This is a genomic window from Streptomyces sp. NPDC029296 (assembly GCF_055569255.1).
Genome location: NZ_JBVHXT010000001.1, coordinates 252,791 through 310,461, shown reverse-complemented (window position 1 = coordinate 310,461; position 57,671 = coordinate 252,791). Strand labels below are relative to the sequence as shown.

Sequence of the window (57,671 nt, the reverse complement as noted above, 5' to 3'; positions counted from 1 at the left end):
CGGCCAGGGCACCTCCAAGGCCAACACGGCCATCCTGCACACCGGTTTCGACGCGACCCCCGGCACCCTGGAGGCCCGGCTGGTCCGCGAGGGCCACACCCTGCTCGGCGCCTACGCCGCCCGGGCCGGCATCCCCGTCGAGCGGACCGGCGCCCTGCTGGTCGCCTGGGACGCGGAGCAGCTCGCCGCGCTGCCCCGGCTGGCGGAGAAGGCCGGGCGCAACGGCTGCCACGACACCGCCCTGCTCGGACCCGAGGAGCTGTACGCCCGCGAGCCGCACCTCGGCCCCGGCGCGCTCGGCGCCCTGCACGTCCCCGGCGAGAGTGTCGTCTGCCCCTGGACGACCACCCTGGCCTACGCCACCCAGGCGGTCCGCGCCGGCACCGACCTGCACCTGAACACCGCCGTGCGCGAGGTCACGTGGGACGGCGGGCACCGGCTGACCACCAGCCGGGGCACCCTGTACGCCCGCCGCCTGGTCAACGCCGCCGGGCTGCACGCCGACACCCTGGACCGCGCCCTCGGCCGCGACGACTTCACCGTCACCCCGCGCCGCGGCCAGCTCCTGGTCTACGACAAGCTCGCCCGCCCCCTGGTGAGGCACATCCTGCTGCCCGTGCCGACCGCCCTCGGCAAGGGCGTCCTGGTCGCGCCCACCGTCTACGGCAACGTCCTGCTCGGCCCCACCGCCGAGGACCTGGACGACAAACACGCCACCGGCTCCACCGCCGAGGGGCTCGCGGCCCTGCGGGAGAAGGGCCGGCGCGTCCTGCCCGCCCTGGTGGAGGAGGAGGTCACCGCCGTCTACGCCGGGCTGCGCGCGGCCACCGGGCACGAGGACTACCGCATCACCGCGCACTCCGGGCAGGCGTACGTCACCGTCGGCGGCATCCGCTCCACCGGTCTGACCGCCTCGATGGCCATCGCCGCCCACGTCACCGGCCTGCTGGCCGGCACCGGGCTCGACCTCGGCCCGGTACGCGAGATCGAGCCGGTGACCCTGCCCAACCTCGGCGAGGCCTTCCCGCGCCCCTGCCAGCGGGCCGACCTGATCGCCGCCGATCCCGAGTACGGCACCCTGGTCTGCCACTGCGAGCGCGTCTCCCGGGGCGAGATCCGCGACGCCCTCGCCAGTACGATCCCGCCGCGCGGCCTGGAGGGCCTGCGCCGCCGCACCCGCGCCCGGGCCGGCCGCTGCCAGGGCTTCTACTGCGGGGCGGCGGTCCGCGAGCTGTTCGAACGGGGGACGGGATCATGACGGCCGTACGGCACGTGGACGTCCTCGTCGTCGGCGCCGGTCCCGCCGGGCTCGCCGCCGCCGCGCGGCTGGCCGCCGCCGGCGCCGGACGGGTGGAGGTGCTGGAGCGGGAGTCCGCGCCCGGCGGGGTGCCCCGGCACTGCGCCCACGGCGGCTTCGGCACCTGGACCCGCCCGCTCACCGGCCCCCGCTACGCCCGGCTGCTCACCGAGGCCGCCGACCGGGCCGGCGCCGCCCTGCGCACCGGGGTGACGGCACTGGACTGGGCATCCGAAGGGCCCGTGCTCACCACCGTCGGACCCGGCGGACCGGAGACCGTCCGGGCCCGGGCGGTCGTCCTCGCCACCGGGGCCCGCGAACGCCCCCGCGCCGCCCGCCTGGTGCCGGGCACCCGCCCCGCCGGTGTCTACACCACCGGGGAACTCCAGCAGGCCGTCCACCTGTTCGGGCAGCACATCGGCAGCCGCGCGGTCGTGGCCGGCGCCGAGGACGTCTCCTACGCGGCGGCCGGCACCCTGCGGGCGGCCGGCGCCGAGGTCGTCGCCCTGGTCACGGAGGACCCGCGCGCCCGGACCGGCCGCGCCCGCGCCCGGGCGGCCCGGCTGTACCACGGCATCCCGCTGCTGACCTCCGCCACGATCACCGAACTCCTCGGCCGCGGACGGCTCTCGGGCGTCCGGATCCGCCACCGGGACGGCCGCACGGCCCTCCTGCCCTGCGACACCGTGGTGTTCACCGGCGACTTCGTACCGGATAACGAACTGGCCCGGCGCGGCGGCCTCGTCCTCGACCCCGGCACCCGCGGCCCCGCGACCGACGGCACCTGGCACACCTCCCGCCTCGGCGTCTTCGCCGCCGGCAACCTGCTGCACGCCGTGGAGCCCGCCCGCACCGCGGCCCTGGAGGGCGCCCGGGCGGCCCGGGCGGTCCTGGACCACCTGGCGGGCGCCCCCTGGCCCGGCCCCGGGGTGCCCGTCCTGGTGTCGGCGCCGCTGCGCCGGATCACCCCGAACCGCGTCATCCCCGGGGCCGGGCCCGAGTGCCACCTCCTGCGCACCGCCGCCCCGCTGCCCCGCCCGGTCCTGTACGTCCGCCAGGACGGCCGCCTCCTGCACCGCGCCCGGCTGGTTCCCGGCACCGCCCTCCCGCACCGCCCCCTGACCCTCACCGCCCGCTGGCACGACCGCGTCGACCCCGGGGGCGGCCCGGTACGGGTGAGCACCGGCTGAGCGGCCACCCGCGGCGACCCGTGCGAGCTGGCCTTGACCTCAACGGAGCTTGAGGTCCTACCGTCGTCGCATGAGCATGGAGACCACCGCCTGGACGCAGCTGCACAGCGTCATGAACGCGCAGTCCGAGCGTCGCCCGTTCGCCCGCGCCACACTGCGCCGGATCGCCGCCTTCGCCCGCCCGCACCGCGCCGGAATCGCCCGGTTCATCCTGATCGGGGTGGCCACGGCGCTGCTCGCGGTCGCCACCCCCGTCCTCGCCGGACGCGTCGTCGACGCGATCGTGGCGGGGCACGACTCCGCCGTCGTCGTCCGGCTCTCCCTGCTCATCGCGCTGGTCGCCCTCGCGGAGGCCGGGCTCGGCATCCTCGGCCGGCGCCTGTCGGCGACGCTCGGGGAGGGACTCATCCTCGATCTCAGAACGGCCGTGTTCGATCATGTGCAGCGCATGCCCGTCGCGTTCTTCACCCGTACCCGTACGGGCGCGCTGGTCAGCCGTCTCAACAACGACGTGATCGGCGCCCAGCGGGCCTTCGCCTCCACCCTGTCCGGGGTGGTCAGCAACCTGGTCACGCTGCTGCTCACGCTCGCCGTCATGCTCACCCTGTCCTGGCAGATCACGCTGCTCGCGCTGGTGCTGCTGCCGGTGTTCGTGCTGCCCGCCCGCCGCATGGGCGGCCGGATGGCCCGGATGCAGCGGGAGGCGGCGGCGCTGAACGCGGCCATGGGCACCCGGATGACCGAGCGGTTCTCCGCCCCCGGCGCCACCCTGGTCAAGCTGTTCGGCCGCCCGGAGGAGGAGTCGGCCCAGTTCGCCGCCCGCGCCGCCCGGGTCCGGGACATCGGCGTGCGCACCGCCACCGCCCAGTCCGTCTTCATCACCTCCCTCACCCTCGTCTCCGCCCTCGCCCTGGCCCTCGTCTACGGCCTCGGCGGCTGGTACGCCCTGCGCGGCACCCTGGAGCCCGGCGCCGTGGTCTCCCTCGCCCTGCTGCTGACCCGGCTGTACGCCCCGCTGACCGCGCTCGCCGGGGCCCGGGTCGAGGTGATGAGCGCGCTCGTCAGCTTCGAGCGGGTCTTCGAGGTGCTGGACCTCCGGCCCCTCATCGAGGAGAAGCCGGACGCCCGCGAGGTCCCCGAGGGCCCGGTGGCCGTCGAGTTCGACGCCGTCCGCTTCGCCTACCCGTCCGCCGACCAGGTCTCCCTCGCCTCCCTGGAGGAGGTCGCCGCGCTCGACACCCGCGGCGGCACCGAGGTGCTGCACGGCGTCTCCTTCCGCGCCGAACCCGGACAGACCGTCGCCCTCGTCGGCTCCTCCGGCGCCGGCAAGTCCACCATCGCCCAGCTGCTGCCGCGCCTGTACGACGCCGGCGCCGGCGCGGTCCGCGTCGGCGGCGTCGACGTGCGCGACCTGACCTTCGCCTCCCTGCGCGCCACCGTCGGCATGGTCACCCAGGACGGCCACCTCTTCCACGACACCGTGCGCGCCAACCTGCTGCTCGCCCGGCCCGACGCCACCGACGACGACCTCTGGGACGCCCTCGGCCGGGCCCGCCTCGCCGACGTCGTACGGTCCCTGCCCGAGGGCCTGGACACGGTCGTCGGCGAGCGCGGCTACCGGCTCTCCGGCGGCGAACGCCAGCGCATGACCATCGCCCGGCTGCTGCTGGCCCGGCAGCGGGTGGTCATCCTGGACGAGGCGACGGCCCACTTGGACAACACCTCCGAGGCGGCCGTCCAGGAGGCGCTCGCCGAGGCGCTGCAGGGCCGTACCGCCGTCGTCATCGCCCACCGCCTGTCCACCGTCCGCGCCGCCGACCAGATCCTCGTCGTGGAGTCCGGCCGCATCGTGGAGCGCGGCACCCACGAGGACCTGCTGGCCGCCGGCGGCCGCTACGCCGAGCTGCACCGCACCCAGTTCGCGGCCCCCGGCGAACCGGCGGCGGCGATGGCACCGCCGGCCGGCTGAGCGGCACCGGACCCCGCCGGATGGGTGCCGGGACGTGTGAGGCGGGGGCGACTGGATACGCGGTGGGGACGGCAGCATCGTCCGTCCGGAAGGTCATCGCCGCCCATGACCAGCGCATCCCACCACTCCGAGGTCACCCTCCGGGTCAACGGCAAACCCCACACCCTGCGCGTCGACCACCGGCGCGTCCTGCTGGACCTGCTGCGTGAGGACCTGGACCTCACCGGCTCCAAGAAAGGCTGCGACCACGGCCAGTGCGGTGCCTGCACCGTGCTGGTCGACGGGCGCCGCCTCAACAGCTGTCTGCTGCTCGCGGTCACCTGCGACGGCAGCGAGATCACCACCGTCGAGGGCCTCGGCGGCGACGGCGGGCAACCCCACCCGCTCCAGCGGGCCTTCCTCGACCGCGACGCCTTCCAGTGCGGCTACTGCACCCCCGGCCAGCTCTGCTCCGCCCTCGGCATGCTCGCCGAGGCCGCGGCCGGCCACCCCTCCCACGTCACCGACCCCGCCGCCCCCTCCGGCCGGCCCGTCCCGCTGGACCGGACCGAGATCCGCGAGCGGATGAGCGGCAACCTCTGCCGCTGCGGCGCCTACCCCCGCATCGTCGAGGCGATCGAGGACGTGATCGAGTGAACGGCTTCGGATACCTGCGCCCCGAGACCCTCCAGGAGGCCGCCGAGGCCTGCGCCGCCCACCCCGGCGCCCGCTACCTGGCCGGCGGCACCAACCTGGTCGACCTGGTGAAACTCGGCGTGGAACGGCCCGCCGTCCTCATCGACGTGGGCCGGCTGCCGCTGGACGCCATCGAGGAACTGCCGGACGGCTCCCTGCGCGTCGGCGCCACCGTCCGCAACAGCGACCTCGCCGCCGACCCGCGCGTGCGCGACCGCTGGCCCGTCCTGTCCCAGGCCCTCCTCGCGGGCGCCTCCGCCCAGCTGCGCAACGCCGCCACCACCGGCGGCAACCTGCTCCAGCGCACCCGCTGCCCCTACTTCCAGGACCTCGGCAAGCCCTGCAACAAGCGGGAACCGGGCAGCGGCTGCGGCGCCCGGGACGGCGTCCACCGCGACCACGCCGTCCTCGGCCACTCCGCCCACTGCATCGCCACCCACCCCTCCGACATGGCCGTCGCCCTCGCCGCCCTGGACGCCCGGGTCGAGCTGTACGGCACCGAGGGCACCCGGTGCCTGCCGGTGGCCGACTTCTACCGGCTGCCCGGCGAGCACCCCGAGCGGGACACCTGGATCCGCCCCGGCGAACTGATCACCGCGGTGCTGCTCCCGGCCGCCACCGCCGGGGTGCCGTCCGCCTACCGCAAGGCCCGGGACCGGGCGTCGTACGCCTTCGCCCTCGCCTCCGTCGCCGTCGTGCTGCGGGTCGTGGACGGGGTGGTCGACCAGGCGGGCGTCGCCTTCGGCGGGCTCGCCCACCGCCCCTGGCGGGCCCGCCACACCGAACTGGCCCTGCTCGGCGCCCCCGCCACCCCCGACGCCTTCGAAGGGGCCGTCGCCCTCGAACTCGCGCACGCCGAGCCGCTGCGGGACAACGCGTACAAGGTGTCCCTCGCCCGCAACCTCGCCCTGGACGTCCTGAACCGCCTCGCCCCGGCCCCCGCGACGCCCTGAGCCGACACAGGAGGACCCCCATGACCGGTACGACCGGCGCGACCGGCACCGCCCTGGGTGCCCCCGCCGAGCGCCGCGAAGGACGCCGGAAGGTCACCGGCACCGCCCGCTACGCCGCCGAGTACCCCCTGCCCGGCCGCGCCTGGGCCTGGCCCGTGCCCGCTGCGGTCGCCCACGGCCGGGTCACGGCCGTCGACACCGCCGCGGCCCTCGCCCTGCCCGGCGTCCTCACCGTCCTCACCCCCGGCGCCGCGGCCGGGCTCGGCGAACCCGAGGACGCCACGCTCGCCGTGCTGCGCGGCCCGGACGTCCCGCACCGCGGCTGGTGCGTGGCCCTCGCCGTCGCCGACACCCCGGAGACCGCCCGCGCCGCCGCCCGCGCGGTCCGCGTCGACTACGCCCCCGCGCCCCACGACCTCACCCTCGACCCCGGCCACCCGGACGCCTACGAGCCGGAGGAGGCCGGCGGCCACCCCGGCCGGCTGGAACACGGCGACCCCGAGGCCGCCTTCGCCGCCGCCGAGGTCCGCGTCGACGTCACCTACCGGATCCCGCCGCTGCACAACCACCCCATGGAGCCGCACGCCAGCACCGCCCACTGGGACGGCGACCGGCTCACCGTGTACACCTCCACCCAGGGCGGCACGACGGTGCGGTCCGTGCTCGCCGGGCTGTTCCACCTGCCCGAGGAACACGTCACCGTCGTCTCCGAACACGTCGGCGGCGGCTTCGGCTCCAAGGGCACCCCGCGCCCCGACACCGTCCTCGCCGTCCTCGCCGCCCGGCACACCGGACGCCCCGTCACCCTGGCCTACCCCCGCCGGTACCTGCCCACCACCGTCGGCCACCGCGCCCCCACCGTGCAGCGGCTGCGGCTCGGCGCGACCCCCGACGGCCAGCTCACCGCCCTGCTCCACGAGGTCACCGCCCACACCTCCCGGGTGCGCGAGTTCGTGGAACACGCCGCGGTGCCCTCCCGCGTCATGTACGCCACCCCCGCCCTGCTCAGCGCCCACCGGGTGGTCCCGCTCGACGTCCCCGGCCCGTCCTGGATGCGCGCCCCCGGCGAGGCGCCCGGCATGTACGCCCTGGAGTCCGCCGTGGACGAACTCGCCCACGCCCTCGGCACGGACCCGGTGGAGCTGCGCGTGCGCAACGAACCCGAGCGGGAGCCGGGCAGCGGCAAACCCTTCAGCAGCCGGCACGTCGTGGAGTGCCTGCGCGAGGGCGCCCGCCGCTTCGGCTGGGCCGGCCGCGACCCGCGCCCCGGCGTTCGCCGTGACGGCCCGCTGCTGCTCGGCACCGGCGTGGCCGCCGCCACCTACCCCGCCCAGACCGCCCCGTCCACGGCCGCCGCCCGCGCCCTGCCCGACGGCACCTTCACCGTCCGCACCAACGCGACCGACATCGGCACCGGGGCCCGTACCGTCCTCGCCCAGGTGGCCGCCGACGCCCTGGGCGTGCCCCTCGACCGGGTGCGCATCGAGGTCGGCCACAGCGACCTGCCCCCGGCCCCGCTGGCCGGCGGGTCCATGGGCACCGCCTCCTGGGGCTGGGCCGTCCACGACGCCTGCGCCGAGCTGGCGTCCCGGCTGGCCGCACACCCCGGGCCGCTGCCCGCCGAGGGCATCGAGGCCCGCGCGGACACCACCGGCGAGGCCGGCGCCGACAGCCCGTACGCCAAGCACGCGTTCGGCGCCCACTTCGCCGAGGTCGCCGTCGACACCGCCACCGGCGAGATCCGGGTCCGCCGGCTGCTCGGCGTCTACGCCGCCGGCCGGATCCTCAACGCCCGCACCGCCCGCTCCCAGTTCACCGGCGCCATGGTCATGGGCCTCGGCATGGCCCTGACCGAACACAGCACCCTGGACCCGGCGTTCGGCGACTTCCCCGAGGCCGACCTCGCCTCCTACCACGTGCCCGTGCACGCCGACGTGCCCGACATCGAGGCCGGCTGGATCGAGGAGGACGACCCCCACCTCAACCCCATGGGCAGCAAGGGCATCGGCGAGATCGGCATCGTCGGCACCGCCGCCGCGCTCGGCAACGCCGTCCACCACGCCACCGGCATCCGCTTGCGCGAACTGCCCCTCACCCCCGACCGGATCCTCGCCGGCCTGCTGTCCGAGGGACGACGGTGACCGGACCCACCTGGGAGTACGACGGCTACCGGCCCGGCGAGGAACGCCTGCGGGAATCCCTGTGCACCCTCGGCAACGGCTACTTCGCCACCCGCGGCGCGCTGCCCGAGTGCACCGCCGACGACGTCCACTACCCCGGCACCTACGCGGCCGGCTGCTACAACCGGCTCACCTCCGAGGTCGCCGGCCGCCGGGTCGAGAACGAGGACATGGTCAACCTCCCCAACTGGCTGCCCCTGCGGTTCCGCCCGGCGGACGGCGACTGGCTCACCCCGGACACCACCCCCGTCGCCGAGCACCACCAGGTCCTCCACCTCGGCCCCGGAGTGCTGGAGCGCCGCACCCGCTACCCGCTCCAGGACGGCACCGGCCTGCTCGTCCGGCAGGTGCGCCTGGTCCACCTCGCCGACCCCCATCTCGCCGCGCTGCGCACCGAGTTCACCGCCGAGGGTGGCCCCCTCGACCTGGACGTGGAGGCCGCCCTCGACGGGCGCGTCACCAACTCCGGGGTCGCCCGCTACCGGGAACTGGACGGCCGGCACCTCACCCGGGTCGACGTCGGCGCCGCCGCACCCGGCCGCGTCTGGCTGCGCTGCCACACCCGGGCCTCCGACATCGGCTTCGGCCTCGCCGCCCGGCTGACCGCCGGGGCACCGGTCCGCCACGCCGACGAGGACCGCCGCGCCGTCCAGCGGCTGCGGCTGCGCCTGCCGCCCGGCCGGAGTGCCACCGTCGACAAGACCGTCGCCCTGCACACCTCCCGCGACCCGGCCATCAGCGACCCGCTGTGCGCGGCCCTCGACCGGGTCGCCGACGCGCCCCCGTTCGACCGGCTGCTGGAGGCACACCGCGCCGCCTGGCGGCAGCTGTGGCGGCGCACGGCGCTGGACGTGCCCGGCGAGGCGGGCAGCATCCTGCGCCTGCACCTGTTCCACCTCCTGCAGACCCTCTCCCCGCACACCGCCGACCTGGACGTCGGCGTGCCCGCCCGGGGCCTGCACGGCGAGGCCTACCGGGGCCACGTCTTCTGGGACGAGCTCTTCGTCCTGCCCTACCTCAATCTGCACCTGCCGGAGGTCTCCCGGGCCCTGCTCCGCTACCGCCACCGCCGGCTGGACGCCGCCTGCCACGCCGCCGCCGCGCTCGGCCGGCGCGGCGCCCTCTACCCCTGGCAGAGCGGCAGCGACGGCCGCGAGGAGACCCAGCAACTCCACCTCAACCCGCGCTCCGGCCGCTGGCTGCCCGACCACTCCCGGCTCCAGCACCACGTCGGCTCCGCCGTGGCGTACAACGTCTGGCAGTACTGCGAGGCGACCGGCGACACCGACTTCCGGCACGGCGAGGGCGCCGAGATGCTGCTGCAGATCGCCCGCTTCTGGGCGGACTCGGCGACCTGGGACGACCACCTCGGCCGCTACCGCATCCGGGGCGTGGTCGGCCCCGACGAGTACCACGACGCCTACCCCGGCGCGGCCCGCCCGGGCCTGGACGACAACGCCTACACCAACGTCACCGCCGCCTGGGTGCTCACCCGCGCCCTGGAACTGCTGGCCGGCCTGCCCGAACCGCGCCGGCGCGAACTGGCCGAGTACTCCGGCCTGGCCGGGGACGAGCCCGCCCGCTGGGAGCAGGTCTCCCGCCGGCTGCACATCCCCTTCCACGACGGCGTGATCAGCCAGTTCGACGGATACGCCGACCTGGCCGAACTGGACTGGGACGGCTACCGCAAGCGGTACGACGACATCCGGCGCCTGGACCGGATCCTGGAGGCCGAGGGCGACACCGTCAACCGCTACAAGGCGTCCAAGCAGGCCGACGTCCTCATGCTCGGCTACCTCTTCTCGCCCGGCGAACTGCGCGGACTGTTCCAGCGGCTGGGGCACCCGCTGGACGAGCACACCTGGTCCGCGACCGTCGACCACTACCTGCACCGCACCAGCCACGGCTCCACCCTCAGCGGCCTGGTCCACGGCTGGATCCTGACCCGCGCCCGCCGCGCCGACGCCTGGCGGTTCGTCCAGGAGGCGCTGCGCGGCGACATCGCCGACCTCCAGGGCGGCACCACCGGCGAGGGCGTCCACCTCGGCGCGATGGCCGGCACCCTCGACCTCGTCCAGCGCGGACTGACCGGCCTGGAGACCCACGGCGGCCTCTGCCTCGACCCCGTCCCGCTGCCCGAGCTGTCCTCCTACGGCTTCGCCGTCCGCTACCGCGGCCACTGGGGCGTGCGGCTGCGGCTGCGCAGCGGCCTGCTGGAGATCGCCGTACCCGCCTCCGACCGCTCGCCCATCGACATCCGGCTGCGCGACCGGGTGGTGCCCGTCGGCCCGGGGGAGAAGGCCCGGCTGGTGCTGCCGGACTGAGCCCCTCCGGGCGCGTCCGGCTCGACATTCCCGGACGGAGCAGTAGATTTCCAGCCACCGTTTCGAGAGGGCACCGGCAGACGGGGGCACAGGATGAGCCAGCACGACGGGGCCGTGCTCCGAGGCTTTCGCACGGGGGACGGGCCGGAGGTGGTCGAGGTGTGGCGCCGCAGCGCACCGGCCGACCCCCTCAGCGCCGACCGGTTCCGCTCCCTGGTCCTGCTCGACGCCAACTTCGACCCGCAAGGGCTCCGGGTCGCGGTGATCGGCGGCCGGATCGCCGGCGCCGCCTACGCGGTGCGCCGGCTGACCCCCCTGGCCGGCACCGACCCGGAGCCGGAGCAGGGCTGGATCCCGTTCTTCTTCGTCGACCCGGCCGCCCGCGGGCGCGGCCTCGGCCGGCGGCTGCTGACCGACGCCCTCGACTGGCTGCACGGCCACGGCCGCACCCGGACCGACTTCGCCTCGTACACCCCGAACTACCTCCTGCCCGGCCTGGACACCGCGACCTACCCGGAAGCGGCCGGGCTCCTCGCCTCGCTCGGCTTTCGCACGCTGTACGAGGCGGCGGCGATGGACCGCGGCCTGGTCGGCTACCGCCTCCCGGAGGAGGTCGCCCGCCGCCGGGACGACCTGACGGCACGCGGCCACCGGTTCGCCACCCCGGCCGACGACGAACTGGTCGAGCTGATCGCGCTCGCCGGGACCCGCTTCCACGCCGACTGGGCCCGCGCCATCCGGGAAGCCTGCGCCGCGGGCCTCCCGCCGGACCGGATCGTCGTCGCCCGCGACCCCTCGGGCCGGCTGGCCGGCTGGGCGATGCACGGGACGTACGAGGCGGCCCTGGAGCGGTTCGGCCCGTTCGGGGTGCGGGAGGAACTGCGCGGCACCGGCCTCGGCAAGGTCCTGCTCCACCTGGTCCTGGAGCGGATGCGGGCGCGCGGAGCGCACGGCGCCTGGTTCCTGTGGACCGGCGAGGACTCCCCGGCGGGCCATCTGTACCGCGCGGCCGGCTTCACCACCACCCGGGTGTTCCGGGTGCTGCGCCACGAGGCCGCCCGGTGACGCCCCCCGGCCGCCCGGGCCGCCGTCACTTCGCGCTCGCGCTCTCCTCGGCGCTGCTCACCGCCGGCTGCGCCGCCCCGCACCGGGGCACCGGGCGGCCCGGCGACCCCATCGTCCTCACCCTGCTGTCCCACTACGCGAGCGGCACGCTCCACCGGGCCCTGAAGGGCCCCGTCGACGAGTGGAACGCCACCCACGACCGGGTCAAGGTGCGCACGAAGGCCGTCGAGTTCACCGACCTGCTGACCACCGTCATGGTCCGCCAGGCCGCCGGGCAGGGCGCCGACATCCTCCACCCGTACTGCCTGTGGAACGGCCAGCTCGTGCGGGCCGGCGTGCTGCGGCCCGCGCCGCCCGAACACGCCGAGCACATCCGGCGCGGCTACGGCCGGGCCGCCGTCGGCGCCGTGACGGTGGACGGCACCGTCTACGGCTATCCCACCGAGGCCCAGACCTACGCCCTCTACTACAACCGGCGGCTGCTGCGCGAGGCCGGTCTCGACGGCCCGCCCCGCACCTGGCCCGATCTGGAGGAGGCCGCCTACCGCACCACCCGGCGCGACCGGTACGGCAACCCCCTCGTCCAGGGCTTCGGACTGTCGGCCCACGACGACGCCACCACCGTCGGCCAGACCCTCGCCCTGCTGCACGCCGCCGGCGGGCGGTTCGTCGCCCCGGACGGCAGGTCCACCACCGTCGACTCGCCGGCCGGCCGCGCCGTGCTCGCCCTGGAGCACCGGCTGGTCGCCCGCGGCGCGAGTGCCCCCGCCGTCGACGTCTACCAGGCCTTCCCCTCCGGACGGGTGGCCATGGTGATCGGTGCTGGCTGGTGGACCGGGAGCCTCAGGCCCCTGATGGGCGGGGACTACCGCGACGTCGGGGTCGCGCCCGTGCCCCTCCCCGGGCCGCACGCCCGGCCCGCCACCCTCGCCACCGGCTTCATGCTCGGCGTCAACACGGCCAGCCGGCACCCGCGCGAGGCCTGGGAGTTCCTGCGCTGGCTCAACACCGACCGGGTGCGCGCACCGCGGGGCACGGCCACCCGGATGAGCGCCCTCCAGGTGTCCGCCGGCTCGCTCACCGCCCGCGCCGACGACATGCGCACGCTCCTCGGCACGGGCGCCGACCCCAATCTGCGCCCGTTCCTGGACGCGCTGGCCTACGCGGTACCGGAGCCGAACGTGCCGGGCGCGGCCCGGGCCAAGGCCCTGCTGCGCGAGAACATCGAGGCGCTGTGGACCGGCCGCCGGTCCGTCGACGAGGCGCTGCGCACCACCCGCCGCCAGGTCGACCAGGAGGTGTCCCGGTCATGGTGAACGTCCTGACACCGCCGACGCCCGAGCGGGCGCCCGCCCCGGGACCCCCCGCACCCGCCCGCGACGGCCGCCGCCGGGCCAGGCGCCGCCAGACGGCCGTCGCCTACCTCTTCCTGGCCCCGGCGCTGCTGTTCTTCGCGGTCTTCCTCGTCCTGCCGCTCGGCTTCGCCCTGCTGCTGTCGCTCTCCCACTGGACCGGGTTCGACCTCGGCGCCGTCGAACCGGCCGGCCTGGACAACTTCGGCGCGCTCTTCGCCGACGGGTCGACGTTCCTGGTGCCGGTCCTCACCAACACGCTGCTGTTCGCCCTGGGCACCGTCGCCCTGGCCGTCACCGGCTCGGTGCTCGTCGCCACCTGCGTCGACCGGCTGCGGTTCCAGGGGCTGTGGCGCACCCTGTACTTCCTGCCGATCGTCACCACCGTCGTCGCCGTCGGCAACGTCTGGAAGTACATGTACGAGCCGGGCGGCCTGGCCAACGGCGTCCTCAACGCCCTCGGCATCGCCTCGGTGGCGTTCCTCCAGGACCCGGACACCGCGCTGCCCTCGGTGGTGGTCGTCCAGGCCTGGGCCTCGCTCGGCTCGGCCATCCTCGTGCTGACCGCCGGGCTGAAGTCCATCCCCGCGTCGTACCACGAGGCCGCCGCGCTGGACGGCGCCGGCCCCGGCACCGTGTTCCGGCGGATCACCCTGCCGCTGCTGCGGCCGTCCCTGCTGTTCGTGTGCGTCACCCAGTTCCTCACCGGTCTCCAGTCCTTCGCGCTGATCACCGTGATGACCAGGGGCGGGCCGGGCGATGCGACCGACGTGGCCGCGCTGGAGATGTACCGGCGGGCCTTCGACTACGGCGACTGGGGCACCGCGAGCGCCGCCGCGTTCGTGCTGTTCGCGGTGGTCCTCGTGGTCACCCTGGCCCAGCTGTGGATCTTCCGGCGGGCGGGGGAGGACGCGTGACGCGCCGCGGTGTCCCGTGGCTGTCGTACCTCGTCGTGGCGGCCGGCGCCCTGCTCACGGTGGTGCCGTTCCTCGACATGGTGATGACGTCCTTCAAGGGACCCGGCGAGGCGGGCACGCTGCCGTACCGGTTCCTGCCGAAGGCGTTCGCCCTGTCCAACTACCGTGCGGCCGTCCACCAGCTGAACCTGCCGCTGCTCTTCCGCAACAGCGTCGTCGTCACCGCCGCGGTCACCGCGTCGGTGCTGCTCACCTCGTCGCTCGCGGGCTACGCGCTCGCCAAACTCCGCTTCCCCGGCCGGGACCTCGTCTTCCGGCTGGTGCTGTCGACCATGATGTTCCCCCCGTTCGTCTTCCTCATCCCGCACTTCCTGATCCTGGTCCACTGGCCGCTGGCGGGCGGCAACGACCTGCTCGGGCGCGGCGGCGCGGGCCTGACCGTCAGCATCGTGGCGCTCGCCGTGCCGTTCCTCGTCAACGGCTTCGGGATCTTCCTGACCCGCCAGTTCATGCTGTCCCTGCCCGACGAGGTGCTGGAGGCCGCCCGCATCGACGGCGCGGGCGAGTTCACGGTGTGGTGGCGGATCGTGGTCCCGCAGACGAGGCCGGTCCTGGTCACCCTCGGGCTGCTCACCGCCGTCGACGCCTGGAACGAGTACATCTGGGCGCTGCTCGTGTCGACCGCCAACCCGGACCTGATGACCCTGCCCGTCGGCATCCAGCTGCTGCGCGACCACGTCGACCCGGCCCGTACGATGCCGATCGTCATGGCCGGCCTCGTCCTGAGCGTCCTGCCGGTGCTGGTGCTGTTCCTGCTGCTGCAGAAGCACTACCTGCGCGGCGTCATGCTCAGCGGCCTCAAATAACGGTCCCGCCCCCCGCGCGTCACGGCCCGGACACACCACCGTCCGCGATCTCGACGGCGGCGCCCGGCGGTACCACCATGGGGAGCGGCCGAGGACGGAAGGAGCGCTTTCGCACATGAGCGTGACCGACGCGCCCCTGCGCGCCTTGGCCGTGGACGACGAACGCCCCGCGCTCGACGAACTGCTGTACCTGCTCGGCGAGGACCCGCGGGTCGGCACGGCCGTGCCCGCGCGGGCGGCGGGCGAGGCGCTGCGCCGGCTGAACGACGCCCTGACGCGGGACCCGGGCGGCCCGGAGGGCTTCGACGTCGTCTTCCTCGACATCGACATGCCCGGCCTGGGCGGCCTCGAACTGGCCCGCGCGCTGAGCGCCTTCGCCGCCCCGCCGCTGATCGTGTTCGTCACCGCCTACGAGGACTTCGCCGTGCGCGCCTTCGACCTCAAGGCGGTGGACTACCTGCTCAAACCGCTGCGCAAGGAGCGCTTCGCCGAGGCCGTACGACGCGTCGCCGAGTTGGTCCGGGCCGGTCAGGGACCCCGCCCGGCCGCGCCCCGGGCACCCGCGCCCGCCGCGTCCGGCCCCGTCGGTCACGTGCCCGTGGAACTGGGCGGGGTGACCCGGTTCGTGCCCCTCGCCGACATCACCCATGTCGAGGCCCAGGGCGACTACGCGCGGCTGCACACCGGTGAGGGCAGCCACCTGGTGCGGATCCCGCTGTCCACGCTGGAGGAGCAGTGGCGCGCGTACGGCTTCGTGCGCATCCACCGCAGCCGGCTCGTCGCCCTCGGCCGGATCGAGGAACTCCGCGTGGAGGGCGGCAACCTGACGGTCCGCATCGGCGACCGGACGCTCGCCGTGAGCCGCCGCAACGCCCGTGACCTGCGCGACCTGCTGACCGGCCGCGCGACGGGCCGGGCCCGCTGAGGCCGGCCCGGCCCCTGGTGCCGGAATCGGTCCATGGAGGCGGGTCACCTCACGCCGGCGGAGACGGACGGCCTCCCGGTGCTCCCCGCACGGCACCGCTCGTTCTCCGCCGGGACGGACTTCACGGGGCCCCGCGCCGAGGTCTTCCGCGGTTTCGCCGAACCCTCCGGGACACCGAGGAGCGTCTCGCCTGCCGCTCCCGCTTCGCCGAGCCGGACCGCCGCCTCGGCCTCGGGCGCCGCCCGGTGCCGTAACCGCCGCTCACAGCCGGACGCGCAGATGGCGGGGGCCGCGCAGCATGGCGTTCCGCCGGTACGGCGGCGGGTCCTCGACCAGATGGGCGGTCCCCAGCCGGGGCAACAGCGCGCCCAGCGCGGTCAGGGCCTCGATACGGGCGAGCGGTGCGCCGTAGCACAGGTGGACGCCGCTGCCGAAGCCCAGGTGTTCGTTGTCCGGGCGGTCGGGGACGAACCGGTCCGGCTCGGGGAAGCGCCGGGGATCGCGGTTGCCGGAGGCCAGCGCCAGCATCACGGAGGTGCCCGCGGGAATCGTGGTGCCGGCGACCTCGACGTCCACCAGAGGGACCCGCTCCCGCAGGTGCACCGGGGGCTCGTAGCGCAGCAACTCCTCCACCGCGAGCGGCAGCAGGCCGGGCTCCCGGTGCAACCGCTCGAGGTGGTCGCGCCCGCGCAGCAGGGTCAGCACGCCATTGGTGATCAGGTTGACCGTGGTCTCGTGCCCCGCGATGAGCAACAGCGCGGCGGTCACCGCAAGTTCGGGCGGCGTGAGCCGCAGCGGCTGACCGCTGACCGTCCCATCATGGGCGGCACGGCGCCCGCCCGCCACGCGGGCGGGACGGTGCCGCGGGGACTTCTCAGTCGGCGCCGGGCTGGACCAGCTTGAAGGCGAGCCGGGCACCGGCCCGGTGCACGGAGTGCCGCAGCCGCGCGGTGAGGGGGCGGGCCGTGGCCGCGGGCGCCCGGCCGGCCAGGCGGGGGAAGAGCGCTTCGGCGTTCGTACGGTTGACGGCGGTCAGGGTGCCCGGGTCGACGTGGGTGTCCAGACCGGCCGCGAAGTACTGCCCGGCGGTGGTGGGCGCGAACGGCCAGTCGCTGCCGAACAGCACGTGCCCGGGGCGGGCGAAGCCCAGCAGGGTGGGCAGGGCCGCCGGGCTGGAGGACAGCGCGGTGTCGAAGTAGAAGGACCGGAAGTCCTCCAGCACGTCCAGCGGGCAGCGCCCGGTCTCGTTCGCGATGGTGACCGCCATGCGGTGGGAGGCGTACGGCACGAAGCCGCCGCCGTGGCTCAGCACGAACCGGATGTTCGGGCAGTCGCGCACGATGCCGCCCCGCACCAGGAGGTAGGCGGCGCGGGTGGTGTCGAGCAGGAAGTCCGCGGCGAACGGCGGGATGTCCTTGATCGCGGGCGCCGGCAGCTCGGCCGGGTGGACGAACACCACGGCACCGTGCTCGTCCAGGCACCGCCACAGCGCGTCCTGGCCGGGCGCGCCGAGGTAGACGCCCTGGGTGTTGGCGAGCAGGGTGACCCCGTCGGCACCCAGCGACAGCAGGGCCCGGCGGGCCTCGTTCACGGCGGCGTCGGCGTCCGGCATGGGCAGGGTGGCGAACCAGCCGAAACGGCCGGGGTGGTCGGCGGCCAGGGCGGCGGAGAAGTCGTTGAGCCGCCGGGCCAGGCCGGCGGCCTCGGCCGGGTCGCTCAGGAACCCGGTGCCGGGCGTGGAGACGGACACCACGGCCGTGGCGGTGCCCAGCTGGTCCATGGACTCCAGCGCCGCGTGCGGACTCCAGTCGGGCAGGGCGCGGCCACCCGCCTCGGCGATGCCCGCCTGGGCGAGCAGGGCGCCGTAGAAGGGCGGTGTGACGTGCTGGTGGACGTCGATCCGGCGAAGTGCGGCGGGCATGCGGTGACCTGCTGACTCTCTCTCGGGGATGGATTTCCGGACGGCACCGGCGGGCGGGCGGTTGTCAGCCGTTCGTCACCGCCACCGGCCCGCGGGCCGGTGCGCGCTCCTGCCGGTGCGACCGGCGCCGGCGGCGGGCGCGGTGGCCGGGGCGCCGGACGGCGCCCGTCGGCCGGGGTCCGGGGAGGTGCCGTAACCGGTGGGGACGTCCGGGCGGGCAGGCGGGTCCGGGATGCGCGCACCGGGGAGGGCCGGGCCGCGGGGCGGTCGCGGCGGGTGGCCGGCCGGCCGGGGTCATCGCACGCACCCCGCCGCCATGCGGATGCCCGTCTCGTACACCTGCCGGGCGTGGAACTGGAACAGCGCGACCAGGTCGATGCTGTCCCCGTTGAACTCCCGCTGGACGAACAGTCCGTCGGCGCCCGCGATGGCATAGGTGGTGAGGAGGCGCACCGCGTCGTCGTCCAGGTGCGGCAGCACGAAGCGGACGACTTGCTCGATCCGCTGCCGGGCGATGTCGCGGACCTGGAAGAACACCGCCCGGCTGCGCGGCTCCTCGGGCCGCCGCTCCAGGGCGAGCATGAGGCCGAGGCGCAGGAAGTCCGGCTCGTTCACCAGGGACCTGGCCACGTTCGCGGCCATGATCACGACTCGGTCCAGGGGAGTGCCGGCCTCCTCGCCCGGCAGCTCGACGGCCGCGAGCCAGGTCTCGAAGCTGCGCTCGATGACCGCGGTGATCAGGTCGTCCTTGTCCCGGAAGTGCCAGTAGATGGAGCTGGCCGGGAGCCCGCAGCGGGAGCTGACCGCGGCGATGGACGTGCCCTCGTAGCCGCGTTCGCCCGCGATGGCCACCGCCGCGTCGAGGATCCGCTGCCGCGACTCCACGCCGTTGGCACGTTTCTTGCCCGCCGTCCGCGGCCCGGTCATGCGGAAGCCCCTTGCGTCGACCCGCTCTCGCCTCTGTCGGGCGCGAGCTTACCGTAGCGCCTGCTCCAATTGGAGCACCCATTACAGCAAGCCGCCGGAAAGAGGGCGCGCGGATGCGGCTCCGTACGGTGACGACAGGAGCCGGCGTTCTTCGGGGGTTCGCGCGGGCGCGGCCCTCGCCGCCGCGTTCAACCGCGCGGGGGGGGGGGGGACCGGGAGAGCCGTCCCCACACCCAACAACCTCCCCGCCGACAACGTGGTGGTAGTGTTCAACGCCTGGCCCAGCTCCCCCCCCCCCTCCTCCCCCCCCCCCCCCCCCCCCCCCCCCCCCCCCCCCCCCCCCCCCCCCCCCCCCCCCCCCCGCGGCAACTTCAACCGAACTGATTTATGGGGGATTCGACCGGAGCGGTCAGTCCTCGACCCATCCGTGGCTCTCGCCGGACTTCACCAGCGCGGCGCGGATCGCGAGGATCTGCGCGGCGGTCAGCGAGGGGTCGGCGTCCAGCAGGAGTTCCGTCACCTCGCTTCGGTACTCCGCGGCGCTGAGCACGTCGCACATCGGATGGCCGGACTCGTCCAGCACCACCGACCGCGGTGCCGAGGCCGGCCGCCGGGGCGGGCCGGGGTCGACTCCCTCGGCGAGCCGGATGTTCGACGCCTTCGGTCCCCGCTCGCCATTCTCCACGTCGAACTCCACGACCAGCCCCGAACGCAGGTACTCCTCGGGGATCAGCGAATCGTTCACGTGCAGGAAGACGTCCTCTCCGCCGCCCTCCGGCGCGACGAACCCGTAACCACGCGCACTGTCGAACCGGACGACACGACCCGCGACCATGCGGACCCCCCAACTCCTCGACACCACAGACCACCCGGGACCCGTCCCCGGAAACTCCGTACGGATGGTAGCCGTGTCCGGCCGCCGCGCGGTGGGTTTTTTCCGTCGGGCATGATCAGGGGCATGGCGCACGCACACCTGCCGACCACCGAGGCCGCCGTCACCGCGATACGCCAGATCGCGGAGGAACGCGGCCTGTCCATGTCGGTCACCGACGACATCGGAGCGGACCGGACGTCGCGTCGCACGTCGGCCGCGCCCTTCGCGGTGCTCGATCCCGACGGCTCCCTCCCGCACGAGGCGTTCGTCGACCTCGCGGGACCGCCGTCGGTGAGCGTCCGGCTCTTCCCCGAGGACGACGCGAAGATCACCGTGGAGGGCGTGGAGTTCCACGACGTCCCCCGCGACGCGGTCCCCCCGTTCCTCCGCTCCGTCTACGGCGGTCTGGCCTTCACCAAGGGCCGGCTGTTTCCCCCCGGCCACTGGCTGGTCGTGCCGCTGCCCGGCGACGAGACGTACAGGGAACCGGTCCCGGGCCCCGCCCTGACCCCCTGGCTGTCGGCCCGCACCCGTCGCTAGCGCGCCACCGGGCCGGGCGTGGCGCGTCGACGGGAGCCGGCCGCGCCGGTCCCCTCCCCGTCGTCCCCGTTCAGGCCGTCGCGGTGAAGCCGTGCCGGGCGGCCAGGCGTCGGAGGGAGGCGATGCCGGGTATGCCGTCGGCGGCGGTGCCGGTGTAGGAGCCGCCGGCCTTGCTGCGCTGCCAGGCCGCGTACGCCGAGACCGTCTTGGAGCCGAAGGAACCGTCGGCGTACTTGCGCTGGAGGAGGCCCTCGGCGACGAGGGCGTTCTCCAGGATGCGGACCTCGGCCCGGTGGGTGGTGTGTCCGTCCGGGGCCGGCACGTCCTTCCGCGCGGCGGCGACCAGGTGGGCGACGCTGACCTTCGGCTTGCCCGGCCTCGGCGGCGTGGGGCCGGACCGGTGCAGCACCTTGGCGGTGTCGATCGCCCCCGGATCGCCGTGGTCGTTGCCCGGGACGTCGACGTGCCCGAAGTGGCCGCCCTCGGACCGCCACACGGACCGCGACCGGGACTTGCCCGGCCCCGGGTACGCCGCCGGCCGTCCGGCCGGGAACACGTCCGGCACGCCCCAGGAGCGGACCGCGGCCAGGATCTTCCGCCAGCCCGGCTTCTGCGCCGGATCCCAGCCGGTGGTCCAGGGCTTGCGGGCGCGGCCGAGGACCTCGATCTGGACGCACACCCTGCCCTCGCGGTTGGTCCGCCGGGCACCGTCGTTGCGCAGGGCCCGGGCGCTCAGGTGGAGCGGTCCGAACTGACCGATCCGGTCGGTCACCGGGCAGTAGATCAGTTGCGGCTCGGCGGCCACGAGCATCAGGTACGACCCGACGGACTCCAGGTACCTGCCCCCGGCCGGGGACTCGGTGGTGTGGTGCACGACCCGGGGCGGATTGCCGGGGGTGTCCATCGCCCCGCCGATGACGCCGTCGCCGAGCCGGATCGCGCCGGGGATCCACCTGGTGCCGGCAAGGCCGTGCACCGGCTCGCCGGCGAGGGGCGCATCGTCGGTGGCGGGGTGGCCGTCGCCGGGTCGGGGCTCCGGGTCCGGGTCGCGGATGACGAACGGCTCGGCGCCCACCGGCTCGTACCAGTCGAGGTCGCCGTCCTCGCGCAGCACGAAGACCGACCCGGGGCGGCGCGGGTGCCGGACGGCGGCACACGGCGTGGTCCCGAGGGCGGCTGTGGCGAGCGCCTCGTCGACGTGGGCCCGGCTCACCTCGCCGCAGTAGGTGACGGATCCGCCGGGGTGGACGACGGCAGCGTGAAAGGCGGTCATGGCGCTCCTCGTGGGGCGTGGAGTCGTGGATGGCGTCGAGGCGCTCGCGCGGCACGGCGCGGGGACGGGCGCCGGAGAGAGCCGGCCCCGGGAATGCGCGGCCGCGGCACGAGGTGTTCGAAAACGGCGTGGCCCTCGTGGTGCCGAAGGATCGCCTGAGGCCGCGGGCGCACACCTCAGGCGTGTGGGAAGAGCCGCGGGGACTAGGTGGGGAAGGGCTGAAGCCGCGACTGTTCGGTGTGTCCGGTGCGCAGGGGAACGAGGTCGCGCAGTGAGGCGGAGGGTTCCAGCCCCAATTCCTCCCGCAGGACGCGGCGGCATTGTTCGAATTGGCGCAGTGCCGCGCCCCTATTACCGGCAGCCAAATGCGCCTTGATGAGCGCGCGGTGGGCGCTTTCCCGCAAGGGCTCGCTCCGTACGGCGGCGAGTCCGGCGGCGACGGCTTCGCCGTGGCGCCGAGCCGACGTCAGCCGCTCGGTCATCGCTTCCAAGGCGTAAAGCCGCAGCTGACGGTATTGCTCCTGCTCGATCATCATCCAGTCGTTTTCCGGCCATTCCGGCAGGAGGTCCACCGACAGGTCCGCCAGCGTCTGCATGGTGAGGATGTCGTCGCACGGGCGTGAGCTGTCGAGCAGCCGGTGCGCGCGAGCCATCGCCTCGTGCAGGTCAACGACGATGTGCTGGGAGAGGGCCAGCTCGCGCGCGGTCGCGTCGATGATGGGGTGGCCCGTGCGTGCCGCTCGCCACAGAGACGATCGCAGGCTCGCGTTGGCGCGTGACGCCGTGACGTCCGGCCAGAGGATTCCGGCCACATAGGCACGGGACCGCGGCATCCCCTGTAAAGCCAGGAATGCGACGAGGCGCTGGGTGCCGGAGCACACCGGAATGCGTGCATGGTCAACCGCGAGAGTGAAGCCCTTGAGCAGCCTCAACGTAATGAGATGTGATTGTCCGTTCATCGACGCCCCCGTACCGATGCGGGTGATCTTCATTCGGATCATCGGCTTCTCGAAGCTATGTTAAGGGGAAGTTATGACCGCAGGGTCGAGAATTATCAGGACGGCGTCTCCGAGGGAACAACGGAACGTCGCCAAAACGTCACCGCTCCTGTTCCAGCAGCTCATCGAGCCAGTTCCGCAGCGCCAGGAAGACGTCGACGGTCTGGTCCGCCGCCGCGGGAGGCTGCTGCTCTCCGTCGACGATCCGGATGATGCGCGCGCGGAAGCCGTCCGGCCTGTCGCCTTCCACCCACACCCGGAGGATGAGGACGCCGGACCGCCTTGAAGGGGTCTCCATGGGAGACCGAGTGTTCCGCACGGGTGTCACCCCGGCGTCGTCGCTCCGTGTCCGGCGGCGTCACGGCACGCGGCGAGGACGCGGGGGTGACGCCGCCGCGACGGGCGGATCGCGGACGGATCACAGGGCAGCCTGCATCGTTGCGGCACACAGGGGCGGCACGGGCCGGGCCAAGGGGGTTCCGCATGGGTGACTTCGGTGTGATCGCCGATGTCTCGTCGGTCGTCGTGAGCACGCTGACGAGGGCCCTGCGCGGGCTCAGCCAGGTGGAGCCGCCGATCGCGGAACTGAACGACCTCTCCGAGACGGTGCAGACACCGCCCCCGAAACTCACCGTGTTCCTCTACGAGATCGCCGAGGATCCCACCTCGCGCAACCGGCCACCGGTGCGCTCCCGGCCGCCCGAACCGCCGGCCGTCCGCAAACCGCCGATGGCCTTGCTGCTGCGCTACCTGATCACTCCCTGGGGCGGCGACCAGGAGACCCAGCAGCGGATGCTCGGACGCGCCCTGCAGACCTTCTACGACGACGCGATCCTGGACGGCGCGCAGCTCTCCGGCGGCCTGGCCGGCGGCGTCGACTCGCTGCACCTCACCCTGACACCGCTGACCCTCGACCAGAAGTCCTGGGTCTGGTACGCGATCCAGAAGCCGTACCGGCTCTCGCTGAACTACGAGGTCCGCGTCGTCAACCTGGACTCCGCGGTGGAGACGGCGGTGCGGCCGGTGCGGAGCCGGACCGTCGAGGGGACGGCGACGCGATGAGCGCCTTCCTGCCCCTCGCCCGGTCGACGCTCTACAGCCCTGTCTGGCTGGTGCCGTACGACGACTACGCGCGGCGGGTGCGCGCCGCGGGCGTGGACGTCCGCCTCGAACGGTTCGACGAGGCCGGCGGCTGGCTGCCGCTGGACGACAGGGCGGTGCGCACTCCCAGCGGATCCCTCGCCTTCCCGGGGCTCGGCAGGCGGGCCGAGCCGTGGGCGGCCCGGCCGGAGCGCCACCGGGTCCGCTTCGCGGCCGCCGGCTACCAGCCGCTGTACCCGGCCGACGGCCGGCCGTTCTCGGCGAACCTCCTGGGCGTCGAGTTCCTTGTCCACCCGTACGACGACACCCATCCGCCCGCCGCGGAGGTCTCGCCGCGGCTGGTCCGGCTGCTGCCGGCGGCCTCCTTCCCGTACCCGCCGGGCGCACGCACCGTCCACGGCCTCGTGCGCGACGCCGCAGGCCGGGCGCCGGTCGCGAACGCGCTCGTCGAGGCCGAGGGGCGCACCGGCCAGGACCTGACCCCGTGGCACGAACGCACGCTCACCGACGCCCGGGGGACGTTCCGGCTGGCCCTGCGCTGGGAGGGCGAGAGAGCCGCCGAGCACGCGGTCGAGGAGACGTTCCGCCTGAAGGCCACCGAGCGGCCGGGCCGGACCGGGGCGCTCTTGGTGCACCTGCCCCAGGACGCGGGGCGTCAGCACGTCATCGAGATCCGTGAGCAGTGAGGAGCCCATGTCATGGCCGAGTATCTGAGCCCCGGGGTCTATATCGAGGAGATCGACGCGGGGCCGCGGCCGATCGCGGGGGTGAGCACCAGCACCGCCGGGATGGTCGGCGTCACCGCCCGCGGACCGTACACCGGCAAGCCCAAACTGGTGACGAACTTCCTGGAGTTCCAGAACACCTTCGGCGGCTTCCTGCCCGAGCCGGAGGCGGCCGTGCGGGACGCGTGGGCGGACAACCCCTCCGAAGGCGGCCGCTGGTGGCTGTTCCCGCTGGCCGTCAAGGGCTTCTTCGACAACGGCGGCCGGCGGCTGTACGTCAAGCGGGTCGCCGCCGAACGGGCCACGCCCGCCTCGGGTGTGCTCGGCCAGGGCCTGGTGAGCCCGATCGCCACCGACGCCGCGCGCGGCGCGACCAGCCTGCACCTGGGCCACCTGGTCGGCTTCACCGGCGTCGGACAGCAGATCCAGATCTTCCGCGGCGACGACCAGCAGGCCGTCCACACCACCACCGTCTCCGGCTACGACATGGCCAAGCGCCGCATCACGCTGGGCGCCGCCCTGCCCGCCGAGGTCAGGACGGCCCGGGGCGACTACGTCCAGGTCGGGGAGCGCGGCACCGAGCAGACGCTGCGGCTGTCGGCCAACAGCCCCGGTGCCTGGGGCCGGGGGGTCCAGGTGCGGGTCCAGCCGCTGGTCGGCGCCGCGCTGCCGGTGCTGTCCGACCCGCAGGAAGGCCCGCTGTTCGTCACCCGGCTCGTCGCGGACGCGGCCGCCGACAGCGGGACGGTCGAGGTGGCCGCTGCGCCCGGCCTCGACCCGGACGACCTGCCCGCCGACGTCTGGGCCCAGATCGGCCCCGACCGGTACAAGGCCGAGGTGGGCCGGCCCGCGGACGGCAAGGTCACCCTGACCCTCCCGGCGGGCACCGGCCACCCGGCGTGGGACACCGGGCTCACCGTGCGCCGGGTGCGCCGGGGCAACCTCGCGGCGGGGCGCACCCTCAGGATCGGCGGCGCGAGCCGGCTGTACGAGGGAGCGGTCGTCCAGCTCGACGACGGCACGGCCTTGACCGCCGTGAGCGTGCAGACGGTCGCCGGTGACGCCGTCACCCTCGACCGCGACGTACCGGGGACCTTCTTCGAGACCGACCGGGTCCATCTGATCGAGGCGGAGGTCAGCACCCGCTTCACCGACCCGGGCGGCGCCACCGTCACCGAGACGTTCCCGGGGCTGCGGCTCACCGGCGACACCCCGTCGAACCTGGTGACCGCCCTGGCCGCCCGGTCGCAACTGGTCCGCGCCACCGCCCTGCCGGGCATCTCCACCGACCCCGCCAGGTTCCCGGTGCCCGCGATCGGTTCCTGGCTGACACTGGCGGACGGCGACGACGCGTACGCGTCCCTGAGCGTCGCCGACTTCGTCGGCACCGACGGCGGCAGCGGGCGGCGCACCGGAATCGTCGCGCTGGAGGACATCGACGAGGTCGCGGTCTGCGCGGTGCCCGGCATGTGGTCCGGCACGGTCGAATCGAGCCTGGTCACCCACTGCGAACTGCTCAAGGACCGGTTCGCGATCCTCGACCCGCGCGACGGCCTGGACCTGGAGGGGATCCAGGCGTTCCGCGAGCCGTTCGACACCAGGTACGCGGCGCTGTACTACCCGTGGCTGGTCACCCGCGACCCGTCCAGCGGCCGCGACGTGGCGGTTCCGCCGTCGGGCCACATGGCCGGCGTCTACGCCCGGGTGGACGTGGAGCGGGGCGTGCACAAGGCACCCGCCAACGTGGTCGTCCGGGGCATCCGGCAGACCGACGGATTCGCCCAGGACATCACCCGGCGCCACCAGGACCTGCTGAACCCCAGGGGGATCAACGCGCTGCGGTTCTTCCCGGGCCTCGGCCACCGGGTGTGGGGCGCGCGCACGCTCTCCTCGGACACCTCGTGGAAGTACGTCAACGTACGGCGGCTCTTCCTCTACCTGGAGGAGTCGATCGACGAGGGCACCCAGTGGGTGGTCTTCGAACCCAACGACGAGTCGCTGTGGGCCCTGGTCCGCCAGACCATCACCAACTTCCTCACCACGGTGTGGCGCAGCGGCGCGCTCGCCGGGACCACCGCCGACGAGGCGTTCTTCGTCGCCTGCGACCGCACCACGATGACCGAGGACGACCTCGCCAACGGCCGTCTCATCTGCGTCGTCGGCGTCGCGCCGGTCTTCCCCGCCGAGTTCGTGATCTTCCGGATCCAGCAGAAGACCCGCGAGACCCAGCTCGCCTGAGCATCCGACCGAGGACTGAGGAGGGGCCGCCATGCCGCCCGTGACCAGGGACGATCCATACGCGTCCTACAACTTCCAGATCATCGTGACCAACGTCAGCGACGACGGCGTCGCGGTGAGCGGGTCCTTCACCGAGGCCAGCGGCCTGGAGCTGGAGATCCCGCCGATCGAGTACCGCAACGGCAGCGAGGACATCACCGTCCGCAAGATCCCGGGGCTCAAGAAGTACACCAACCTCACCTTCAAGCGCGGCATCACCGGCCATGCCGGCTTCTGGAACTGGGTGGTCGAGGCGCTCAACGGCAAGGTCCGGCGCACCTCCGGCTCGATCGTGCTCCTCGACGAGAACCGCCAGGAGGCCATGCGCTGGAACTTCGACCGCGGCTGGCCGACCAAGTACACCGGCCCGACCCTGAGCGCCACCAAGAACGAGATCGCCATGGAGACGCTCGTCCTCGCGGTCGAGAAGCTGGAGATCGACGTCTGACATGACCAGTGAAGCGCTTCCCGGCGTGTCCCTGACGCTCGCGCCGCGCGGGGCCGGGGTGGAGCCGCTGCGCACCGACGTGGCGGCGTTCCTCGGCCGGCTCCGCCGGGGACCGGTCGGTGCTCCGGTGCGGGTGGAGAGCTGGAACGACGTCCTGGGCGCCTTCGGTCCCCCCGCGGGCCCGCGGGGCAGGGCGGAACCGCCGGACGGCGCCTTCGCCACCCCCTACGCGCTGCGCGGCTTCTTCGAGAACGGCGGCCGCACGGCCTGGGTGATCCGCGTGTCCGGGCCGGCCACCACGGCGTGGACACGGTGGACGGTCGGTCCGCTGAGCGGGTTCCCCGCCACGCGCTACCGGGTGGTCGCCACCAGCCCGGGCACCTGGGCCAACGGCGTACGGGTCGCCATCCGCCACCGGGCCAGCACGGTCGCCGGTCCTGCGACGGTCGGCGTACGGGTCACCGTGCCCGGTGAGCCGCCCGAGGCGTTCCCCGGCCTGCCGCTCGCCGAGGCGGCGGACCGGCTGACCGCATCCCGCTTCGTCCGGCTGCTCCCGGACGGGCCCCCGCCGCCGCCCGGACGGCCCGGCCCGATCTCGACGTCCTGGGACCTGACACTCGCCGGCGGCACCGAAACCGCGCCGGCCCGCGACGCCTACGAGGACGCCGTGGCCGCGCAGGCCGACCTCCCCGAACCGGCGCTGGTGGCGCTGCCGGACCTCGGCACGGACCTGTCCGGGAGCGCGCACACCGACGTGGTGCTCGGACTGCTGCGCAGCGTCGCCCCGGCGCACGACCGGCTGGCCGTCCTGGACGTACCGCCCCGGCTGGCCTCCGTGGACGAGGTGGTCGGCTGGGTGGGGTCGCTCACGGCGACGGGCGACGACGGGCTCCTCGACTGCGCGGCCGTCTACCACCCGGCGCTGCGCGTCCCCGGCCGGCACGGGCCGCGCACCGTCCCCGCCTCCGGGCACGTCCTCGGTGTCATCGCCCGCCTGGACGGCGAACGCGGGGCGCACCACACGCCCGCCAACGCCGTCATCCTGGAGGCGGTCGACCTGGCGGACGAGATTCCCGAGCCGCAGCAGGCGCGGCTGTTCGACGCGGGCGTCGACCTGGTGCGGTGCACCCGCGGGCGGGGTCTGACGGTGTGGGGCGGGCGCACCCTGTCCGCCGACCCCCGCACCCGGCACATCGCCCACCGCCGCCTCGTGCACCTCCTGGTGCGCGCCATCCGCAGGGTGGCGAGCCCGCTGGTGTTCGACGTCAACTCACCCGAGCTGCGGCTGACGCTGGTGCGGGCCGTCACCTCGGTGCTGCTGTCCGCCTTCCGGGCCGGGGCGCTCGCCGGGGCCCGGCCCGAGCAGGCGTTCCGGGTGGTGTGCGACGACACCGACAACCCGCCCGAGCAGGACCCCGGGGACATCGTCTGCGAGATCGAGGTCGCCCCGGCCGCCCCCATGGAGTTCATCCGGCTGCGCCTGGTGCTCGGCCAGGACCGAGGTCTGGAGGTGATCGAGGCATGAACGAGGACCCGCTGCCGAAGTACCGGTTCCTGGTCACCCTCGACCCCGGCGACGCGTATCTGCCCCCCGCGCAGGCGCTGTTGCTGCCGCTGGTCGCGTCCGGTGCCTTCCAGGAGGTCACCGGCCTCGGCGCGCAGCTGGAGGTGACGAGCTATCCGGAGGGCGGCCGCAACGACTCGGTGCACCAGCTGCCGCTGCGCCACTCGTGGAACCGGATCACCCTCAAGCGGGGTGTGGTGCGCGATCCGGGCCTGTGGGCCTGGTACCAGGCCGGGCTCGCCGACTCGCTGGGCGCCCGCCGGGACGGCGCGGTGATCGTCCTCGGCCCGGACGGGGTGCCCGGCGCGGCCTGGGCGTTCCACGGCGGTCTCGCCGCCAAGTGGACGGGCCCGGATCTGCACGCGGAGCAGAACGCGATCGCCGTCGAGTCGCTGGAGATCGCCCACGAGGGGCTGGACAAGGTCATGCAGGACGCCGCGGCGAGTGGCTTGCCGCGGCCGAACCGAGGGAGGTGACCGTCGTGCCGAAGGTGACCATTCACCAGCTCGAAGTGCGGTTCCAGGTGGACGGTGACGACGGTGCCGTGTTCACCCGCCTGTTCAACCAGCACATCCAGGCGTGGTCGAAGCTGTACGAGGACGCCTGCGCCCGCGCCGCGCACACCCGGGCCGAACGCCGCTTCGGCGACGGGGAGGGCCCGGCATGAGCGTGACGCCCGTGTCCTTCGCCCGCCAGGGCGCGGCCCAGGCCCGGCTGGAGATCGTCCGGCCGGTGATCGCCGACGAGCGGCGGCGGCGGATCCCGCTGCGGTTCAACCCCACCGACTACAAGCTGAGCAAGAGCAACACCTTCGCCGAGATCACCATCCCGGGCCTGGAGACCCCGCCGCTGCAGTACGTGCGCGGCGGCACCGAGACCCTCACCGTCCAGGCGCTCGTCGACACCTCCGACACCCTGGAGAACGTACGCAAGCTCTACGTCGACGCGCTGCGCGACCTGCTGCGGCCGGACAGCCGCGAACACGCGCCGCCCGTCGTGCGGTTCGTGTGGGACGAGGAGGTCTTCACCGGCGTCGTGGAGAAGCTGGACGTCAACTACCAGCTGTTCCGCCCGGACGGCGTGCCGCTGCGGGCCATGCTGGACCTCTCGCTCAAGGAGTTCCGCACCGCCGCGGTGCAGACCGCCGCCACCCCGCGCTCCTCGCCCACGGTGGAGAAGAGCTATGTGGTGCGCCGCGGCGACACGCTCAGCTCCATCGCCGGCGCGCTGTACCGGCGGCCCGACGCCTGGCGGGAGCTGGCGCGTGCCAACGGCATCACCGATCCACGGGACCTGCGACCGGGCCGGGTGCTGACCGTGCCCCGGCTGCCGTGAGGAGCGCGCGATGAGCACTCCCACCCCCGAGACCGCGCCGCCCGACCGGTACGCGCCCGAGTTCGAGGTGCGCATCGAGGGCCTGGAGATGGACCCGTCCACCAAGAACGACATCATCGACATCAAGGTGAACCGGGACATCGACGAGATGTCCGGCTTCGACCTGACCCTCAACAACTGGGACGACGCGGGCCTGCGGTTCAAGCACAGCGACTCGCCGGCCTTCCGGCTCGGCGGCCGGGTCTCGGTGCGGCTCGGCTACGCCGACAAGCTGCTCACCGTCGCCACCGGGACCATCTCCACGCTCAGCCCGAAGTTCACCGACAGCGCCTCGCCCACCGTCCAGGTCAGTGGCGTGGACGGGCTGCTGCGGCTCAAGGACCGCAAGCCCGCCGGGGACGAGACCAAGATCTACCGCAATCAGCCCGACTGGCGGATCGCCGAGCAGATCGCCCAGCGCAACCACCTGCGGGCCGAGGTCACCCGGGAGGGGCCCACGCACGACCTGGTGGTGCAGAAGAACCAGGACGACGCGACGTTCCTGCTGGAGCGGGCCAAGCGGCTGGACTTCGACTGCTACATCCTGCCGGACCCCGGGACCGGTGAGGACACGCTCCACTTCATCAAGCCGACCGACGGCCGCGACGGACGCCCCATCCGGGTGTACCGGCTGGCCTACGCGCCGGGGCTGTCCACCGGCCCCGCCGCCCAGCCCGAGGGGCTGATCCCCAACCTGCTGGAGTTCACCCCGACCCTGACCGTGTCCCAGCAGGTCAGCAAGGTCACCGTGCGGGGCTGGGACCCGCGTGCCAAACAGCCCATCGCGTTCACCGCGACCGCGGAGAACCTGCCGGCCGGACAGAGCACCGCCGACGGGCAGAGCGGGCCGCAGGTCGCCGAGTCCACCCTGCAAGGGCGCCAGGAGGTGCTGGTCGACGCGCCGGTCGGCAGCGACCAGGAGGCCCGCGAACTGGCGATCAGCCTGCTGCGCGAGCGGGCGTACGAGTTCATCACCGCCACCGGCAAGGTGGCGGGCCTGCCCGAGCTGCGGCCCGGCGACAACCTGGAGATCCACGGCCTCGGACGCCGCTTCTCCGGCATGTACTTCGTCAAACGCGTCGAGCACACCCTCAACACCAGTGGGTTCTTCACCCAGTTCACCGGCCGGCGGATCCACCAGGGGGACCAGTGACCATCAGGACCACACCGCGGGCCCGCAGCACCGACAAGCGGTACTACGGCGTCGTCTCGGCGATCGTCGTGGAGAACGACGGCGACGACGAGGGCCGGGTGAAGGTGAGATTCCCCTGGTTCGACGACGTCACGGTCACCGACTGGATCCGCGTCAGCCAGCCGTACGCGGGCAACGGCTACGGCTCGGTGTTCGTGCCCGAGAAGGGCGACGAGGTCCTGGTGGCCTTCGTCCACGGGGACATGCGGTACCCGATCGTGCTCGGCGGCCTCTACAACGGCGAGGACAAGCCGCCGGCCGCCCGCACCCAGGGCCGCGACCGGAAGACGATCCGGACCAGGCACGGGCACGAGGTGCTCTTCGACGACACGCCGGACCGGGCCGCCGTGCGGATCACCTCGGCCGCCGGGCACGTGGTGGAGCTGGACGACCGGGGCAAGGCGATCCGGATCACCGCCGCCGAGGGCGGCAGCGTCACCGTGACCGCGCAGGGGGAGGTCACCCTGAAGGCGCCCAAGGTGACCGTCGACTCGCCCTCCATCGACCTCGGCGGCGGCGCCACCGAGCCCCTGGTGCTGGGCAACGCGCTGCTCCAGGCGTTCAACACCCACACCCACCCGTCGCCCACCGGGCCCACCGGCCCGCCGGCCCCGCCGCTCACCCCCGCCGTGCTGGCCAGGAAGGCGAGGACGGCATGAGCGAGGAGTTCCTCGGCACCGGCTGGCGCTTCCCGATCCTGCCCGACGCCTCCGGGCGCCTCGGGTACGCCGTCGGTGAGGAGAGCATCGAGCACTGCCTGCGGGCGCTGCTGCTCACCGGCACCGGCGAGCGGGTCATGCGGCCCGGCCTCGGCACCCGCGCCCACGAGCTGGTGTTCGCGCCCGGCAGCGTGCAGAACCTGCGCGACCTGGAGCAGTCGATCGCCGCCGCCGTCCGCGACCACGAGCCGAGGGTGGAGCTCGACGAGGTCCGCGCCGAGACCGACCCGGCCGACGAGGGGCGCGTCACCGTCTCGGTCGTCTACCGCGTCCGGCGCAGCAACACCAAGGCGAACCTCGTCTTCCCGTTCTACGCCGGGCTCACCGGCCCCACCGGTTCCCCGGGAGGGACCTCATGACCCTGCCCGTGCCCAAGCTGGACGACCTCACCTGGGCCGACATGATGGCGGCCGTCCGCCGCCGCATCCCCGCCGAGTCGGACGGCAGCTGGACGCTCCACGCGCCCGTCGACCCCGGCGTCACCCTCCTCGAACTCTTCGCCTACCTCCTGGAACAGCGGCTGTACTGGCTCGACCAGGTGCCCGACGCGCTCGTGGTCGCCCTGCTGCGCCTGCTCGGCCTGGACCCCCCGCGCCCCGCCCGGCCCGCCGCCACCGTGCTGGGCGTCGCGGCCCGTCAAAACGGTACCGCCGTGCCGGTCGTCCCGGCCGGAACGGCGCTCACCCGTGACCCGGCGGGACGGATCCTCTTCACCCTCGACGACGACGTGGCCGTCTTCCCGCTCGCCGAGGACGGCCGGGTCACCGTATGGACCGGCCGCGACCGCACGGCGGACCTGCGCGCCCGCCGGGGCGTCCCGCTGCTCGCCGCCGACGGGACCCCGGCCGAGGCCCGGTTCACCCTGCCGCTCACCGGGGCGCACCCCGCGCCCGGCCCGCTCAGCCTGCTGTTCGAGCTGGACGCGCCCGCCGCGTCCGGACCGGCCTGGCTGCCCGACGCGGTCGCCGGCGTCCCGCCGCCCGCCGAGCTGACCTGGTCCTGGTTCCGGCCCGGGACCGATGCCCGCGGTCCGTTCGAGAAGGTCGAGGACGGCACGGCGGGGCTCAGACGGTCCGGGATCGTGCGCCTGCACCCGCCCACGGGCTGGACCACCCGGGACCGCGGGATCCTGGTGTCCACCCCGGCCGCGACCCACGCCGCCCCGCCGCGCCTGCTCCGGCTCGCCGTCAACGTGTCCGCCGCGCACCACCGCCGGCGGCACACCGCGAGCGGCGGCGAACTCCAGGAGCAGGTCGACGCCTGGCTCAAGCTGCCCGGCCGGCGCCTCGTGCTGCCCGAGGCCGCCGAACGCCTGCTGGAGGCGAGCCTGCGGCTCGGCGGACAGGAGTGGCGGGCCGCGCCCGACCTCACCTTCGGCGGGCCCGCCGACCGGGTCTTCGTACTCGACCGGACCGAGGGCTCGCTGGTGTTCGGCGACGGGCTCACCGGCCGCATCCCCCACCCGGGCCAGGAGGCGAGCGCCGAGTACACGACCGGAGGCGGCCGGGACGGCAACGGCGGCATGACCGCGAACTGGGTACCGGCCGACGACTCCACGGCGGAGATCACGGCCGCCAGCCTGGTGCGCGCCGAAGGCGGCGCCGACCCGGAGACCGTCGCCGCGGCCCGGCAGCGCGCGGCCGCCTCCCTCGGCGAGGTGACCCGCGCGGTCACCGCGGACGACTTCACCACCCTCGCCCTGGCCACACCGGGCGTCGCCGTCGCCCGCGCCCACACCTCCCTCGGCGAGCACCCCGGCTTCCCCTGCGCGCCGGTGCCCGGCGCCGTGACCGTGCGTCTCGTACCGGCCGTGCCCCGCGCGGACCCGGACCGCGAGGACTTCGTGGCCGCGCCGCGCCCCGACCCGGGCATGCTGTGCGCGGTCGCCGCCCACCTGGAACGGGCGCGGCTGCTCACCTCCGAGATCTTCGTCCGCGCGCCCCGCTACCGCGACGTGGTGCTGCGCGCCGACCTGTCGGGCGACCCCGCCGACCGGGCCCGGGTCTCGGCCCGGCTCACCGAGGCGCTGCGCCGCTTCCTCGACCCGCTGACCGGAGGCGACGACCAGGACGGCTGGCCGTTCGGACAGCCGCTGCGCCCCTCGGCCCTGCTGCGGGCCGCGCACCGCGCGCTGGGGGACCTCGCGGAGGTCTCCGCCGTGGCGATCGGCCTGGACGGGGCGGACCCGGACGAGGACTGCCGGGAAGTGCCGCTCGGGCCCGGCGAACTACCCGCCCTGCGGGCGGTCCGCACGCGCATCGCGACCGCCGTCCAACCGGGGGAGGGACTGGCATGACCGGTGACGTGTGGTGGGAGAAGGCGGCGCACGACCAGGAGGAACGGCTCGTACCCGGCCCGGGACCCGCCGGCGTCCGGCCCGAGCCGACCGACGCCACCCGGGAGGCGGTCCGGGCCGCGCTGCGCGGCCGGATCGCGGGCTACACCCCGGACTGGACCGACCCCGACCGCCAGGACGCCGGAGTCGCGCTCGTCCGCCTCTTCGGCACCCTGACCGAACCCGTGCTCACGCGCGTCAACCGGCTGCCGGAGAAGGTGCTGGCCGAGCACCTGGCGCAGGCCGGCGTGCGACGGCGCCCGGCCGGGGCGGCGGCCGCCCTCCTGGAGTTCACCGTGAACCCGCCGGACGGCACCTCCGTCCTGGTGCCCGCCGGATTCCGCAGCGCGGCGTCCGGCCCCGCCGGGCAGGTGGTGTACGAGACGGACCAGGACCTCTACGCCACCCCGGCCACCCTCGCCGCCCTCGCCGTACAGGAGGACGGAACGCTGGAGACCCTGCCGCTCGGACCGGCCGGTCCCGGCCGTCCCTTCGCGCCGTTCGGCCGGGACCCGGAACCCGGCAACGGCCTGTGGATCGGGCTCGCCGGGGCGGCCGCCCCCTACCCGCACCTCTCGCTGGGCTTCGTCGTGGTCGCCGCCCCGCCCGAGCCCGCCGGCTCCGGGGGCCCGGTGCCCCTGCCGCTGCCGCCCGCGCCCCTGCTGCGCTGGGACGTGCTGGACGGCACCCGGCTGGTCCCCGCCGAACTGGTGCGCGACGCGACGGCCGGGTTCCGGGCCAGCGGGACCGTCGAACTGCGGGTGCCGCGCTCCTGGGCGCCGGGCAGCCCGCCCGGCACCCGGCCGCGGCCCCCGCTGCGCTGGCTGCGGCTGCGGATCGCGCACGGCGCCTTCGACGGGCCCGCGCCGGTGCTGTCGGGGCTGCGGCTGAACATGGTCGCCGCCACGGCCGCCCGCACCATCAGGGACGAGCCGCTCCAGCCGATCGAGGACGGCGGCGAGAGCGGCCGGCGCCGCATGAGGCTCAGTCAGCTCCCCATCCTCACCCGGACCGTGGTCATCGAGGTCGACGACGATCCCGGCGCCGACGTGTTCGGCACCACGGCCGGCTCCGCCTCCCGCTGGCGGGAGGTGGAGAGCCTGGCCGGCCACGGCGCCGACGACCGGGTCTTCACCGTCGACCACGAGAGCGGCGAGGTGACCTTCGGCGACGGAGTCCACGGTGCGGCCGTACCGCCCGGATTCCGCAACGTCCGCGCCGTCCGCTACCGCGTGGGCGGCGGCAGCGCCGGAGCCGTGCGCGCGGGCGCCGTCAGCTCGGTGGTGACCGCCCTGCCGTACGTCATCGGCGTCAACAACCCCTTCCCGGCCTCCGGAGGCACGGATGCCGAGCCCGACGCCGACGCGATCCGCCGGGGCGTGGGCGAACTGCGGGCCCGGGGCCGGGCCGTGGCCCCGGCCGACTACGGCCTGCTGGCCACCCGCGCGCCCGGCGCGTCGGTGGCCCGCGCCCACGGCGTGCCCGGCCTGCACCCCGACTACGCCGGGGCACCGATCCCCGGCGTCGTGGGGGTCCTCGTCGTACCGCCGGGCGACGACGGCGATCAGCCGCCGGTCCCCACCGCCGCGACGCTGCGGGCCGTCGCCGACCACCTGACCCGCGAGGCCGCCCCGGCCGGGGTCACCGTGGTCGCCGCGCCCGCGCGGTACCACCGGGTCGCCGTCGAGTCATGGGTCGCCCTCGACGCGGACCTCGACCGCGCCGCGGTCCTGACCAGGGCGGGCGACGCGGTGCGCGGCTATCTGGACCCGCTGCGCGGCGGAGAGGACGGCGCGGGCTGGCCGTTCGGCGGCGCGCTGCGGCACACCGCGCTGGTCCGGCGCCTCCTCGCGGTCGACGGGGTACTGGCCGTCGCCCGGCTCTCGCTCACCGTCGACGGCGTGCGCCTGCCGCCCTGCACCGACCACGCGATCGGGCCGCACGACCTCGTCTGGCCGGAGCGCCCGCTGCTCATCCCGGTAGGAGACCGGCCATGACGTGCACCCCGCACCCCGCGACCTTCCGCCTCCTGGACGGGTACGTCGGCTGGGACCGGGCCCCGGACGGAAGCGAGCCCGGCACGGACGGCATCGTCGGGTTCGGCGAACCGGCCGGCGTCCGGCTCGCCTTCCGGGGCGGCGCTCCGGAAGGCCCCACCAGGCAACAGCTCCTGCCGTGGTTCCCCGACCCGCGCCTGGCACCGGGCTGCGGGCCGCGCGGCTGGTACCTGCTGGTCCCCGGGGAACGGCGGCTGCTCCGCCGTGACGGGTGCGACGGCGCCTTCGGCCCCGCGGGGCCGCTCGCGTGCGACCCCGGCCCGCCGCGCCGGCCGGTCTCCGTCGCCGCGCGCGGACACCGCCTCGCCGTGGTGGAGTCCGACCGGGTGCTCGTGTGGCGCCGCGAGGGCGAACAGCTCGCCGGGGTGATCCGGGTGCGCCGGCCCGTCCTGGCCGCGCCGGGGCCCGGCGACGAGGTACTGGTCGCCACGCGGGGGAGTACGGACCTGCGCCGGTTCGACTCGGCGGGCGGACGCGAAGGGGTGCTGCGCACCGGGGCGCGGGGCGAGGTCGTCGGCCTGCGCGTCGGCGACGACCGGACGGTCTGGCTGCTCACCGACGACGGCACCCGGCCGCGGATCCTGCGAGGCGGGTACGGCCGGCCCTTCCGCCCGGCCACCGCGGCCGAACTGGCCGGGGCGCTGGCGCCGTCCGCGCTCACCTCGGCGGACGAGGACGGGTTCCGCCTGGACGAGCAGGGCCCCGACGGGCCCGTGACCCGCTGGTACACCTGGCGGGGCCTGCCCCGGGACCCCGTGCCGCCGCGCACCGACACCTACCTGACCAGCGGCTCGTACCTGACCACCCTGATCGACAGCGGTACGTCACGCTGCCGCTGGCACCGGGTGCGCGTCGACGCCGAGGTGCCCGCGGGCACCTCGGTCTCCGTCGGGATCGTGGTGACCGAGGACGGCCGCTACGAGGACAGCGACTGGCAGGCGTCGGCCCCCGGGGTCACGGACTTCCTCGTCGACCAGCCGCCCGGCCGCTTCCTGCGGCTGCGGCTGCGCCTCACGGGCGACGGCGGCGCGAGTCCGGTCGTGCACCGGATCCGGCTGGACTTCCCCCGGGTCACCAGCGCCGACCTGCTGCCGCCCGCCTTCCGCCAGGACCCCGCCGCCGACGACTTCACCGAGCGCTTCCTCTCCCTGTTCGACGCCACCCTCGCCGATGTCGACCGGGTCGTCGACCGGTATCCGGCGCTCCTCGACCCGGCCGGCGTACCGGACCGGGTGCTGCCGTGGCTCGCCGGACTGCTCGGCCTGTCGTTCGAGGCGGGCTGGGACGCGCGGACCCGGCGCGCGCTGCTCGCCGCGGCCCCGGAGCTGTACCGGCGCCGGGGCACGCCCTGGGCGCTGCGGGAAGCGGTGCGCATCGTGTTCGGGGTGACCCCGGTCATCGACGAACTGGCCGGGGACCGCCGGTGGGCACATCTGCGCGCGGCCGCCGGATGCGCGCCACCGGGGCCCGTCCCGCCACCGGGGCAGGCCCAAGGGCTCGGCTCCGTACGACTGTTCGGCCGCTCGGCGAGCCGCTTCCGGGCCGGCGGCTCGGCACTGGGCGCCGCGCCGCTGCGCGCGTTCGGGGCGCCCGACAGCGATCCGCTGACCGCGCACGCGCACCGGTTCCGGGTGCTGCTGCCCGCCGGGCCGGCGGACGTCCGGGCGCTGCGACGGCTGGTGGAGCGCCAGGCGCCCGCGCACACGGTGGGATCGGTGCGGACCGGCGGCGCCGGTTTCGTGGTCGGCTCCCGGTCCACGGTCGGCGTGGACACCGCGTTCGTCCCGCTGCCACCGCCCGTGCTCGGCGGTGGCAGTCCGCTGCGGCTGAACCGCGACGGGGTGCTCAGACCGGGATCCAGAGGATCGCGCCGAGGGGTGGGTGTGGGAGTCGTCTCCGCCGTCGGTGTGCATACGCAAGTGTCGTGAGAGGACGGACGATGACGGAGACAGGCACACCAGGGGCCGCGGAGTTCGACGCGCCGCCGCTGCGCAGGCTGCGGTACTTCCACGGCCAGATGCTCGGCGCCAGGGACTTCCAGCGTGAACAGGAGTACTACCGGGAGAGGCTGAGGCTGCGCATGCGCTGCCTGCTCGGCTACGGCGTGGTGTGCGGCCTGTTCGTGGAGCCGGTGCCCGATGACGGCTGCACGCGCGAAGACGACGGGCACACGGAGGCCGACGGGCACACGGAGGCCGACGGGCCGGCCGCGGCCGACGGGCACACCGACGGGCACACCGGGGCGGAGCACGCCCGGCACCGGGCCAGGGTGCGCCTCACCCCCGGCCTCGCCGTGGACAGCGACGGCAACGAGGTCGTGGTGCGGGGCGGTTGCGACATCGACCTGTGGAAGGCGCTGCCCCCCGGCGAGCGGGACACCGACACGGTCTGGGTCGGCATCCGGTACGCCGAGCGGCCCGTGGAGCCCACCCGGGCCGTCTACCACGACGCCTGCGCGGACACCGCCGACTGCGAGTTCGGCTGGACGGAGGAGTGCCACAAGGTGGTCGTCACCGGCTGCGAGCCACCGGTGGACAAGCGCTGCGACACCTGCTGCTCCCGCGGCGCGCACACCACGCTCTGGCTGGCCAGGATCGACCGCGCGGACCGGCGCCGGCCGGTGCGCCGGGACCAGATCCACATGAACGTGCGCCGCCCGTTCGGCCGCCATCTGCCCACGGTCGTCACCGGTGTCAACTGGATCCACGGACACACGTACACCATCGACGAGGCCAAGGCCCTCCTCGGCACCCAGGACGAGGACGGCGGGCTCGTGGTGCGGTTCTCCGCGGGCGTGCGCACCGACTGCCTGCGACCGGGCGTGGTGGAGATCCAGGTCATCGAGGGCGGCAGCGGCCGCAACGCCTCCACCTGGTACATGGGCGGCGCCTTCACGGGACCCGACGCCGGGTGCGGCGAGTTCACCGAGGAGTTCCGCTACCGCCAGACCACCCGCGAGACGCTTCAGGACGGCGACCGCGTGCTGATCACCGTCCGCGCGGCGTTCCTCCTCGACCGCTGCTGCCGTCCGGTCGACGGCACCCACGTCGGCGGACGCGTACCGACCATCGACGCCGGCCCCAACGCGCCGGAGGCGGCCCGCGGGGGCTGCGAACTGCCGCCGTCCGGCATCGGTCCCTGGACGTCCGGAACCGGGGCGGGCGGGGACGTCTTCGAGAGCTGGTTCTTCGTTAAGGAGCGCTGATCATGCGAACAGACTGCGGATGCGGCTGCGGGGGTGACGCCACCCGGACCTCCGCCTTCGTACGGCCGCGCTTCTTCGCGGGCCAGCTGCTCACCGAGGACGACCTCGGTCTGCTGGTCGAGTACACGACCGCGAAGAGCCGGCTGCACAACCGGTCGCTGTTCGGACCGGGGGTCGTCTGCGGCCTCGGCGTCACCTGCGCTCCGTGCGGCGGCGGCACCGTGGCGGTCCACCCCGGACACGCGCTGGACTGCGCGGGCAACGACATCGTGGTGCCCTGCACCGAACAGGTCGACGTACGGGCCCTGGTGCGCGAACAGCGGATCAGCGCCCTCGGTGTGGACTGCGGGGAGGACTGCGACGACGAGGGCGGCCGCGGCTACGGCCTCTACGTGCGCTACCACGAGGCGCCCGTCGAACCGGTCGCGCCGTACGCCACCGAGGAGCCCTGCCCCTCGCCCGGCTGTGTGCCCTCCCGGATACAGGAGGGGTTCCGCTTCGTCGTGAAGTGCGACGACTTCGAGGACCACCGCCACAACCCCGGCACCCGGTTGCTCGCGAGCATCGGCGACCTGGCCCGGGCCGACCGCGCCCGCACCCGCGACCGGCGCCTCGCGTACTACCGCGACGCGCTGACCACCGCCTCGGCCGGCACCGGCCGGACGTTCCGCTTCGACGCGGCCGACGCCGAGCGGTACGCCACCGCCCTGGCCTGGCTGCGCCGGAACGCGGCGGGCGAGGGGCCGCCGCCACCGCCGGCCGCCCGCGAGATGACCGAGCACGTCCGCGCGCTCGCCGCCGGCGTGGCCCGCTACGACACCCACGACGCCGCCGGGCAAGAGCGGCTCGAGGCGGCATACCCGGACCTCGCCACCGTCCAGGAGGCCCGCGGCGTCCTGGGCACGGCCTGCGGCCGGCTCCGCGAAGCCGACGCGGAGGCGGCCTGGCCCGACCCGCTGCACCGCGCCCTCGCCGGTGCGGTCGTCACCGAGACCGCGGCCCGGGTGGTGCCCGGGCGGGGCGACGCGGACGCGCCGCTGGAGGTGCGCATGGTGGCCCAGGGGACACCGCTGAGCCATGCGCTGCGGGTGGGCTTCCGCGCGGACCTCGGCCTGATCAGGGAGTGGTTGCTCGCCCGTCTGGACCAGGTCGGCGAGAGCGGCGACTGCCGGCTGCGCTCGGAGGTCGCCGCCGTCGAGGTGCCGGCGCCGCTGCCGGCCCCGCCGCCGGACAGCGTGGAGAAGGCGGCCATCGCCGAGGTGCAGCGGATCGCCGAGGCGGCGGGCGCGCTCACGGTCGCGCTGCGGCGCTTCCTGACCGACGCGGCGTGCGCCACACTCAACCCGCCGTGCGGCGACCGCGCCGACACCGACGTGCTCCTCGCCCGGCTGGAGCTGGACGGCTGCGATGTCGTACGAGTGTGCTCCGGGACCCGCGAACAGGTGCTGCCGGGCGGCGGGGCGTACGGCGAGTGGCTGCCCAAGCTCTACCGGCTCCGCGAACTGGCCGAGCGGGTGTGCGGCCAGCTCCTGCCGCGCTCCGGGAAGCCGGCGCTTCCGCCGCAGGGCGACGTCGAACGTCCCTACGCCGACGGCCTGCTCGGCGACTGGCCGCGCACCGGGGACCTGGAGGAGATGCTGTCCCTGCTGCTCACCCCGGCACCCGGCGAGACACCGCCCAAGGCGCTGCACGAGCAGGTCTACACCACTCCCAGCGAAGTGACCGACAGCATCCAGGAGCTGGCCGCCCTGCGCGCCCGAGTGGCCGAACTGACGGCGGCCGTGTCCGGCCTCGGCGCCCAACTGGGCAGCGCGCAGGCGCAGGTCGGCCGGCTGAGCGAGCGGGTCCCGGAAGACCTCGGGTCCCGCCTCGCGCACCTCGAAGGCGGTGCCGGCGGGCCGGCCGCGCAGGAGGAGCCGGCCAGGCCCCCGGCGAAACGCACTCGCCCCTCCCGTGGCCCGAAGTCAGGGGAGACGTCATGACGGGCCCGCTGCGCCCCGCCTTCCACGAGGGCCAGGTGCTGGCCGCCGCCGACCTGACGGCCACGGTCGAGTACGCGCGCGCCACGGCCGCCCGGCACGCGCGTCATCTGCACGACTGGGGCATCGCCGAGGGGCTCGCCCTGGTCACCGGGGGCCGTACCGACCCGCTCACCAACGCCCGCTACGTCGAGGTGAGCGTGGCGCCGGGCATCGCCGTCGACGGCACCGGCCGCGAGGTGCTCCTGACCGAGCCGGTCGTGCTGCGCGAGAGCGACTTCCAGGAGGTCAACGGGGCCGACCAGCCGACGGACGAGCCCTACCCGGTCTTCCTCACCGCGGCCGACCGGGAGCCCGCCCGGACCCCCGGGCCCCTCTCGTGCACCGGCGGCGCGACCAAGGCGCGCGTGGAGGAGTCGTACCAGATCCTCTTCGGGCGCCTCGGCGACGAGCGGCTGGCCGACGAACAGCGCCCGCCCGCCACCGGCGTCCCGCCGGCCGATCCGCCCGCCCGCTGGCTCGTCCTGCTCGGCTACGTCCGCTGGACGGACGGCCACTTCAGCGGGGTGGAGGCCAAGGCGCGCGGAGTCGGGGTGCGCTTCGCCGGCGTCCGCGCGGACACCGTCTCGGCCGCCTCGGGCACGCTGACCCTGCGCACCGGCCCGACCGCCCGGGAGGGCGGGCCCGCCCTCGTCCTGTCCGCAGGGGACAAGCCGAGCCTGGTTTTCGGCCTCTACCAGGGCAGCGGCACGGTCGCCCCGCTGATGACCCTCGCGGCCAACGGCAACCTCACCATCGAGGGCAGCTTCAGCGGCCGGATGCCGGTCGGCAGCACCCTGGTGGCCTCCGGGACGGCGACCGACGGCATGCTGCTCCCGCTGCCGGCCGGTGTCACCCCGGAGCAGATCGCCGACGGCCGGGTCGTCGTCCATGTGCACCTCACTCCGCGCATACCGCCGACCGCCACCAGAACCACGCTGGTCGGCGCCGTGGAGGCCACCGTGGACGACGACCGCCGGGTCAGGTGCCGGACACGCTCCTGCGACATCGCCGCGGCCAAGGTCGTCGAACGGCCCGGGGCCGTCGACTTCCTCGTCCTCGCGACGGTCGTGGCGACGAACGGAGGCGGCTGACGATGACCCTCACCGTGGTGTACACGGCCGGCACCGGCCATGTGGTGGGCGCGCTGGCCCTGACCGGCGCCGGCGCCCCGGCCGACGCGGCCGCGCTCGTCGGACGCGCGCTGCCGCTGCGCGTCCTCCTGGACGAGGGCCGCGTCGCGACGCTGCCACTGAACGCCAGGGACCTCGCCGTGGCGGCGGTGGACGACGAACCGGCGGCCCTCACCGATCCGCTGGCGTTCGGGGTCGAGCTGAGCCCCGAGGGCAGGCCCGGGCCCACGCTGACGCGCCTGGCCACCTGGACCGGCGGCGCCGGTATCGCGCTGACGGCGACCGGGCTCACCCTCACCGTGCAGGTCGCGCCGGCCCGCCCCGCCAAGGTGGTCGCCCTCGTCTCCGACGACCAGGACACCCACGTGCTGGCCGGGGAACTGCCCGCCCGGCAGTCCCAGGTGACACTGCCGGTGAGCCTCGGCCCCGGCGGCAAGCACGGCGTACTGGTGCTGGCGGCCGGCTGGGCGGGCCTTCTGGAGGAGGCGAACGTGACGTGAACACACCCCCTGCACCGGCCGCCGGTGAGGCCGGTGAGATCGCCGTTCACCGGTGCACGGTCACCGTGGTCCGGCGCGGCGGGTGGAGCTGGGGACCGGACCCGCGCGGCCTGGTGCGGCACGTGATCGACTCGCTTCCGGACCTGCTGGCGGACCACTTCGCCGGCCGACTGGCCGGTGACGGGCCGGACGTGGAGATCACCGAGCCGGTGACCGTCACCGTCCGGCTGGGCGGGACCGGGGCGCCCGGCCGCGTCCCCGTGCCCGCCGAGGTCCGCTTCGCGCCGGTCGCGATGGCCGAGGTCCCCGGCGAAACGCCCGCGGACGCCCCGTCGTTCGAGGCGTCCTTCCCCGCCGAGGCGACCGTCCGGGAGGCGCCCTCGGCAGCCGCGCTCTTCTCCGAACTCGCCGAGCGCGGCGAACTCGAAGCCCTCCTCGCGCTGCTGCCCGGGCGAACACTCCAGGTGTACGCGGTCGCCCTGCTGGGCGACGACGACGCGATGGCCGCCCGGCTGCTCGCGGAACTCGCCGGACGCGCCGGCCCCGGCGGACCGGCCGGGCCGCTGCCCGAGCCGCTCCGCACCGCGGTCGCGGACGCCGGCGCCGGGGCCCTGCCCGGGCTCCTCGCCGCGTACGCGGCCTTCGCGGAGCACGATGAAGCGGGCGCGCCGACGCGGCCCCCGGGACCGGGGCACGACCGGGCGGCCGAGGACGACCGGACGGCCGGGCGCACCCAGGCGGCCGGGACACCGCGTCCGCGAGCGGCGCCGGACGCCGTCACGGCCCGCACCGCCGAAGAGGTGCGCGTGCCGTCCGCGCTGCCGTTCCTGCTCGCCGGGCCCCTGGCCCGCATCGGGTACCTCGACGCGCTCGCCCCCGCGCTGGCCGGTGTCGAACTGGGCGATCAGGCACCGCTGTTCGCCGCGGCCCTCGCGTACAAGGTGCTGGGCGCGACCGCGCGCGGCTGGCGCCGGGACGCGGCGGACCGCGAGGCGGCCGCCGCCTTCGCCGGGCTCGAACCGCCCGTCCCGGAGGAGCGGCTGACCGCGTTCGCGCACGCGGTCCGGCCCGCGCTCCCGGTGCTCGACGGCGTCCTGGCGCTCGCGGTGTGCCGCGGCCACGACCCCGCCGGCCCGCTCCTGCTCACCGGGACCGACGACGGCCTCCTCCTGGTCGACGCCCAGGGCATGTTCCCGATCGCCTGGGCGGCGTCCCCCGCGGCGCTGCTCCCGTACTGGCGGGCATGCGGCCGGCCCCCCGTGCTGGTCTGCGGAGACGGGCTGCCCCCCGGCTCGCTGCGCGAACTGGACGCGGCGGACGTGCCGTTCCTCACCGCCGTGCGGCCCCTGCGCGGCGACCCCGTCACCCGGCTGCCCTGGCGTACGCCCCTGTGGACGGGCACGGCACGGCGACTGCCGGACTACCGCCTCGCCGCCGAACTCCCCTCCCACACAGGCCGGTTCGCCGGCCTGGTCACCGCTCTGGCCGCCGAGCGGCGCGCGGTGCCGCTCGCCCGGGACGGCGCGCTGGAGCGCTCCGTCACTCTCGCCGCCGCCCTGGGCCTCGCCACCGTCGCCTGGACGCTCTGGCGTGAGCGCGAGACCCCTGATCCGCTGTCCGCCCTGAGCCGCTTCGCCGATCTGGAGGCCACCGTCCGGTTCGAGCCGGCCGCCGTCCGGGTCCGCGTACCGCTGGGGCGGCGCCACGCGGACCTGCTGCGCGGTGGACTGCTCGCCGACGTGCCCGACGTGGTCTGGCTGGACGGCCGGACCCTGACCTTCTCGGGAGGCTGACCCGGATGGGTGAACCGGCGCTGGAACACCTGCGGATCCGCCTCGCGGACATCCACCGGGCGCTGCGCACGGCCGTCGAACGGCAGGCGCGGATCGCGGCCCGGCTCACCCGGCCGGACCTCACGCCGTACTGCGTCACCGACGAACAGGTCGACGTGCTGCTCGGCGAGGTGCACGCCTTCACCGACGCGATGGCGGGCCCGTACGCCCCCCGACGCGCCGAGTCGGACGGCGAACGGGAGCTGCGGCGCGGCGCGTCGGCCGAGGGCCGGACCCTCCCGCTGGACGCGCTCGCCACCCGGTTCGGCCTGTCCCGCGCCGAACAGGACGCGCTGCTGCTGGTGGCGGCGCCCGAACTGGACCGCGGCTACGAACGGATCTACGCCTACATCGTGGACAACCTGAACCGCCGGCTGCCGAGCGTGGAACTACTGCTCACCGTGGGGGCGTTGACCGGACACGACGGCCAGGACCCGGAAGGCGCGGCCGAGTCGCCGGACCCGGCCGCCCGCCTCGCCCTGCGCCGCTCGCTCGGCCCGGCCGGGCCGCTGCGCCGGTACGGACTGCTGCGCACCCACCAGGAAGCCGCGGTCGGGCTGGCCCAGGAACTCCTCCTGGGCCCGGGCGTGCTGGACTTCCTGCTGGGCTGGGGCACGGACGTGGGACTGCTCGGGCACGACCCCGGCGAGGTCCTCCCACCGGATCCGCAGGTGCTGCCCCCGCACCTGGCCTCGGACCGGCTCACCCGTCTGGGCAGGGCGCTGGGCGCGGGCCACATCGACCTGGCCGGGCTGTGGGGCTGCGCGCCCGACGACCAGCCCGATGCCGTACAGGCCCTGGCCCGGGCGGCCGGAACGCCGCTGCGGACCCTCACCGGCGACCCCGAGGCCGATCTGCGCACGGCCGCCGCGCTGGGCGCGGTGCTGTGGATCCCCACCGACGACCTGCACGGCGAACCCCAGCGGCAAGGCCATGCCGACATCATCGCCGCCGCGCTGCTCCGCTCCCGTGCGCCGGTGTGCCTCACCGGCCTGAAGCCGTGGCGTCCGGCGGCCCTGCTCGCCGCCCGCGGCTACGCCGAACTCACCGTGCCGGTACCGAAGTTCACCGACCGCCGGGCGATGTGGTCGGCGGCGCTCCCGGACCTGACCGGCACCCGCCTGGAGGACCTCGCCGTCCGGTACCGCATGAGCGGCGGCGAGCTGCGGGCGGTGGCGTCGGTCGCGGACGCGGGGGCCCGCCTGGCGGGCGGCGGGCGTCCCGAACCGGTCGCCGACCATGTCGAACCCGCCATCGCCACCGTCACCCGCGGGCGCGGCGGAAGCGCGGTGCACGCGATCGTGCCCCGGCGCACCGCGGACGACCTGGTCCTGCCCGACGCCCAGTTCCACCAGATCCTGGAGATCGTCTCCGCCTTCCGCGCCTGGCCCCGGGTCGCCGAGACCTGGGGCTTCGCCCGCCGCTCGGCCCACGGCGGGGTCAAGGCGCTGTTCACCGGGGAACCAGGCACCGGCAAGACCCTGTCCGCCGAGATCGTCACCGGCATGCTCGGCCTGGAACTGCTCAAGGTGGACCTCGCCCAGGTCGTCTCCAAGTGGGTGGGGGAGACGGAGAAGAACATGGAGACCGCCTTCCGCCAGGCCGAGGAGAGCCACGCGGTGCTGCTCTTCGACGAGGCCGACGCCCTGTTCGGCAAGCGCGGCGAGGTCAAGCACGGCACCGACCGGTACGCCAACATGGAGGTCGGCTACCTGCTCCAGCGCCTGGAGGCCAGCGACGGCCTGGTGATCCTCACGAGCAACCTCAAGGACAACATCGACCCGGCGTTCACCCGGCGCTTCCACTTCGTCGTCCACTTCCCCCGCCCGGGCGTGACCGAGCGGCGCAGGCTGTGGCGCCTCGCCTTCCCCGAGCAGGCCCCGCTCGCCGCGGACGTGGACCTGGACGCGCTGGCCCGCCTGGACATGACCGGCGCCGGCATCACGGCCGCGGCCCGCACCGCCGCCCTGGCCGCGGCCGACAGCGGCGGCGACGCGATCCACATGCGGCACGTGGTACGCGGAGTGGCCCGCCAGTTCCAGCGCGAGGCCCGCCTGCTCCGCCCCGCCGAACTCGGCCCCCACGCCCACCTGCTCGACGCCGCCCCCCGGGAGTGACACCGATGCTGCCCACCGAACGCCCGCTGTCCCGCCTGGTCGCACCGGCCCCACCGGCCAGGTCACCGGAAGCCGGGGTCGCCGCCCGTCGGGAATCGCCGGTGGCTGTGGTCCCGGTGCCCGTCGTCGTGCCCATGAGCAACGCCTCGGTGGCCCAAGCGGCCGCGGCGTCGGGCCCAGTGAACGCGCTGCTCCTCGCGGGCCAGGACCAGACGGGGAACGCGGTGGTGGCCAAGGTGGCGCTCGAGTCGCTGCCGGCGGCGCCACCGGTGGCGGTCGGCACACCGAAGTGAGGTGAACGGCCCCTGTGCGCCGGGAGCGAGGGGCAGCCCTGAACGAGGGGTGCGTCAGCCCAGTGCCTTCGCTACGTGGCCGAAGACGTGTTCTCGTACGTACGCGTCCAGCTGCTCCTCGTACCTTGCGAACGGCTCAGGTCCGGTCACACGCCCGTGCCCGGCGGGCAGAACGGCGTCCAGGAGCAGACGTTCGTATGCCTCGGGGGTGCCCTCGAATTTTTCGGCCCTGCCCGGGATCAGCCGCTTCGCGTAATGGGACGCCGGGGCTTGCAGGGCGGGCAGCCCGGGGTCGTACAGAACGTCGTGATCGGTGACCAGCTCGGGAAGCAGCGCGTGCAACTCCACGTCCTCGTGCCCGGCGGCGAGTTCCCGCGCGACCGTCAGCCAGACCATGCGCTCGGAGCGCGGGTTCGCGACGCCCTCGCATACGGTGAGATTGAGAAAGGCGGCCACTTCCGTCTCCGACGCCGCCTGCCACGGTGGCCCCGCGCACAGCAGGGTCAGGACATGAGCGAAGCCGCCCGTCAGCAGGAAGCGGTCCGTGCCGATCACGGACGACAGGTGGAGACAGGCGAGCATCGTGTGGACGGGGACGTACCACTTGCCGTCCCGTTCCGCCCAGTACTCCGGGTCCTCCGGGTCCTCCGGCGTGAGGATCACCCGACGCACCTGGTCGACCTGGAACGCGACCCCCATACAAGAGATCTCGGGGACTCGGGGGCCTGACGCGTCGAGGGCCCGCACATACTCCTCGCGTACCTCCCGGAGTGCGTCGCGGGCCACCTCCGCCCAATGGTCGGCGCTATGCAATGTCAGTCACTCCAGGTGAGTTTCGTCTTTTCCCTGAGCATGCTGAGAAGGAGTTCTTCGTGCGTGGCCTTCTCGCTCTTCTCGATCCTGAGCATGTTCTCGCCGATTTCCTTCTCGTAGAGCCCGCGGACCATAGCGTACTCGGCGTCGGTCACCTTCACCGGTGGCTGCGGCTGCCCTTTCTCCCAGGTGCCGCTCAGGTCCGGGTCCCGTGGCGCTCCCGGCTTGTCCGTGCCGCCGCCGGTCATCGGGGCGTGCTCGTAGAAGGTGCCCTTCAGCTTTGACGCGTCTTTCAGGAGCAGCAGGTTCGTCACGTGGGAAACGGGGTTGCGGCGGGCTTCGGCGACGAGCGCGGCGAGCATCATGTTCGCATCGTTAACCGCCGCACGGCCGCCACCAGCGATCTTGACTGTCATGTCCCGCATCTGAGAAGGCGAGTGCCGGAAGTTGCCGTACCGGTATTCGTCCAGCAGCCCCCGATCCTCCACCTTGATCTTTCCGTTGTCGTTGACGGCTTTCACGACCCGGCTCTTCGGAACGATGTAGTAGTTGTCGTGGTCGACGAAGTACTGATGGCCACTGAAGGTGAAGACGTTCCCCGTGTAGGTGCCCGGATCGGCTCCGGGGGGCGCGGGACGGCAGGCCGCTTCGTACGCCGTCATCGCCCGCGACAGCATCCGCTCGACCTGAGTGTGCAACTCGTCGTCCTTCTTCGGCTCGGCCTGCCCGGCTGCCCTCCGCTGGGTCAGGAGCTCGCGGCGCACCTGGTGGAGCGCGCTGAACACCAGTTGCTTGACTTCTTTCTCGGAGAGGAACGGCGAGTAGCTGGTGTCGACGGAGTGCTTGCTCGCGAGCAGCCAGACCTTGAACGGTCCCGTGCCCTCGACCAGGAAGCTGCGGACCCAGGAGTAACGGCGCTTGAGCGGAGCGAGCGCGGCCAGCAGGACCTTCGTCGACTCGCCGCGCTTCTCGTGTTGTTCGGCGATCTTCTTGGCCTCGGCCAGGACGACCGGCAGCTCGCGGTCCTTCTTCTTCTGCTGTGCCTCCTTCTTCCTGCCTCCTCTGTCTTTCCTCCGGTCGGGGCGGTCCTTGCGGGGTTTTGGCCTTCGGGGGTCAGGGCGGCGGGGCCTGCGGGAACGCCGCGTGGATTTCCTCGGTTTCCCGGTCCTTGATTTCTTGGGGGTCTTCTTCTTGACGAGCTTGGACTTGAGTCTGTTCCAGAATTTCCGGATAAGCCCGACGATCTTGTCGATGACCCAGTCCACCGCCCGGTTCACCGGGGCGGACAGCCGCTGGACGATCTGGCGGACCCGGCCGGCGATGCCGCCGACGCCCAGGACGGCGGCGAGGACGCCCAGCAGGACGGGGACGGAACGGGCCAGGGCGCGTTCGATCAGGGCGGGGACGCCGCCGCTGCCGCCGCGTGCGAGGGCGATGACCGCGTCGAGCACCGCGTTGACGAACTCGAAGATCTGGCGGGCCTGGGTGACGATGAACCGGATGAAGTCGATGATCAGCTTGACGGCCCGCACGAACGCGGACGCCGGGTTGAGCAGCGAGATCACCCACATGATCCCGGCGACCACGATCGTCGGCGTGACGTAGGCGATCACGTTGTCGAGCAGCTGTTTTCGCAGGTCGCCGACGCGCGTCCGCAGATCCTCCCACATCGCCGCCACGCCCCGTCTGCGGACGTCGGCGAGCAGGGACACACCCGTCTCGGCCGCCGCGACGGCCGGTTCGGGGACCTTGCGGGTGATCCGGGCGCGGATGTTCTGCCACGTCAGGCCCAGCAGGCCGGCGAGCATCCGCACCACGCCCTGCGTGTCGAACTTCGCCGGCAGCTCGATGCCCGCCTCGGCCGTCTTCCCCAGCAGCCACGACAGGATGCCCTGCTGGAGGTGGCGGCCGATGTTCTGGAGGAACAGCCGCAGACCGGCGCCCACGGCGGAGACCAGGTTGCGCAGGAAGCCGATCGGATCCTTGAGGATGAGCATGACCGCCTGGGCGGCCTTGGCGAGGACCGCCAGCAGCAGCCGCTTCAGCTCCAGGATCGTGTTGATCACGGCCCTGACCGCGTCCACGGCCTTGGCCACCAGCCCCTTGTTCTTCTCCTTCTCCGCGGCGATCTCGTCGTCCACCGACTTGAGCGCCTCGGTGTACTTGGTGGCCAGGGTGTCGACGAGCCGCGTGCCCTTGTCGTCCACGGCCTGGGCCAGCTCGTCGAACCTGTCCGTGAATTCGGCCGCCGCCTGCTGCCCGATGCTCCGCAGGTCCGCCGGGAGCTTGCGTACCGCGTCCCGCATCTCGCCCCGGCCCCGGGCGATGCGCCGCTTGGCCCGGTTCAGCTCCGCCCCGATGGTGTCGGCGACGTCGGAGATCACCTGCCGCATCCGGCGTACGTAGTTGTCGCGGGCCTCTTCGAAGATCCTGTCGGCCTCGGCGGGCAGCCCCGCGAACAGGTCCCGCACCCAGCGGAGTTTGCCCGTCGCGCCCGAGTACCGGCGGTCCTTGTACGCGTCCATCTTCCGCCGGTGTTCGGCGGTGAACGCGTCCCGGGCCGCCTTCTCACCCCGGCCGAACTGGTCGTCGACCAGCTTGTCCAGCCCTTCCAGGATCGTCTCGACGTCCTTCTTCATCGTGTCGAAGACGCCTTGCAGGACCGCCGTGACCTGGGCCCGCTTCTCCTCGTCCCGGCTCTTCGTGCCCTTCTTGCCCGTGTCGACCTGCTGCCCGGTACGGGCGCGCTGCGCGCCCATCGCGCCCATGGCCGCGGTGCCTAGCCGTTTCGCCTGCGCGGTGGAGGCGCGCAGCTCGGCCGCCTCGTGCTTGCGCACCTGCCCGGGGGCGGTGCCGGAGTGCCGCTCGGCGGCCTTCTTCTCGCCCAGCGCCTTGGTGAACGCCGGTTCGTTGGACTTCCGCAACTGGCCCTCGGTGACCTGCGCGTCCGACATCCGGCGCTCGACCTCGGCCGGCCCGGCCGACATGTCGGTGGCCGACGGCGGCAGTCTGTCCGGCACGGCGTGCGCGGGATCGGGCGCGCCCGGGGTGCCCGGCGGCCGGTCCGGGCTCATCGGCACGACCTTCTTGGGCACGGCCGCCGACGTGTCCGGCGGGGCGGCGGTCGTGGTGGCGATCTGCTCCGCCGAGTCCGACTTGCCCTCGCCGACCCTGCCGTGCACTTCCGCCCGGACCTCGTCCGCCTTGCCGGAGTCCGCGAACTTGTCCGCCTCGTCGAGGTTCTTCGGGGCCTTGTCCGCGATCGCCTTCTCGACCGCCCGGATGAACGCGTCCTTGTCGAACTCCTTCGGCTCGGCCTCGTTCATCTTCTCGGCGTTGGCGGTCTTGCCCTGCGCCACCTCGTCGTCCTTGGGCGGCAGCGCGGCGTCCTGCGCACCCGCCGCCTCGGCCCGCGGCGGCGGGTGCGACGCGGCCAGCGTCCGCTTCTTGTGCCGTACGTCCTTCTTCAGCGAAGCGAATTTCGGATCCGCGTCCGGCCCCGGCCGGGCCTTCGCCTCCGGACCGGCGCCGGGGGCCGCCTGCGCCTCCGCCTCCGGACCGGCGCCGGGGGCCGCCTGCGCCTCCGCCTCCGCAGCCCGCACCGGAGCTGCGACGGCATCCGCCCCGGCGTGGCCGGCCGCCGCGACGGCGCCGTTGCCGACCATGTCCTGCGCGGCGAGCGCCGGCCGCCCGGGGTGGGGCGTGGCCGGCGCCGTGCCCGCGAGGGCCGCCGTCACCGCCGCGTTGGACGGGGCGTGCGCCGGGGACGGGGCGGAACCGGCAGCCCGCGGCCGCTGCTTCGCCGGCGCGGACACCGCGGACGACGCCGTCGGCCGCACCGCGAGAGCCTTCGGCACTGGCATGGGACCCGATCCCTCCCGGCAGGTCGGTGGCGACAGGCGCCCGGCGCCTCGGGGACACCCCGACGCAGTGTGCCGACAGGGGCGTGACGAGTCCGTCACCTCCGCATCCCCCGAAGCGTCTCCGCTCGGTGCGCAGGGGGGTGCCGTGGTCGCGGCGGGGCGGGCAGCCAGGTCCGTGGCGTGCCTGACCTTGCCCGGCGGTCCGCGGTACGCCTAGGACGCACGCGGTAGCGTCTGCCCCGGGCGCGGTCCGCCTGGCGGGGCGGAGAAACGGGGAAGACGGTGGCACCGAGGACGGGTGGCGAGACGGACAAGTTCGGCAACCGCTACGAGGGGGCCTGGACGATCAGGCATGCCCTGTACGTGCTGCTGGGCTCGGGAACGTCGCTGTGCGTCGAACCCGGTGGGCCTCTGGGCGACGGGGTGGAGTTCGTCTACCGGAACGACCACGGTACGGAGGTGCACCAGGTCAAGCGGCCAAACCGCAATGCCAACAGCTGGAATGTGTCATCTCTCCGGGACAAGGGGGTCTGGGAGAGTCTGCGTTCCCATGTCGAGTCGGGCCGGGCGTTCCATTTCGTCTCCATACTTCCCGCCCGTGGACTCGACGAACTCGCCGACCGCGCCCGTCGTTCCGCCGACCTCGTCTCGTTCGAGTCCGAGTGGCTGACGGACGAACTCCGGGGTCCTTTCGACGCTCTCGCCTCGGGGGACGTCTACGGCTCGACCGCTGCGGCCTGGAGGATGCTGCGAGGGTTGCGGGTGGAGTGGCACGACGAACGAGATCTCGTGCACACCAACGCGGTCCTGGCCGAACAAGCCTTGGCAGGAGCACCTGGCCGCCTGGCGGCGCTCGCTCTCGGTCAGGTCCTGCTCGACAACCTGGGGACCACGCTCGACGCGGCGGCCCTCACCACCCGGCTGGCGCCGTACGGACTGCGGGGCGTCGTGCGGGCCGATGCCGTGGCGGTGTCCGACACGGTGACAACGGTGACGCACCGGTGGGCGGCCAGCGTCGAACGTACGCTGCTCCGGCCCACCATCCCCCGGGAGGAGGCCGCCTGCCTTGTGGCGGAGATCAGGGAAGGCACCCGGCGCCTTGTCCTGCTGACCGGGACCGCGGGCGGCGGGAAGAGCGCCGTGCTGCACCAGACCTTCACCGCCCTCGACGAGGCGGCCACTCCGGTTCTTGCCTTCCGCCTGGACCGCCTGGAACCTTTCGGCTCGACCCATGAACTGGGGCAGCGTGCCGGCCTGCCCATGTCCCCGGTCGGCGCTCTCGCCGTCGTCGCGGCCGGCCGGCCCTGCGTCCTCGTCGTGGACCAGCTCGACGCCGTCAGCATGGCGTCAGGACGCATCCCGGAGACGTTCGACGCAGTGGCCGACCTGGTGGACGAGGCCGCGGCACACCCCGGCATGCGGGTCCTCCTGGCCTGTCGGGCGTTCGACGTCGAGGCCGACGCCCGCATCCGCAGGCTCACCTCCTCGGACCACTGCACACGCGTCGCCGTCGGACCGCTTTCCGACGCCCAGGTCGATACCGCCGTCACCGGGATGGGCCTGGACGTCTCCCGCCTGGCCCACCCGCAACGGGCGTTGCTGCGCTCACCGCTGCACCTCGTCCTCCTCGCCCACGTCGCGGATCAGGAGGGGGCCCTTCTCTTCCACAGCACCCGGCAGCTCTTCGACGCCTTCTGGGACACCAAACAGGAGGCGTGCGCCCGGCGTCCGTCCATACGCTTCTACGACGCGGTCTCGGCCGTTGTCGCGGCCATGAGCGCGCGTCAGCGGCTGTCCGTACCGCACAGCGTGCTCGACACGGACGAGCTCGCCTCCAGCCGGAAGGTGCTTGAGTCGGAGCACGTCTTTGTGCGCGACGGCCGTCAACTGGCCTTCTTCCACGAGAGTTTCTTCGACTACGCCTTCGCCCGCGAATGGCTCCGGAGCGAGGAGAGCCTGGTCGCCTTCCTCACCGGAGGGGAGCAGGAGCTGTTCCGCCGCGGACAGCTTCGGCAGGTGCTCGACCACCTGCGGGATCTCGAGCCCGGACGGTTCGCCGAGGAGGTCGTGGCACTGCTGACCGATCCGGCCATCCGCTACCACCTCAAGCACCTGACCCTGGCCGTGCTGCGCGGCTTGGACGCTCCCACCGCCACCGAGTGGGGCGCCGTCGTCCGTGTGCTGGAGACGCGCCCTGCCTTCCGCGACCACCTCGTCGACATGCTCGGCACGCCCGTGTGGTTCCGTCGCGGAGACGACGAGGGAATCTTCGAGAACTGGCTCGAGAGCGCCGACACGAGGGAACAGGAGCGGGCGGTAAGGCTGATGGCGGCGGTCGCCGATGCGCTGCCCGACCGGGTGGCCCGTCTTCTGCGACCGCATGCCGCCGGCCCTGGGTACGGCGCGTGGCTGGTCCGGATCCTCCCGCGCGCACGCCTCGCCGGCAGCCGACCGCTCTTCGACCTTCTGCTCGACGGCGTGCGTGCGGGTCTCCTCACCGGATCCGAGCACCTTCTCTGGCACTCGGCCGGCGACCTGGCGGCCGAAGAACCCACCTGGGTCGTCGAGTTGCTGGGTGCGCTGTTGTCGGAGAACCCGGACGCCCTCTCGCTCGACGGCCAGGGCAGGGTCGCTGTACTGCTGAGCCGGGACTACGCGGCACTCAAGGCGGTGACCGACGCCGCTGCCGGCGCGCCAGAGGAGTTCTGCGTCCGGGCGATCCCGGTCCTCCTGGCCGTCATGAGCCTGACCGCCTGTCCGGTACGGCCGGGGTGGCCCGTCCACGACCGCCACTTCTCGCACCGCCAGCCCGACGACGATCCCGGTGATCTGGGCGAGGCTCTGCTGCGAGGTACGGCCGAAGCCCTGCGGAGGACGGCAGGCCGGGACGCCGCGCGAGCGCGTCGGCTCGTGGCGCGGCTGGTGCACGAGCCGTACGAGGCGGCGCAGTGGCTGCTGTACCAGGCATTGGCCGCGGGGGGCCCCGCCCTTGCCTCGTGGTCCGCCGACATCATGCTCCAGGGCGGTCACCGCCTGCTGTGCGGGTACGCGGCCAATGTCGTGTGGGGTGCCCGTGAGGTGCTCGGCGCCATCGGCGCTCACCTGACCGACGACACCTTCGGGCGGCTGGAGCAGTCCCTGCTCCACTTGCGCCTTCCCGAAGAGGGCGCATACTCGCCCTGGCACGAATTCACCCTGTTGACGGCGCTTCCCGAAGGGCGGCTGTCCGGTCGGGCGAGGCGCCGGCTCGGGGAACTCCGCAGGCTTCACGGCGACCGACGGGAGCCGCAGGCACCGGAAGGTGCCACGGGCGGGTGGCTCGGACCGCCCATCCCGGCGGAAGCGGCGCGGCACATGAGTGACGACCAGTGGCTGAGAGCCATGAGGAAGCACAGCCGGGACCGAACCGACTGGGCAACCCATACCGGTGGTGCGCGCGAACTGTCCCATCTGCTGCGGAGCATGACGGAGGCGGACCCTGGCCGGTTCGCACGGCTCGCCCTGCGGATCGACGCCGGGACGCACCCCGCCTACGGCGCCTCGCTGCTCCTCGGCCTCGGGGAGGCCGAGCCGCACCACGATGCACGTACCGTCTTCGCGGCGGTGCGGCACTTCGCGGGCAGGCACAGGCCGGAGCAGGACCGCTGGCTGGGGCACGCCCTGCGGAAGTACCTCGACCAGGTGCCGCTCGACCTGGTGGAAGCGCTCCTGAGCCGTGCCCTCGACTCGGGTGAGCCGCGACGCGCCGACGATCGGTTCGCCGAGGACGACGGCGATGTGACGCGTGACCTGCTCACCGCCGGGATCAACACCGTACGGGGAAGCGCGGCCGAGAGCCTGGGCGGTCTGCTCGCTCACGATGCGGACGGGTCCCGGGCCGCCCTGATCATCCCCCACCTGGGCCGGCTGGCGGCCGATTCCTCCCTCGACGTCCGGGCGTGCGTCGCCCAAGTGCTGCATGCCGCGATCCGTCACGACCGCCCGGCGGCGGCCGATGCCTTCTCGGTGCTCGTGCAGGCCCCCGACCACCTGCTGGCGTCACCGTACGTATCACGTCTGGCCGTTGCCCTGATGCACGGGAACCCGGCGTCGGTCGGTCCGCTGACCGAACGCATGCTGCACTCCCCGGTGGTGGCGGTGCGCCGGGTCGGGGGCCGGATCGCCGCACTGGCCGCGATGGAGTGGGAGCTCTCCGACCTGCTGTCGAAGGTGCTCGCCGGGAACGACACGGCACAGCGGCAGGGAGCCGCCGACGTGTGCGCCCAGCGCCTCCTGAACACCGGTGACACGGCACTCGCCCATCACGCACTCGTCCGGTTCTTCCACGACCCGGAGGAGGGCGTGCGGGAAGCCGCCGCCACGGTGGCCGTCGCACTGCGCGGCCGGCGTCTGGGGTCTTACCGACGGACACTGACCGCGCTGATCGAGTCCCGTGCCTTCGTGGCCGCCCTTCCGCAGCTGCTGATCACGCTCGAACACGCCCCTGACCGGGTCGACGAACTGATCTTGACATGCGTGAGACGCTTCGTCGCGGTGTTCGGAGCCGCTTCGGCCGACCTCGCCCGCGGTGCGGCGGCAGATGCCCGCCACATCGGCCGTCTGCTGGTGCGCGCCTATGTCCAGGCCCCTTCGCCCGCGCGCCGCTCGGAGATCCTCGATCTGCTCGACCAGTTGCTGCTTCTCGGGTCCTACGGCGTGGCAGCGGCGATCGACGACTCCGATCGGAGCTGAACGGGACCGGCTCTGCCCGGGGCCGCCCCGCGGGAGGCTCCGGCCGTGCGCCGCTGTGCGCCCCGGCGTGCGTCCGGCGCTCCGGAGGACCGGGCGGAAACGTGCGCCGCCGCACTGACCGGGTGCTGTGCTGGGCAGATGATGCACAGCACGAACCCCGACGGCCGCGCGGCCTTCCTCGACACGTTGCCGCCCGAAACACGCTCGGCCTTCGCCCGGCTCGGTACCCGGCTCCGCTACGCGGTGGGAGACGTCCTCATCCACGAGGGCGACCACTCTCAGGAACTGGTGGTCCTCCACGAGGGCCTGGTCAAGGTGACCTCCCGGCTGGACAGTGACCGGGTGTTGCTGAGGGACATCAGGATCGCCGGGGACGTCGTGGGCGAGGTGGCCGCGATGGGTGTCGGACCGCGATCGGCCACGGTCACCTCCTGCGGCGAGGTGTCCGCCACCGTCATCCCCCGCAAGGAACTGGAGCCCTTCTTCCTCGCGCACCCCGAGGCGTCACTGGCACTCAACCGCATGCTCTGCGGCAGGTTGCGCCGAGCCGACCGGCTACGGCTGGAACTGGGCGCCTACCCGGTCCCGGTCCGGCTGGCGCGCGTCCTCGTCGAACTCGCGGAGTCGTACGGGCAGCCCAGGCGGACACTCAGGGGACTCGACCGGAACCGGGTGCGCATAGACGTGAATCTGTCCCAGTCGGAGTTCGCCGCGCTCACGGCGTCCACCAAGCACACCGTCCACAAGGCTCTCGCCCGACTGAGGAAGGCCAAGATCATCATTACCGGCTGCCGGCAGACCTCCATCGAGGACATGGCCCGTCTGCGCGAAGCGGCTCTGCTGAGTGTGCCGGCCGCCTGAGGCCACCCCCAGAGAGCCGCATTAATGCGGCTCTCTTCGTCGCTGCCACCCCGCCCGGCCACAGTTGGCGTGCACCGCACCCAACCCCATCGGAAGGTGGCGAGTCGACATGAAAGAACCCTCTCCTCCCTGGCCGCCGGTCGGTCTGCCGCACCGTCGGCTGTGCCTGGCCGCGGACGTGGAGCAGTACAGCCGCCTCGACACCCGGACCCAGTCGGCCGTCCAGGCCGAGCTGGTCCGGATGCTGGACGAAGCGGCGGCGCTGAC

The 57,671-nt window shown here is 74.1% G+C and carries 45 protein-coding genes and 1 pseudogene (2 of these 46 running past the window's edge); 37 read left to right on the top strand and 9 right to left on the bottom strand.

What is annotated here, in order from left to right; all coding sequences use genetic code 11:
* The 12 genes from ACZ4W9_RS01255 to ACZ4W9_RS01200 form a co-directional block, all read left to right on the top strand.
* Positions 1-1,258, top strand: partial view of an FAD-dependent oxidoreductase gene (locus ACZ4W9_RS01255; RefSeq protein WP_467932353.1) — the 3' portion only. 146 nt of this gene lie to the left of the window's left edge; the window shows 1,258 of its 1,404 coding nt (coding positions 147-1,404); its start codon lies off the left edge, out of view; the stop codon is at positions 1,256-1,258.
* Entirely contained in the window at positions 1,255-2,487 is a 1,233-nt protein-coding gene (locus ACZ4W9_RS01250) for an NAD(P)/FAD-dependent oxidoreductase (protein ID WP_467932352.1), read from the top strand. Before ACZ4W9_RS01255 ends, ACZ4W9_RS01250 begins: the two co-directional genes overlap by 4 nt.
* A gap of 76 nt (positions 2,488-2,563) precedes the next feature.
* Positions 2,564-4,456 (top strand): ABC transporter ATP-binding protein, encoded by a 1,893-nt coding sequence (locus ACZ4W9_RS01245; RefSeq protein ID WP_467932426.1) that lies wholly within the window; start codon positions 2,564-2,566, stop codon positions 4,454-4,456.
* A gap of 105 nt (positions 4,457-4,561) precedes the next feature.
* Positions 4,562-5,092, top strand: a complete 531-nt coding sequence (locus tag ACZ4W9_RS01240; protein ID WP_467932351.1) for a 2Fe-2S iron-sulfur cluster-binding protein — start codon at positions 4,562-4,564, stop codon at positions 5,090-5,092.
* Positions 5,089-6,084 (top strand): FAD binding domain-containing protein, encoded by a 996-nt coding sequence (locus tag ACZ4W9_RS01235; protein WP_467932349.1) that lies wholly within the window; start codon positions 5,089-5,091, stop codon positions 6,082-6,084. The genes ACZ4W9_RS01240 and ACZ4W9_RS01235 overlap by 4 nt, the downstream gene beginning before the upstream one ends.
* Before the next feature lie 20 nt (positions 6,085-6,104).
* Positions 6,105-8,225 carry a xanthine dehydrogenase family protein molybdopterin-binding subunit gene (locus tag ACZ4W9_RS01230; protein ID WP_467932348.1) on the top strand — a complete coding sequence of 707 codons (2,121 nt, stop codon included), beginning with the start codon at positions 6,105-6,107 and terminating at the stop codon, positions 8,223-8,225.
* Positions 8,222-10,588, top strand: coding sequence for a glycoside hydrolase family 65 protein (locus ACZ4W9_RS01225; RefSeq protein WP_467932347.1), 2,367 nt, complete (start codon positions 8,222-8,224; stop codon positions 10,586-10,588). The genes ACZ4W9_RS01230 and ACZ4W9_RS01225 overlap by 4 nt, the downstream gene beginning before the upstream one ends.
* Before the next feature lie 93 nt (positions 10,589-10,681).
* Complete coding sequence (locus ACZ4W9_RS01220; RefSeq protein WP_467932345.1) at positions 10,682-11,653, top strand: GNAT family N-acetyltransferase; 972 nt, start codon at positions 10,682-10,684, stop codon at positions 11,651-11,653.
* The gene (locus ACZ4W9_RS01215) at positions 11,650-12,969 is read left to right on the top strand and encodes an ABC transporter substrate-binding protein (RefSeq protein ID WP_467932344.1); all 1,320 of its coding nucleotides are present in this window, start codon (positions 11,650-11,652) and stop codon (positions 12,967-12,969) included. The genes ACZ4W9_RS01220 and ACZ4W9_RS01215 overlap by 4 nt, the downstream gene beginning before the upstream one ends.
* A complete protein-coding gene (locus tag ACZ4W9_RS01210) occupies positions 12,963-13,922 on the top strand; it encodes a carbohydrate ABC transporter permease (RefSeq protein ID WP_467932343.1) in 960 nt (319 codons plus the stop codon). The genes ACZ4W9_RS01215 and ACZ4W9_RS01210 overlap by 7 nt, the downstream gene beginning before the upstream one ends.
* Positions 13,919-14,788 (top strand): carbohydrate ABC transporter permease, encoded by an 870-nt coding sequence (locus tag ACZ4W9_RS01205; protein WP_467932342.1) that lies wholly within the window; start codon positions 13,919-13,921, stop codon positions 14,786-14,788. The genes ACZ4W9_RS01210 and ACZ4W9_RS01205 overlap by 4 nt, the downstream gene beginning before the upstream one ends.
* A gap of 115 nt (positions 14,789-14,903) precedes the next feature.
* Positions 14,904-15,713, top strand: coding sequence for a LytR/AlgR family response regulator transcription factor (locus ACZ4W9_RS01200; RefSeq protein ID WP_467932340.1), 810 nt, complete (start codon positions 14,904-14,906; stop codon positions 15,711-15,713).
* 261 nt (positions 15,714-15,974) lie between these two features.
* On the opposite strand, the pseudogene ACZ4W9_RS01195 reads toward ACZ4W9_RS01200, so the two are convergent.
* The 4 genes and pseudogenes from ACZ4W9_RS01195 to ACZ4W9_RS01180 form a co-directional block, all read right to left on the bottom strand.
* Positions 15,975-16,505: pseudogene (locus tag ACZ4W9_RS01195) on the bottom strand (cytochrome P450); the annotation flags it as partial.
* Between the two features lie 82 nt (positions 16,506-16,587).
* Complete coding sequence (locus tag ACZ4W9_RS01190) at positions 16,588-17,634, bottom strand: amidohydrolase family protein (RefSeq protein WP_467932339.1); 1,047 nt, start codon at positions 17,632-17,634, stop codon at positions 16,588-16,590.
* 294 nt (positions 17,635-17,928) lie between these two features.
* The gene (locus ACZ4W9_RS01185; protein WP_467932338.1) at positions 17,929-18,561 is read right to left on the bottom strand and encodes a TetR/AcrR family transcriptional regulator; all 633 of its coding nucleotides are present in this window, start codon (positions 18,559-18,561) and stop codon (positions 17,929-17,931) included.
* Between the two features lie 409 nt (positions 18,562-18,970).
* Positions 18,971-19,396 (bottom strand): cold-shock protein, encoded by a 426-nt coding sequence (locus ACZ4W9_RS01180; RefSeq protein ID WP_467932337.1) that lies wholly within the window; start codon positions 19,394-19,396, stop codon positions 18,971-18,973.
* Positions 19,397-19,519: 123 nt separating this feature from the next.
* Between ACZ4W9_RS01180 and ACZ4W9_RS01175 the strand changes: the two genes are divergently transcribed.
* Positions 19,520-19,975, top strand: a complete 456-nt coding sequence (locus ACZ4W9_RS01175; protein ID WP_467932335.1) for a hypothetical protein — start codon at positions 19,520-19,522, stop codon at positions 19,973-19,975.
* Positions 19,976-20,045: 70 nt separating this feature from the next.
* On the opposite strand, the gene ACZ4W9_RS01170 is transcribed toward ACZ4W9_RS01175, so the two are convergent.
* The 3 genes from ACZ4W9_RS01170 to ACZ4W9_RS01160 all read right to left on the bottom strand — a co-directional run bounded on the left by ACZ4W9_RS01170 (position 20,046) and on the right by ACZ4W9_RS01160 (position 22,544).
* Positions 20,046-21,248, bottom strand: coding sequence for a peptidoglycan-binding domain-containing protein (locus ACZ4W9_RS01170; protein ID WP_467932334.1), 1,203 nt, complete (start codon positions 21,246-21,248; stop codon positions 20,046-20,048).
* Positions 21,249-21,451: 203 nt separating this feature from the next.
* Positions 21,452-22,240: an AfsR/SARP family transcriptional regulator gene (locus ACZ4W9_RS01165; protein ID WP_467932333.1), complete on the bottom strand. Its 789-nt coding sequence runs from the start codon at positions 22,238-22,240 to the stop codon at positions 21,452-21,454.
* A 106-nt stretch (positions 22,241-22,346) separates the two neighbouring features.
* Positions 22,347-22,544, bottom strand: a complete 198-nt coding sequence (locus ACZ4W9_RS01160) for a hypothetical protein (protein ID WP_467932331.1) — start codon at positions 22,542-22,544, stop codon at positions 22,347-22,349.
* Positions 22,545-22,729: 185 nt separating this feature from the next.
* On the opposite strand from ACZ4W9_RS01160, the gene ACZ4W9_RS01155 reads away from it, so the two are divergent.
* From ACZ4W9_RS01155 to ACZ4W9_RS01055, 21 genes are read left to right on the top strand one after another with little or no spacing between them, the layout of a single operon-like run.
* A complete protein-coding gene (locus ACZ4W9_RS01155) occupies positions 22,730-23,308 on the top strand; it encodes a Pvc16 family protein (protein WP_467932330.1) in 579 nt (192 codons plus the stop codon).
* Positions 23,305-24,033, top strand: a complete 729-nt coding sequence (locus tag ACZ4W9_RS01150; protein ID WP_467932329.1) for a carboxypeptidase regulatory-like domain-containing protein — start codon at positions 23,305-23,307, stop codon at positions 24,031-24,033. Before ACZ4W9_RS01155 ends, ACZ4W9_RS01150 begins: the two co-directional genes overlap by 4 nt.
* Positions 24,034-24,045: 12 nt before the next feature.
* Positions 24,046-26,310, top strand: a complete 2,265-nt coding sequence (locus ACZ4W9_RS01145; protein WP_467932328.1) for a phage tail sheath C-terminal domain-containing protein — start codon at positions 24,046-24,048, stop codon at positions 26,308-26,310.
* Positions 26,311-26,341: 31 nt separating this feature from the next.
* Positions 26,342-26,797, top strand: coding sequence for a phage tail protein (locus ACZ4W9_RS01140; RefSeq protein WP_318200135.1), 456 nt, complete (start codon positions 26,342-26,344; stop codon positions 26,795-26,797).
* 1 nt (position 26,798) lies between these two features.
* On the top strand, positions 26,799-28,322 hold the full coding sequence (locus ACZ4W9_RS01135) for a phage tail sheath family protein (protein WP_467932326.1): 1,524 nt from the start codon (positions 26,799-26,801) through the stop codon (positions 28,320-28,322).
* Complete coding sequence (locus tag ACZ4W9_RS01130; protein WP_467932325.1) at positions 28,319-28,837, top strand: phage tail protein; 519 nt, start codon at positions 28,319-28,321, stop codon at positions 28,835-28,837. The genes ACZ4W9_RS01135 and ACZ4W9_RS01130 overlap by 4 nt, the downstream gene beginning before the upstream one ends.
* Complete coding sequence (locus ACZ4W9_RS01125; RefSeq protein WP_467932324.1) at positions 28,834-29,028, top strand: putative phage tail protein; 195 nt, start codon at positions 28,834-28,836, stop codon at positions 29,026-29,028. The genes ACZ4W9_RS01130 and ACZ4W9_RS01125 overlap by 4 nt, the downstream gene beginning before the upstream one ends.
* On the top strand, positions 29,025-29,696 hold the full coding sequence (locus ACZ4W9_RS01120) for a CIS tube protein (protein ID WP_467932323.1): 672 nt from the start codon (positions 29,025-29,027) through the stop codon (positions 29,694-29,696). Before ACZ4W9_RS01125 ends, ACZ4W9_RS01120 begins: the two co-directional genes overlap by 4 nt.
* A 10-nt stretch (positions 29,697-29,706) precedes the next feature.
* Entirely contained in the window at positions 29,707-30,888 is a 1,182-nt protein-coding gene (locus tag ACZ4W9_RS01115; protein ID WP_467932322.1) for a phage late control D family protein, read from the top strand.
* On the top strand, positions 30,885-31,586 hold the full coding sequence (locus tag ACZ4W9_RS01110) for a phage baseplate assembly protein V (RefSeq protein ID WP_467932321.1): 702 nt from the start codon (positions 30,885-30,887) through the stop codon (positions 31,584-31,586). The genes ACZ4W9_RS01115 and ACZ4W9_RS01110 overlap by 4 nt, the downstream gene beginning before the upstream one ends.
* Positions 31,583-32,005, top strand: a complete 423-nt coding sequence (locus tag ACZ4W9_RS01105) for a GPW/gp25 family protein (RefSeq protein ID WP_467932319.1) — start codon at positions 31,583-31,585, stop codon at positions 32,003-32,005. Before ACZ4W9_RS01110 ends, ACZ4W9_RS01105 begins: the two co-directional genes overlap by 4 nt.
* Positions 32,002-33,942 carry a putative baseplate assembly protein gene (locus tag ACZ4W9_RS01100; protein ID WP_467932318.1) on the top strand — a complete coding sequence of 647 codons (1,941 nt, stop codon included), beginning with the start codon at positions 32,002-32,004 and terminating at the stop codon, positions 33,940-33,942. Before ACZ4W9_RS01105 ends, ACZ4W9_RS01100 begins: the two co-directional genes overlap by 4 nt.
* Positions 33,939-35,978 carry a putative baseplate assembly protein gene (locus tag ACZ4W9_RS01095; protein WP_467932317.1) on the top strand — a complete coding sequence of 680 codons (2,040 nt, stop codon included), beginning with the start codon at positions 33,939-33,941 and terminating at the stop codon, positions 35,976-35,978. The genes ACZ4W9_RS01100 and ACZ4W9_RS01095 overlap by 4 nt, the downstream gene beginning before the upstream one ends.
* Positions 35,975-37,966, top strand: coding sequence for a phage tail protein (locus ACZ4W9_RS01090; RefSeq protein WP_467932315.1), 1,992 nt, complete (start codon positions 35,975-35,977; stop codon positions 37,964-37,966). Before ACZ4W9_RS01095 ends, ACZ4W9_RS01090 begins: the two co-directional genes overlap by 4 nt.
* Before the next feature lie 11 nt (positions 37,967-37,977).
* Complete coding sequence (locus ACZ4W9_RS01085; protein WP_467932314.1) at positions 37,978-39,243, top strand: hypothetical protein; 1,266 nt, start codon at positions 37,978-37,980, stop codon at positions 39,241-39,243.
* A 2-nt stretch (positions 39,244-39,245) separates the two neighbouring features.
* Positions 39,246-41,225, top strand: coding sequence for a hypothetical protein (locus ACZ4W9_RS01080; protein ID WP_467932313.1), 1,980 nt, complete (start codon positions 39,246-39,248; stop codon positions 41,223-41,225).
* The gene (locus ACZ4W9_RS01075) at positions 41,222-42,355 is read left to right on the top strand and encodes a hypothetical protein (protein WP_467932312.1); all 1,134 of its coding nucleotides are present in this window, start codon (positions 41,222-41,224) and stop codon (positions 42,353-42,355) included. The genes ACZ4W9_RS01080 and ACZ4W9_RS01075 overlap by 4 nt, the downstream gene beginning before the upstream one ends.
* A 2-nt stretch (positions 42,356-42,357) precedes the next feature.
* Positions 42,358-42,894: a hypothetical protein gene (locus tag ACZ4W9_RS01070; protein WP_467932310.1), complete on the top strand. Its 537-nt coding sequence runs from the start codon at positions 42,358-42,360 to the stop codon at positions 42,892-42,894.
* Positions 42,891-44,687, top strand: coding sequence for a hypothetical protein (locus tag ACZ4W9_RS01065; RefSeq protein WP_467932309.1), 1,797 nt, complete (start codon positions 42,891-42,893; stop codon positions 44,685-44,687). Before ACZ4W9_RS01070 ends, ACZ4W9_RS01065 begins: the two co-directional genes overlap by 4 nt.
* Before the next feature lie 5 nt (positions 44,688-44,692).
* Positions 44,693-46,843: an ATP-binding protein gene (locus tag ACZ4W9_RS01060; RefSeq protein ID WP_467932307.1), complete on the top strand. Its 2,151-nt coding sequence runs from the start codon at positions 44,693-44,695 to the stop codon at positions 46,841-46,843.
* A gap of 5 nt (positions 46,844-46,848) precedes the next feature.
* The gene (locus ACZ4W9_RS01055; RefSeq protein WP_467932306.1) at positions 46,849-47,136 is read left to right on the top strand and encodes a hypothetical protein; all 288 of its coding nucleotides are present in this window, start codon (positions 46,849-46,851) and stop codon (positions 47,134-47,136) included.
* Positions 47,137-47,190: 54 nt separating this feature from the next.
* Here ACZ4W9_RS01055 and ACZ4W9_RS01050 read toward each other — a convergent pair whose 3' ends face one another.
* Positions 47,191-47,835, bottom strand: coding sequence for a hypothetical protein (locus ACZ4W9_RS01050; RefSeq protein WP_467932305.1), 645 nt, complete (start codon positions 47,833-47,835; stop codon positions 47,191-47,193).
* 116 nt (positions 47,836-47,951) lie between these two features.
* Positions 47,952-51,812: a phage tail protein gene (locus ACZ4W9_RS01045; protein WP_467932304.1), complete on the bottom strand. Its 3,861-nt coding sequence runs from the start codon at positions 51,810-51,812 to the stop codon at positions 47,952-47,954.
* A gap of 282 nt (positions 51,813-52,094) precedes the next feature.
* On the opposite strand from ACZ4W9_RS01045, the gene ACZ4W9_RS01040 reads away from it, so the two are divergent.
* The 3 genes from ACZ4W9_RS01040 to ACZ4W9_RS01030 all read left to right on the top strand — a co-directional run.
* Positions 52,095-56,543: an NACHT domain-containing protein gene (locus ACZ4W9_RS01040; protein ID WP_467932303.1), complete on the top strand. Its 4,449-nt coding sequence runs from the start codon at positions 52,095-52,097 to the stop codon at positions 56,541-56,543.
* A 138-nt stretch (positions 56,544-56,681) separates the two neighbouring features.
* Positions 56,682-57,404: a Crp/Fnr family transcriptional regulator gene (locus ACZ4W9_RS01035; protein WP_467932301.1), complete on the top strand. Its 723-nt coding sequence runs from the start codon at positions 56,682-56,684 to the stop codon at positions 57,402-57,404.
* Positions 57,405-57,513: 109 nt separating this feature from the next.
* Positions 57,514-57,671: the 5' portion of a hypothetical protein gene (locus ACZ4W9_RS01030; RefSeq protein WP_467932299.1), read on the top strand. The gene runs 634 nt beyond the window's last position; only the first 158 of its 792 coding nucleotides appear in the window; its start codon is at positions 57,514-57,516; the stop codon falls past the right edge of the window.

Bases quoted from the DNA above. Each gene is read 5' to 3' on its own strand.
- ACZ4W9_RS01035 (WP_467932301.1), top strand. From the start codon at position 56,682: ATGATGCACAGCACGAACCCCGACGGCCGCGCGGCCTTCCTCGACACG.
- ACZ4W9_RS01240 (WP_467932351.1), top strand. From the start codon at position 4,562: ATGACCAGCGCATCCCACCACTCCGAGGTCACCCTCCGGGTCAACGGC.
- ACZ4W9_RS01055 (WP_467932306.1), top strand. From the start codon at position 46,849: ATGCTGCCCACCGAACGCCCGCTGTCCCGCCTGGTCGCACCGGCCCCA.
- ACZ4W9_RS01120 (WP_467932323.1), top strand. From the start codon at position 29,025: ATGAGCGTGACGCCCGTGTCCTTCGCCCGCCAGGGCGCGGCCCAGGCC.
- ACZ4W9_RS01155 (WP_467932330.1), top strand. From the start codon at position 22,730: ATGGGTGACTTCGGTGTGATCGCCGATGTCTCGTCGGTCGTCGTGAGC.
- ACZ4W9_RS01095 (WP_467932317.1), top strand. From the start codon at position 33,939: ATGACCGGTGACGTGTGGTGGGAGAAGGCGGCGCACGACCAGGAGGAA.
- ACZ4W9_RS01230 (WP_467932348.1), top strand. From the start codon at position 6,105: ATGACCGGTACGACCGGCGCGACCGGCACCGCCCTGGGTGCCCCCGCC.
- ACZ4W9_RS01160 (WP_467932331.1), bottom strand. From the start codon at position 22,544: ATGGAGACCCCTTCAAGGCGGTCCGGCGTCCTCATCCTCCGGGTGTGG.
- ACZ4W9_RS01210 (WP_467932343.1), top strand. From the start codon at position 12,963: ATGGTGAACGTCCTGACACCGCCGACGCCCGAGCGGGCGCCCGCCCCG.
- ACZ4W9_RS01190 (WP_467932339.1), bottom strand. From the start codon at position 17,634: ATGCCCGCCGCACTTCGCCGGATCGACGTCCACCAGCACGTCACACCG.
- ACZ4W9_RS01150 (WP_467932329.1), top strand. From the start codon at position 23,305: ATGAGCGCCTTCCTGCCCCTCGCCCGGTCGACGCTCTACAGCCCTGTC.
- ACZ4W9_RS01070 (WP_467932310.1), top strand. From the start codon at position 42,358: ATGACCCTCACCGTGGTGTACACGGCCGGCACCGGCCATGTGGTGGGC.
- ACZ4W9_RS01220 (WP_467932345.1), top strand. From the start codon at position 10,682: ATGAGCCAGCACGACGGGGCCGTGCTCCGAGGCTTTCGCACGGGGGAC.
- ACZ4W9_RS01130 (WP_467932325.1), top strand. From the start codon at position 28,319: ATGAACGAGGACCCGCTGCCGAAGTACCGGTTCCTGGTCACCCTCGAC.
- ACZ4W9_RS01075 (WP_467932312.1), top strand. From the start codon at position 41,222: ATGACGGGCCCGCTGCGCCCCGCCTTCCACGAGGGCCAGGTGCTGGCC.
- ACZ4W9_RS01090 (WP_467932315.1), top strand. From the start codon at position 35,975: ATGACGTGCACCCCGCACCCCGCGACCTTCCGCCTCCTGGACGGGTAC.
- ACZ4W9_RS01170 (WP_467932334.1), bottom strand. From the start codon at position 21,248: ATGACCGCCTTTCACGCTGCCGTCGTCCACCCCGGCGGATCCGTCACC.
- ACZ4W9_RS01175 (WP_467932335.1), top strand. From the start codon at position 19,520: ATGGCGCACGCACACCTGCCGACCACCGAGGCCGCCGTCACCGCGATA.
- ACZ4W9_RS01140 (WP_318200135.1), top strand. From the start codon at position 26,342: ATGCCGCCCGTGACCAGGGACGATCCATACGCGTCCTACAACTTCCAG.
- ACZ4W9_RS01200 (WP_467932340.1), top strand. From the start codon at position 14,904: ATGAGCGTGACCGACGCGCCCCTGCGCGCCTTGGCCGTGGACGACGAA.
- ACZ4W9_RS01250 (WP_467932352.1), top strand. From the start codon at position 1,255: ATGACGGCCGTACGGCACGTGGACGTCCTCGTCGTCGGCGCCGGTCCC.
- ACZ4W9_RS01145 (WP_467932328.1), top strand. From the start codon at position 24,046: ATGGCCGAGTATCTGAGCCCCGGGGTCTATATCGAGGAGATCGACGCG.
- ACZ4W9_RS01085 (WP_467932314.1), top strand. From the start codon at position 37,978: ATGACGGAGACAGGCACACCAGGGGCCGCGGAGTTCGACGCGCCGCCG.
- ACZ4W9_RS01180 (WP_467932337.1), bottom strand. From the start codon at position 19,396: ATGGTCGCGGGTCGTGTCGTCCGGTTCGACAGTGCGCGTGGTTACGGG.
- ACZ4W9_RS01045 (WP_467932304.1), bottom strand. From the start codon at position 51,812: ATGCCAGTGCCGAAGGCTCTCGCGGTGCGGCCGACGGCGTCGTCCGCG.
- ACZ4W9_RS01050 (WP_467932305.1), bottom strand. From the start codon at position 47,835: ATGGGGGTCGCGTTCCAGGTCGACCAGGTGCGTCGGGTGATCCTCACG.
- ACZ4W9_RS01245 (WP_467932426.1), top strand. From the start codon at position 2,564: ATGGAGACCACCGCCTGGACGCAGCTGCACAGCGTCATGAACGCGCAG.
- ACZ4W9_RS01100 (WP_467932318.1), top strand. From the start codon at position 32,002: ATGACCCTGCCCGTGCCCAAGCTGGACGACCTCACCTGGGCCGACATG.
- ACZ4W9_RS01165 (WP_467932333.1), bottom strand. From the start codon at position 22,240: ATGAAGATCACCCGCATCGGTACGGGGGCGTCGATGAACGGACAATCA.
- ACZ4W9_RS01115 (WP_467932322.1), top strand. From the start codon at position 29,707: ATGAGCACTCCCACCCCCGAGACCGCGCCGCCCGACCGGTACGCGCCC.
- ACZ4W9_RS01185 (WP_467932338.1), bottom strand. From the start codon at position 18,561: ATGACCGGGCCGCGGACGGCGGGCAAGAAACGTGCCAACGGCGTGGAG.
- ACZ4W9_RS01105 (WP_467932319.1), top strand. From the start codon at position 31,583: ATGAGCGAGGAGTTCCTCGGCACCGGCTGGCGCTTCCCGATCCTGCCC.
- ACZ4W9_RS01080 (WP_467932313.1), top strand. From the start codon at position 39,246: ATGCGAACAGACTGCGGATGCGGCTGCGGGGGTGACGCCACCCGGACC.
- ACZ4W9_RS01060 (WP_467932307.1), top strand. From the start codon at position 44,693: ATGGGTGAACCGGCGCTGGAACACCTGCGGATCCGCCTCGCGGACATC.
- ACZ4W9_RS01135 (WP_467932326.1), top strand. From the start codon at position 26,799: ATGACCAGTGAAGCGCTTCCCGGCGTGTCCCTGACGCTCGCGCCGCGC.